The sequence below is a fragment of the Qipengyuania sp. NPDC077410 genome, assembly GCF_044543405.1.
Lineage (GTDB): Bacteria > Pseudomonadota > Alphaproteobacteria > Sphingomonadales > Sphingomonadaceae > Qipengyuania > Qipengyuania pacifica.
The window spans coordinates 1-56,109 of record NZ_JBITWB010000006.1; the positions used below are offsets into that span (position 1 = coordinate 1).

Sequence of the window (56,109 nt, forward strand, 5' to 3'; positions counted from 1 at the left end):
GGCTCCGCTACGCAGCCCATTGCTTCAACCGCGCTCATGCGCAACAAAACGGCTCGGCTCTAATCCCAGCTGGAGGAAAGCTGGGGGTCACGTCAATCGGGAGAGATAGCCTCTACGCCCAACTGGGAATGCTACAGAAAACAGCTGGACAATGTGGCGTAAGATGGAGCAGTATTCTTTGGTCCAGACACGCGATATAGCAGGTGTGTGGGGTAGAATGTGGGTTCGGATTTGGCGGCCAATTAACTAAAAAATGATTTCAAATCATTAGATTGAGACTTAATAAGTCCACCCTGTCCGCCAGCTACTGATCCTTATGGATTAAAAAAACCAAATACATAGCGGTTCCATAATCGATTTCGGCGCGCTATCCCAGGTTTCAGGATGGGGGTCACCAATCTAAAAACTGGCTTATTGCGCAAATACGCTGCTTGGTGCGGCGAACGCATCCAATTGCAAAAGAAGATCGCCAAATTCGAAGCCGAATATGAAACCCTCGAGGAGAAACGCCAGAGGGTGGGTAAATTAGACGAGCTCCGACAGGCATCCATAACGATCATGGGCGAAATCGACCCTAAGTGGAAACCTGGCGATACACCCCCTAAGCTTCCCAAAGCGCAGCGTATTCCATTCGAGCATGGAGCAACGACCGTAACTGCCTTCGCAATAATGCGTGAGCTAGGTCGAGGCACTAATCCCGCTGAACTCGCTCCGATGGTTATTGAGCGTCTCGGTGGCAACTCGGATGACGAGGACCTTCGGGATGCAGTGAAATCCGCAATTGATGCCAGCTTGCGTTCGGCAAGCGAGGAAGTTCGCATTGTCAGTCGGCGTCCAACCCGCTGGGAGATCATCCCGATCGTTGAGGTTGGTGACCAGAGCTAAAACGGAAACCTGTTTTTGTGGCGCTGCCAGTATCCCGTCCAAGTAGAGAGTCCGGAACGCATCAGGCAACTGATAATCAATCGAACCTGAGCACCGTTATCTACAAACCTGTTTTCCTCTCTCCAGGCTAGTTCTACGCCATATTGCTCGGCGTATTTGGGCCACCAATATCGGTAGACCCCGCGTTCGGCCGCCCGAACGCGAGAGAAGAAGCTCTCTGCCCAATTTGTGCAGGCATCATCCTGCTTATAGGTCACTGAGTGGTTCACCCGCTTCAATTCGAAGTGGATATTGAGACGCATCCACTGCGAGCCATAATCCACATGCACGATCGTCCCGGGCTTCAAAACAGACTTCACAAAGCTGACCGATGCAGCTTCGCTCTCACGATGAACGACTCGAAGCCGACCAGGCTTTGTCCCGTCAGGTGAAGGTCGCTCGCTCACGACAACCAGCGATGTCTGCTTGCGTCGATAGATGTCGTAGAATTTTTTCCAGCTCAGCTTCATTCGTAATTGGAAATGGAGGTTTCACTTTACTGCTTCCCACGAAGAGGCCATCGACTTCGACCACTCCTTCGAGCTTCTGATCGTAATCGACTTTAAGGGCCTCGCGGATCTTACTCTGGAAGACGAAGGGTGTCTTATATGAATAGCCGAGCAGGCGCCTACCCTTAAGGGCGGCAAGCCCGAGAGCGCCATCGACGAAGTTTAAGATGGCTTCCAAGATTTCAACGAACGGCTTTTTACGGCTGTGGAGCGGCGTGCGGCTCGTGACCGTATATTGCAGATAGCAACGACTGGTAACGCCGGTATTCAGATCGATGACCTTCCCGCGGCATTTCCATTTTCGATCTGGAATCAGTGTCCACGAATCCTTGCAGCCGCATTCTGGACAGGTCGGAATACCATCGGGCCACTTGATCGACTTGAACATCGAATAGGCTTCATCCTCCGTCATGCGGGTTACTTCCCGCAAGGGCAGCGTGCATGCCGCTGGTGAGAGGAGATAATGCTGAGCCACTGTATGTCACGTCCTGCATCATCATATATGGTGACGTTATCGCATTGTCTATCAAACTTATCATCGTTTGTGATGACGCCGATCACGCAAATTGGCTACAACCCACTTGGCATACCCGTCCGTTCAATCCTACAAGGTGGCGTGAACCTCAGAGGGATGTGACGTGATGCCAGTTGAAGAAAAGGTCTGGGAAGAAATGGTGAAGAACATTCTGCGCGCCGAAATGATGCGGCGCGGCGTGTCCTACGCTGGCCTCGCCGAGCGTCTCCAAGAACACGGGATTGAGGACAACGAACTCAACCTTCGCAACAAGGTGAGTCGCGGTCGGTTTACTGCCGTGTTCTTCATGCAGTGCATGCAAGCGCTGGGGGTTGAGCTATTACAGATTCCCCAGACCGTCGAGGAAGCAGGACGAAAACGCGGTGCGCAGGCTCTCGCAAAAGGAAAAGGGGCTCGGTAGACCAATGACGGATTCGATGGAGAAGCGTTCATGCCAACAACCGAAATATATAAGAAGGCGAACTAACGGTGAGTAAGTTACTGCGACCTGCCATCGAGATTGGTATTTTGACCTTGTTTTTTTCTATCCTAAAAGGTGTGATAGTCTCAATCGTCGACAGTGAGAGTTTTTATATCGATTTAGGAATAATTTTAGAGAGCCTTGTAATTGCACTTATTGTTGAACTCGTTTTTCTCGATGCTCGCAAAAATGGCACCAAAGATTGATATTATGGTTGGGTTCAAGCTGTAATCTTCGGCTTTCTTGGAGGCGTGGCCACTATGATACTTATGCGAATTTGTTCGACGGAGAAGGATTCGGTGGCAGTGCGTCCGCAATAGATGGCGCGCTAGCGGGAACATGGTATTACCAACGAAAGGCTTCCAGAAAGCAATGAAGCACAAACTATTTCCGCCTCTGCTATTTTGGATTTTAGGAATCGCAGTTTATAGCTGTCTGAATTACTTTCAAGAAAATCCAATCGAGATATCTTTTCTTATGGCATGGACAGTTTCTTTCGTAGTTTACGGTATCCTGGTGCCTGACAACCGAAAAAATAGCGAAGCGCAGCGAGAAAATGACAAGGCAGATATCTAGCAGAGCTAGGGGATCTGGTTTTTCTGCTCCATAAGAATCCAGCTACTCCGCCTGCAATGGCGCGCCCGAAGAGGTGCCGCTGCGATCATGCTCCCGATAGCCTGCCTGGCGCGTGCTTCGCTGCCTTTCCAGAGCGACATGGTCTTCGACCAGTCCGCCGTCCCGGTTGGCATGATCCCTCTCTTCAAGGCCTTGCGGGTCATCCCTGATTTCATATTCCATCTTTGTCTCCTCTGGAAAGGAAACGAACGGTGCGAAATCCGGCGCAAGCGGTTGCGATGAAACGATTTTACTTTGCGACAGGATGCATCACAAGGTGTGTTGCAATAAGGCCTCGTAATCCTCACGGCATTCGGCCGCCACATCGGCATAGGCCCCCTCCAGTTTTGGCAGGTCTGCGGGTGGTTTACCGAAGCCAGTCGACGCGTTGACCTTGTCGTACCAATGCCGACCCCACACGCCGTCTTCGGGGTGTGGACCGGTTTGCCAATGCAGCATCGAAGTGTCCCAACCAATGCCCAAAGCCGTACAAAGCTTTTCAAGCATCATCGGCGGATCATTGAGGATGGCATCTGAGTCCACGACGGGCGGGACGGTCCCCTTACGCTCCCGCTCATAATCGAAATACCGCCGCAAACGGGAGAAACCAAGCAGATCGGGACGGCGCAGTTCATTCTTCTGCTGGTAACTTGCGACAACCCGCTCCGGTGCCCTGATCAGGAAGGCGTGCCGGTGGTCGGGCATGTCGGCGATCGACACCGGGCCGACCATGTGGTGCGGCATGTGCTTCTGATACCAGACCGGTTCGCCACCGGGCGGGTGCCCGGATTGGGTGGCCAGCACCGAATGCCAGTCGCAATCCATATCGGCGATCGTTTCGGCTGCCAGCGGATGCGGTTCTCCGGTCGCCTGCAGGAAGGCACCGTAGAATGGCTCGTCCGAAACCGCACAGTCGTGGCGCGCACCGAAACTGCGCATCATCGCGGTCGAGATGTTGCGCGGGCCGGACCACATGGCGATGCGAATGGTCATGGACGGCTCTTTCCGCTCACGTCGTCAGCAAGCCGCGCCAGATAGAGCTGCTGGAGCCGCTCAACCATGGGGCCGCGTTCTTCGCCAAGCATCCGTCCGTCGATCGAGCCGATGGGCGCTACGCCGGCGAAGGTGCCGGTGGTGAAGGCCTCGTCCGCGCCATAGACATGGGTCAGCGAGAAATTGCGTTCGCGCACGGTAATACCGGCATTCCGCGCGATCTCGATGACGACCCCGCGCGTGATCCCGTCGAGGCAGTAGTCGCCGCTGGAGGTCCACACCTCCCCATCCTTGACGATGAAGAAATGCGTGGAATTGCAGGTCGCGACAAACCCGTGAGGGTCGAGCATCAACCCCTCGTCGGCACCAGCCTGTGCCGCCTGAATACATGCCGTTATGCAGTTGAGCTTGCTGTGCGAATTCAGCATCGGATCCTGAACGTCGGGATAGCCACGACGCACGTGGACGGTCGCAAGCTTGAGCATACGCGTGGCGGTTTCGGGCGCAGGCTCCTTCCATTCCGGGATGACCACGATCGTAGCGGGCGTCACCACCACGCGCGGGTCCTGATATGGCGTCGAACGGATGCCCCTCGTCACCATCAGGCGGATATGGACGCCATCGCCATGCATGCCGTTTGCATCGAGTACGGCGTAGAGGCGGCGTTCGAGTTCTTCGCGCGAGACGCCGATATCCATGTGGATGGCCTTCGCCCCGCGCCACAGGCGGTCGAGGTGCCGATCCAGAAAGGCGAGGCGGCCATGATGCAGGCGAATGCCTTCCCATACGCCGTCGCCCAGCATGAAGCCGCTGTCGAAAACGCTGATCTTCGCATCCGGTCGCGGGAAGTGGTCCCCGTTGATATCGATGACGACCGATGCGTTGCGATCATCAGCTACGTAATTGTGGGTGCCTTGTGTCATTGACCTCTCTTGACGATCTCATCCATCTGTTCACGCAGGACGGGATCCCATCTTGCACGCAATTCCCTGATCTTCGCCACCAGTGCTTCGTTTTCCATCGGCGGTATGTCCATGTCGTAGACCTCGGCGATTTCGAGCATCGAACTTCGGTCCATTTCCTCGAAGGCGCCGGCCATCGCGATGGCATTCTGGCGGTCTACGCCCAGCGCCTCATATGCGGATCGCCCGATACGAATGCTGGCATCGTAGGTTTCGCGGATGACGTCGCGGCAGCCATAAGCCCACAGTTCGTAGACATGGTTGCGATCTTTCGCCCGGGCTATGACATGCAGCTCCGGGAAGGTCTGCACGGCGTATTTCACGAGCTTGTCGATCTGTTCGCGCTCATCCAGTGCGACGACGAGCAGCTTCGCGCGGGCGATGCCTGCCGCGTGGAGCAGATCGGGGCGTGTCGCATCACCGTAATAGGTGCGGACGCCGAACTTCTGCAGGATCTCCAGATGGCTGCTGTCGTAATCGACCACGGTCGTGGTGTAACCGGCCGTCTGGAGCATGCGATCGACGATCCCGCCAACCCGGCCGCGACCGGCGATAATGATCTCGTTCTCTTCATCGATGGCGTCCGGTTCGCGTTCCATCCCCTTGCAGTAAGAATGGGCAATGACCTTGTCGTAGAGAATGAAGAGCAGCGGCGTGACCAGCATGGTCAGGGCCACGACCAGCAGCATGAGATCGGCCAGGGCGCTGTCGATGACGAAATTGGCAAGCGCGAAGGCAATCAGCACGAAGGCGAATTCGCCGGCCTGTGGAAGGCTGAGGCAGAAGAGCCAGAGCGCCTGTTTGCGCAGCCCGTAAAACCACCCGACAGCAGCCAGCACGATGAACTTCGCAGCGATTACGACTGCTGCCCAGAACACGACTTCCTGCCATATCTGCGCAGCAAGGTCGAAATCGATGCCAGCGCCGACGGTGATGAAGAAGAGGCCCAGCAGCAGACCCTTGATGGGATCGATATCGCTTTCCAGTTCGTGCCGATATTCGCTGGTCGCAAGAACGACACCCGCCACGAAGGCGCCGAGCGCTGGAGACAGGCCGACAAGCGACATCAGCAGGGCGATGCCGATCACGACCAGCAGGGCAGCGCCGGTGAACAGTTCACGCAAGCGGGCGGCGGCAATGAAGCGGAACAGGGGGCGGATCGCGTAGATGCCGATGACCACCACCGCGGCGACCGCGCCGATGCGGGCGATGGCGGCGAGCCACATCGGCATGGAGGCGGTGAGGTCAATTCCGTGATGCGCGCCTGCGCCGACGGGGCCGCCACTCGATGCATAGAGATCGGGCATCGCCAGCAGCGGGAGGAGAGCGAGGATGGGGATGACCGCGACGTCCTGGACCAATAGGACGGAGAAGCTTGCTTCACCGCCTTCGGTGCGCATGAGTTTCTTCTCGGTCAGCGACTGGACGATGATCGCAGTGGACGACAGGGCCAGGATCATGCCGATCGCCACCGCTGTCTGCCATGGCCGGGCATCTAGCAGGGCGATGCCGGTAATGACCGCAGTCGTCAGGATGACCTGCCCGCCACCCAGCCCCAACAGCTTGCCGCGCATGTCCCACAGGCGGCGCGGTTCCATTTCGAGGCCGATGATGAAGAGCATCATCACGACGCCGAATTCGGCGAAGACCTGCAGGGCCACGACATCGACGTTGAGGGCGGCCAACAGAGGCGCAATCGCCATGCCAGCCAGCAGGTAACCGAGCACGGAGCCCAGCCCGAACCGCGTGGCGAGCGGTACGGACACGACCATCGCCACGAGGATGAGGAAGGCGAGTGTCAGGAAACCGGTCATCTCGCCCTCCCCCTATGTACAGCGCAGGCTAGATATGCAGCGCGCGCCCGTAACTCGCAAGCACGCTCTCGTGCATGCTTTCGCTGATCGTCGGGTGCGGGAACACCGTCTGCATCAGTTCCGCTTCGGTCGTCTCGAGCGTCTTGCCGACGACGAAGCCCTGGATCATCTCGGTCACTTCGGCGCCGACCATGTGCGCGCCGAGCAGTTCGCCGGTCTTCGCATCGAACACGGTCTTCACGAAGCCTTCCGCCTCGCCCAGCGCGATGGCCTTACCGTTGCCGATGAAGGGGAAGGTCCCCGCCTTCACCTCGTGGCCTGCTTCCTTCGCCTTGGCTTCGGTCAGGCCGACACTGGCGATCTGCGGATGGCAATAGGTGCAGCCCGGGATGTTGTTGCGGTCGAGCGGGTGGGGATGGACATCCTTGTTGCCAAGCTCTTTCGCAATCGCTTCGGCAGTGGTGACGCCTTCATGGCTCGCCTTGTGCGCCAGCCAGGGGCCGGGCGTGCAGTCGCCGATGGCCCACAGGCCCTTGGACTTCGTGCGGCCATAACCGTCGATCTGGATGAAGCCCTTTTCCATATCCGCCAGCTTGTCGAGGCCGATGTCTTCCGTGTTCGGCACGATGCCGATAGCGGTGATGCAGTGGCTGAATTCGGTTTCGGTGACCTTGCCCTTGCTGTCCTTGATCTTGGCCTTCACGCCCTTGTCCGAAACCTTGAGATCTTCGACGCCGGCGCCGGTCATGATGGTCATGCCCTGCTTGGACAGGCTCTTTTCGAGGAAGGCCGAGACGTCCTTGTCTTCCACCGGCACGATCCGGTCGAGCATTTCGACCACGGTCACATCGCAGCCCATGTCGTTGTAGAAGCTGGCGAACTCGATGCCGATCGCCCCGCTGCCGATGACGAGCAGCTTCTTGGGCATTTCCTTGGGCGTCATGGCATGGCGATAGGTCCACACGCGCTTGCCGTTCGCCTTGGCGAAGGGCAGGTCGCGCGCCCGGGCGCCGGTGGCAACGATGATGTGTTTGGCGGTGAGCTTTTCGTCGCCCTTATCGCCCTTGACCGTGAGGCTGGTCGGACCGGTCAGCGTGCCCTCGCCCATGTGCACGGCGATCTTGTTCTTCTTCATCAGATGCGTGACGCCCTGATTGAGCTGTTTGGCGACGCCGCGGCTGCGCTTCACGACCGCGTCCAGATCGGCCTCGATCTCGCCCGCGATCTTGAGGCCGTAATCCTTCGCGTGCTGCGCGTAATGCAGGATCTCCGCCGAGCGCAGCAGCGCCTTGGTCGGGATACAGCCCCAGTTGAGGCAGATGCCGCCCAGCAGTTCGCGTTCCACGATGGCGGTTTTGAGCCCGAGCTGCGCGCAGCGGATAGCCGCGACATAGCCGCCGGGTCCGCTGCCGAGCACGATTACGTCGTATTTGTCAGCCATGATTCGTACCTGTCAGTTGTGTGTTCGCCCGAGACATGGACCGGGTGTTACACAGTCCAGAGGCAAAAGAAGTCGGCTTGTGCGCAAAGGCGTCAGCTTGCCGGGATTTGGTGTCGGCTTGCGCCTTCGACGTGTCGCTTTGCGCCGCGCGCCTGTCGGCTTGCACGGTGAAAATGTCGGCTTGGTGCAGCCGGGTGTCGGCTTGCGACGCGGCTGCGCAAGGGGCAGCGTCGATGGGCGATATCGGGGTCATGATCGCACCCATCGCATATTCGCAGTCCTGTAGGACAGCGATCATGCCCACCGCTCCGCCACTGCACGGGGCCGGTCGTTTTCATCGAGCAGGACGAATTTGAACGTGCCCTGTCCGACCCTGGTTTCCGCATCGCCATTCCGCTCGCGCGCGATGGCTTCGGCGGAGATGGTGAGCGAGGTGTTTCCGGTGGCTTCGATTGCGCAATAGACCGACAGTTCGTCCCCCACCGACATCGCGCCGGGAAAGGCGAAGTCAGTGGCCGAGACGACCACGGCCTTGCCCCGCCCCTCGCGACTGGCGAGGCTGCCGGCGCCAAGCGCCATCTGGCTCATCAGCCACCCGCCGAACACCCCGCCATAGGGGTTGAGGTCGGTCGGCATGGCCGTGACGCGAATGAACGGGGTGCGACTGTCCCCGGTCATCAGCGCTGGCGGAGGATCAGGGTGATGCCGTCGTACCAGTTCACCGTCACAGTGCCATCGGACTGAGTGGCAAAGGATGGCTCATCCGCGCTCGACGGACCGAAGAACTGGCCATCGGAGCAACGCAGGGCGAAGCGGCCGTCCGACGCGGTAACGCGTTCCGGCGATGAACAATTGTCCCCGAAACTATATGCCTTCAACGTCGTCCCGATGGCATCTCCCCGCCACCGCACGTCATCGTCGGACACCACCAGTTGGAGCGAACGCGCGGCTTCGAGTTCGGCGTCGCCGATCGCCTGGACGCCGCCAGGTCTGGTCAAACGCGTATCGACTACCTGCCAGGTTCCGGAAGCAAGCGGAGCGGCCGCATCCGATCCGGGCGTGGTGGTCGGGGCGGTCGTTTCGGTCGGCTCCGTCGCTGTATCCGCCGGTGCGCTGGAAGCAGGCTGATCGGGCGTCACCGCTGCCTGTTCGTCCACGTCGCCGCCATTGGAGCAGGCAGCGACCAGCGCAAGGGAGGCCAGCGGTGCGATGTGCTTCAACATTTTCATACAACCAGTCCCATCGGGTTTTCGATCAGGTTCTTGAACGCTTCCATCAGTTGCGCGCCGGTAGCACCATCGATGGCGCGGTGATCGAAGCTGCCGCTGGCGGTCATCACCGTGGCGACCTGCAATGCGCCGTCGACGACATAGGGGCGCTGTTCGCCAGCACCCACGGCCATGATCATGCCCTGCGGCGGGTTGATGACCGCGTCGAACTGCTTGATGCCGAACATGCCGAGGTTCGACAGGCTGGCAGTGCCGCCCTGATATTCATGCGGCTGCAATTTGCCTTCACGGGCCTTCTCGGCCAGTTCCTTCATATTGGTACTGATCGAGGCAAGACCGCGCGTATCGGCTTCCGTGATGATCGGCGTGATGAGGCCGCTGGGGGCAGCCACCGCGACCGAGACATCGGCACGGCTGTAACGGTGCAGCGTATCGCCCTGATAGCTGACGTTGCAATCGGGCACGCGCATCAGCGCGCGGGCCAGCGCCTTGATCAGCAGATCGTTGACCGACAGCTTGACCCCGTCCGCTTCCAGACCGGCATTGAGCTGTTTGCGCAGGTCGAGCAGTGCATCGAGACGGATGTCGACGGCAAGGTAATAATGCGGGACCTGCTGCTTGCTCTCGGTGAGGCGGCGCGCAATGACCTTGCGCACATTGGAGAGCTTTTCTTCCTCGAAAGGCGCGCCGTGATCGCTGGCGGGTGCCTTTGCAGAAGATTTCGCTTCGTCCTTGTCCTTGGTAGCGGAGGTATCGGCAGCGGATTTGGCCGAGCCGCCTTCTGCGCTTTCGACATCTGCCTTCACGATCCTGCCACGCGGACCGGAGCCGGTTATGGTGGAAAGATCGACGCCGTTCTGCTCGGCGATGCGGCGAGCCAGGGGCGATGCAATGATGCGTTCGCCGCTGTCGTCCTTGGGCGCGGCGGGTGCCTTGGTATCGGTTTCCACCGATGCGCGCGCGGGCTTGGCGCTTTCGCGCGGTGCGGCCTTGGCCGGTTCCGATTTGTCCTCGGATTCGCCCTTGGAAGGTTTTGCTTCGGCAGGCTCTTCATCGCCGGATGGAGCGGCGGCTGCCGCCTCGTCCACATCTTCGCCTTCTTCGGCGAGAATGGCGATCACCGTGCCGACCTTTACGCCTTCGGTCCCTGCTTCCACTGCGATCGAGGCAATAGTGCCTTCGTCCACAGCTTCGAATTCCATCGTCGCCTTGTCGGTTTCGATTTCGGCCATGATGTCGCCGGCGCTGACCGTATCACCCGGCTTCACAAGCCATTTGGCGAGCGTGCCCTCCTCCATGGTGGGCGAAAGGGCGGGCATCTTGATCGGCGTTGGCATGGCTGTTTACGTTACGTCCTCGCTGGGGAGATTGTGCGCCCGCACCTCTGGCGAAAAGGTGCGGTCCTCGCAAGGTCCTTGCGCAGAATACGAATTAGCGAGTAATCCGCAGCCGAGGGAGACGGGGAGCAGATATGCGTACTTATCTAGTCGTGATGGATGAAACGGACGAAGCGAAGCAGGCCTTGCGCTTTGCATCGCTGCGGGCGCAGAAAACCGACGGTTCGGTCCACATCCTCGCCCTTGTCCCGCAGCAGACCTTCAACGCATTCGGCGGGGTCCAGGCGACCATCGAACAGGAAGCGCGCGAACGCGCCGAGGTCATGGCCAACAGCGCAGCCGGAAATATTTTCGGCGAAATGGGCAAGATGCCCACCATCGCCGTTCGTCCCGGCCCGCCGGCGGATGTCATCCGCAAATATATCGAGGAGCATGGCAACATCGCCGCGCTGGTGCTGGCGACGAGCGCCGAAGGGGGCTCCGGCCCGCTGGTGACGCATTTCGCAGGCCATGCGGGCCACCTGCCCTGCCCGCTCTATCTCGTGCCCGGCGGGCTGAGCCGCGAACGGATCGACGAACTGGCCTGAGGCGCTTCGTCTTCACGGATCATTGCGAGCAGCCGCAGGCCGTGCGGACGCCCCAAGGGGGTTGCCGCCCAGGCCCTGCGGGGTTGCTCGCGATAAGGGTGGCGGCCGCTACTTGCGGCGGCCTTGATGGCGGATATTGCCCGGTCGTCCGCGCTTGCCCTGATCGTGCGTCTGACGCGGTGCGCCCGCACCCTTCTTCTGATGGGTGCGCTTCTTGGGCGGAGGACGGTTGCCGCGCGGTTCGATGCCTTTACCATCGCTGTCCGGCACTTCGAATTTGAGCGCGCCGGTCAGCGCGTTGGCTTCTGCCAGCTTCAGCTTCAGCCGATCGCCCGTCGCATATTCGGTACCGGTCTTTTCCCCGACGAGCTTCTGCGCCTTTTCGTCATAGGTGAAATATTCGCGGCCCAGCGTGCTGACGGGGACGAGGCCGTCACCGCCCAGCTTGTCGATGGTGGCGAAGAAGCCAAAGCCCTGAACGCCGGTGATGCGGGTGTCGAATGTCTCGCCCACACGGCCTGACAGCCACGCAGCGACATAGCGATCGATCGTATCGCGCTCCGCCTCCATCGCGCGCCGTTCGGTCTGGCTGATCGCATCGGTGATCTGATGCAGCGCATCCCTGTCACGGTCGGATAGACCGGTACCGTCCGGCAGATCGATCTTGGGCTTGGGTTGTTCCAGCTTGTAGGCGTCCACCAGCGCGCGGTGCACGAGAAGATCGGCATAACGGCGGATCGGCGATGTGAAGTGGGCGTAGCTGCCGAGCGACAGGCCGAAGTGCCCTGCATTGGCCGGGCCGTAATAGGCCTGCGTCTGGCTGCGCAGCACGGCTTCCATGATCAGCGCCTTTTCGGCGGGATCCGACACGTCGTTGAGCATGCGGTTGAACAGGCCCGGCGTGATGACCTGACCCAACGCGAACTTGCGCCCCTGACTGGCGAGATATTCCTTGAACGCCATCAGCTTTTCGCGGCTCGGCGTCTCGTGGATACGGTAGACGACCGGCGCAGCCTTGGCCTCCAGCGCCTTGGCGGCAGCGACATTGGCGGCGATCATGAAATCCTCCACCACGCGGTGCGCGTCGAGCCGTTCGCGTATGGCGATTTCCTCGATCACGCCTTCGTCGTTAAGCCGGACCTGCCGCTCCGGCAGTTCGAGGTCGAGCGGGTCGCGCGCCTGGCGGGCCTTGAACAGCAGTTTCCACGCGCCCCACAGGTTCTGCAGATATTCGGGCGCGTCGCCTGCATCGATCGCCGCCTGCGCGTCTTCATAGGCGATGTTGCGGGCCAGACGGACAATGGCGCGGGTAAAGCGCCAGTCGCTGATCCTGCCTTCCGCGTCGATGCGGATGTGACAGGCCATGGCCGCACGATCCACGTCTTCCTTGAGACTGCAGACGTCGGCGCTCAGCACCTCGGGCAGCATGGGGACGACGCGGTCGGGGAAATAGACCGAATTGCCGCGTTTGCGCGCTTCGCGATCGAGCGCGCCGCCCGGGCGGACGTAATAGCTGACATCGGCAATCGCGATGATGGCGTGATAACCGCCCTTCCCGTCCGGCTCGGCCCAGATGGCATCGTCATGATCGCGGGCATCGGCCGGGTCGATGGCGACGATGGGCACATCGCGCAGGTCTTCGCGGTGGTCGCTCGAAAGCGGCAGGTCGACTGCGCGTTCCGCTTCGGCGATGGTTTCCTGCGGGAAGACATGCGGGATGCCATGCTTGGCAATCGCGATCAGGCTGAAGGCCTTGGGGGCCAGCGGATCGCCGATCACTTCGACGACCTTGACCTTAGAGCGGGCGGATTTGCCCATGCGCTCGGCCAGTACCAGTTCGCCTACCGCGGCCTCGCCGACATCGCCGATGGGGGCGGAATCGCGCACGCGCTTGTCGACAGGGGCCAGCCAGTAATTGCCGCTACCGTCCTTCTCGACCACACCCATCAGACCTTCGGTGCGCGCAGGCAGTTTCTTGATCGGTGTGGCGCGCCACCCGCGTTCGGTTTCCTCGTTCCGCGCAAGGATGCGATCGCCGCGTTTGAGCGCGGCCATCTTCTTGCTTTCCTTCACCATCAGGCGAGGCGGCTTTTCCTTGGTGTCGGGCGACCAGTTTTCGGGCTCGGCAACAGGCTCCCCATCCTCGATCGCGATGATCTTGAGGACGGTCACCTTGGGCACGCCGCCCATGCGGTGATAGGCCGTGCGCTTGCCATCGATCAGGCCTTCTTCGGCCATGTCCTTGAGGCGCTTTTTCAGCGCGATCTTTTCCTGCCCCTTGAGCCCGAAGGCCTTCGCGATTTCGCGCTTGCCCGCAGGTGTGTCGGAGGTCTGGATGAATTCGAGAATCTGTTCTTTATTCGGCAGTCCCTTGGGCTGCCGGTGCTTGTTCTGTTTTGTCATGCGCGCGATATGGGGACGATCCGCCCCCATGTCACGGTGTGGATCAATACGCCTTGGCGAGAAGCACGCGCTCTACCGCCGGTTCGCCGGTGAAGATGCAGGCGCCGTCAACCGGCGCTGCGTCCATCGGGACATTGCGGATCGTGAGCTTGTGCTCTTTCAAGCGTTCGACGACCTTTTCGAGAGCGTCACCCGTGGGCTTGGACCACTGGACTTCGACCCAGCCCGGGTAGCGGGAGGCGCCGAAGTGATCTTCCACCGCTGCAAAATCGGTGATGCCGCGGGTCACGTTGGCATCGCGCCGCTCGGCAGCCTGCGTGAGCAGCGCGCTCTGCATATCGGCGAGAACGTCGGGGATGGTCTGCCCGGCAACTTCGCGGGTCGGGTTCTGGAAATCGACCTTGCCGGTTTCGCTGTCCCACAGGCGGTCACGGCGAAGCATGCTGACAACGCCGTTTTCCATGTCGCGGCCGCCGACCTCGACGATGATCGGAGCGCCCTTGCGCACGTAATCCCACCGCTTTTGGGCAGCCTTGCCGGGCCGCGTGTCGAGAAGGACGCGCAGCGGTTCGCCGAATGCGCTCTGCCCGGCGAGGGTGGCGCGCAAGGCTTCGCAATATTCGATCAGCGCATCGTCTTCCGGCTTCTCGCGCAACATCGGCAGGATCACGACCTGCTGCGGGGCGATCTTGGGCGGGAGGCGCAGGCCATCGTCGTCGCCATGCGTCATGATGACGCCGCCGACCATGCGGGTAGAGACGCCCCAACTGGTAGTGTGGGCGAGGCTTTCGCTGCCTTCTTTGTTCTGGAACTTGATGCCGCTGGCCTTGGCGAAATTGGTACCGAGATAATGGCTGGTTCCGGCCTGCAATGCCTTGCCATCCTGCATCATCGCTTCGATGGACCAGGTTTCGACTGCTCCGGGAAACCGTTCGTTCTCGGGCTTTTCACCGGCAATGACTGCAAGCGCGAGATCTTCGTCCGCGAAGGCGCGATAGACCTCCAGCATGGTGAGGGTGTGGTCCTTCGCCTCGGCCTCATCGGCATGGGCGGTATGGCCTTCCTGCCAGAGAAATTCGCTGGTGCGCAGGAACATGCGCGTGCGCATTTCCCAGCGCACGACATTGGCCCACTGATTGAGCTTCAGCGGAAGATCGCGCCAGCTCTGGACCCAGCGCGCCATGGCATCGCCAATAATCGTCTCCGAGGTCGGCCGTACAACCAGCGGTTCTTCAAGCTTGGCCTCCGGATCCGGAATAAGGCCGCCATCCTTTCCAGCAATCAAGCGGTGATGCGTGACCACGGCCATTTCCTTGGCAAAGCCTTCGACATGCTCTGCCTCACGCTCGAAATTGGAGAGCGGTATGAAGATCGGGAAATAGGCGTTGGCGTGGCCGGTTGCCTTGATCCGGTCGTCCAGCAAGCGCTGCATGCGCTCCCATATGCCGTAGCCCCAGGGTCGGATGACCATGCACCCACGCACACCCGATTCTTCGGCCATTTCGGCAGCGCTGATGACTTCCTGGTACCAGGCTGCAAAATCATGGTCGCGCTTGGTGTTCAAGGCATGGCGTATCTGGGCCACGTTATATTCCCGTAATTGCTGGTCGGATCGGCGGGCGGGCCGATGCCGCTATTTGCTCATCTCGTCCAGCTTCTTCTGCATTTCGGCCATTTGCCGGCGCATCTGAGCCAGGTCATCCGACTGATCGTCCCGCGCAGGCTTGCGCGTTGCCGGAATGAAGGCTTCCGCAGCGTTCTGCATCATCTTGAAATTGGCTTCGGCCATCTTGGCTAGCGGATTGGTTTCAATACCCTTCGCGAAGGCCGCCTGGAGCTGTTCGCGATTCTTGCGCAGGTTCGTCATGCTCGCTTCAAGATAGCTTGGCATCATCGCCTGCATGGAATTGCCATACATGGAAATGAGATCGCGCAGGAAGCTGACCGGCAGCATCTGCGTACCGTGGCTTTCTTCCTCTACGATGATCTGCGTCAGGATCGTATGAGTGATGTCGTCACCGGTCTTTGCGTCGAGCACGTGGAAATCCACATTCTCGCGGACCATCTTCGCAAGATCGTCCAACGTGATGTAACTGCTCGTATCGGTATTATAGAGCCGCCGGTTGGCGTACTTCTTGATGATGATCGCTTCGCCCTCGGCGGTCCTCTTGGCCATGCCAGCATGCTCCCAGATTGTGCATTGCGAGATACTTAGCACGTGCAAAATGTGCAGCGCAACGTCACCTAAACGTCAACCGAAACGCTGCCCCAGAACCGTGAGCAATTCATATTGCGAAAGAGAGGTTTGCTGCGCAGCATCGGGCAACCAATAGGGCAATTCTACCCAGTCCCCTTCGCCCAGTTCCGGCGCCGTGGTCAGGTCGATCACTATCATGTCCATGGAAACTTTGCCGAGTATCGGAAGCGGTGTTCCGCCCGACCGGAAATGCGCGCCGGCCCAGCTGCGCAGGATGCCGTCTGCATAACCGAGGGAGACAACCCCCGCTTTCATGCGGGCAGGCGCAGTGAATGTCGCATTATAGCCGACCTTTTCCCCGGCCTGCAGCTCCTTCACCTGAATGAGCGAAGCTTCCGGACGGGCAACCTGCCGTATCGGTCCGTTCAGTTCGGCGCGCGGGACCCCGCCATAGAGCGACAGGCCCGGACGCGTCAGATCGAAGGCATAATCCGCGCCAAGAGCGATGCCTGCGCTGTTGGCCAGACTTGTCCGCTGGTGCCGAATGGCTGGAATGCAGGCGCGAAAGTCTTCCATCTGTTGTGCGTTCATGGGACTGTCTTCGTCCGCGCAGGCGAGGTGGCTCATGAGAATATCGACATCGAGCGCCTGAATGACAGGATCGGCGATGTCGGCAGGCGAAACGCCGAGCCGGTTTATCCCCGTATCGACCATCAGGTGGCATGATCCCCCGCCGCCATCCTGCCAGATCCTTGCCTGCCTGAGATTGTCGATTACCGGGCTGACGCCTGTAGCGCGGGCATACGCTGCCTCTTCTGCACTGAGGACGCCGTGAAGCACGCTGACCTGCGTCGCAGGGACGTAGCGAAGAACGGCAGGAGCTTCGCTCCAGTGGGCAACGAAGAAATCCTGGCAGCCTGCATCACGCAGTTTCGGCACACAGCGATCGACACCGAGCCCGTAACAGTTTGCCTTGACCGCGGCGCCTGCGCGGCCACTGCCGGACATCGCATCCAGCGCCTGCCAGTTTTGCGTCAAAGCGTCGCTATCGATGCTCAGCCGCAAAGTCGGCGGCGGACAGTCTGTCATGGAGTACTCACGGAAAGGAAGGCGTAACCGGCGGCGTCTGTTCGCCATCTTCGAAATCTCGCGGAGGCCCATCGGGAAGACCCCACCACGCAACGATCAGGCCGAATCCGATCACCGCCATCGTGTACCAGAGCCCCGCATATGCGTCACCCGTCATCGCCACAATATAGCCCGCAATCAGCGGCAGGAACCCGCCCAGATAGCCCGCGCCGATGTGGTAAGGTATCGACATCGAACTGTAGCGGATCTTGGCCGGAAACATTTCCGAAAGCAGGGCGGCAACCGAACCGAATGTCAGGGCCGACAACATGCCCAGCACCAGCAGCAGCCCGATGATCCCCACGATGTTGACCAGGGGCGGGAATTGCCGCGTGAAATCGTAGCCGTTGGTTTCGAGCCAGCCCTGCACGATCGCCCGCCGGGTGTTGTCCGGAATATCTTTATAGACGTAAGTCGCAGAACCGATCGACAGGCCAGAGGCCGGTTCGTTATCGATGGTATAGGGAACTCCGAGAGCTGTCAGATCCTGCAGGACGCGCCCACACGGGCTTGCCTGGATTTCCGCGAAAGGATCGTATTCGCAGCGCGGCCCGGTGACTGTGATCGGCGCTGCCTGCGCACTTGCCTGAAGCCCCGGATTGGCCAGTGCGCCGATCCCCCAGAAGATCGGAAACAGAAGCGCCAGCGCTGCTGCCGCGCCGATGACGATGGGCTTTTTTCTCCCCACCCTGTCGGACCATTTCCCAACGACAAGATAGAAGCTCATGGCGATCGCCCCGGCGATCAGCAGCATCCATTCGACCAGGGTTTCGTCCACCCGCATGGGACCGCGTAGGAACGACAGGCCCGAAAAGAACGCCGTGTACCAGATCGTGGTCAGCACACCGGTTATGCCGAACAGAGCGACAAATATCCTCTTGGGATTGCCGGGGTAGGTCAGACTTTCCTTGAACGGGTTGGTGCTGGTCTCGCCGGCCGCTTTCATCGCTTGAAAGACGGGGCTTTCAGACAGCTTCAACCGCATCCACAGCGAAATCCCGAGGAGGACAATCGAAAGGAGGAATGGGATACGCCACCCCCAAGCCGCAAAGTCTTCCGGGGAGATCAATGTCCGGCACGCGATGACCACCAGGATCGACAGGACGAACCCGCCGACGACGCTGGCTTGAATAAAACTGGTGTAGAACCCCCGTTTCTCAGGCGGTGCGTGCTCGGCGACATAGATAGCCGCTCCGCCATATTCGCCGCCGAGCGCCAGCCCTTGCAGAATGCGCAAGCCTATGACGATGATCGGAGCCGCCAGGCCGATGCTCGATGCACTGGGGATGAGCCCGACACCGGCAGTGGCAATCCCCATCAGGGTGACAGTCACCAGGAAAGTGTATTTGCGCCCCAGCCTGTCGCCGAGAAAGCCGAACAGGATCGCACCAAGGGGGCGAAAACCGAAGCCGACTGCAAATCCTGCCCATACGAGCAGGATTTCGAGTGTCTCGTTGTCGCTCGGGAAGAAGGCCGCGCCGATCAATGCGGCAAGCGTGCCGTAAATGAAGAAGTCGTACCATTCGAAGATCGTACCGGCGCTGCTCGCAGCTATGACAAGGCGGATTTCCTTGTCCGTGGGCTCCCGGTTAACCGCCGCCACAGTCTCGACCATCTCGCGCTTCCTCCCCCCGCGAATATTCTTTGCGTCGGGAAGCTAGCGGGCCGCTTCAGTCTTGGAAAGCGCATCCAGCGCCGCTCTCCACGGCAGGAGAATTGCTTCGTGGCGCCCCAGATGCGGCCGGGCGGGTTCAAGCAGTTCAAGTCGGGGAAGAATGGAGCTGGGTGCCTTGTCTCGCAGCCATTCGCCGAGGTTTTCGACCATGGCCGCGATCGCCGCAGCGTTCATCCCGGACGACTCGCGCGCGAAGATCGCAGCAGACGCCTGGCCGACAGCGCAAGCGGAAACCCTGAGGCCAAGATCCTCGAGTGATCCGCCAGAGGACGACAGATCGATTACGCTTCCGCAGCTGCGCGAGCGGGCATGGCCTATCGCGGGCGCTGCAGCGTCAAAGGGATAATCAGCCAGTTCGATAGCCAGAGCCAGCAGTTCGGTCGAGTAGAGCGCAGGCGCGCGTGAGGAAGCCATCACTCGCTTTCGTCAGACTGATCGCGCAAAGTGGCTCGCCGCTCCGCCAGAACCTGAACAAGGGCACGCGAGCTGGAATCCACCAACTCATAGCTGCGCGCCGTGGTGATCCAGTTGGGCCGCCCCTTGTAGCTCCATACCGTATCGTAACCGAGTACGAGCAGCGAAAAGGCGATCACGACGATGAGCATGCCCTTCAGCGCGCCGAACCCGAAGCCGAGAACCCGGTCGATCGGCCCAAGCAGCGAATTGCGCGATGCCATCCCCACATTGTTGGCGATGACCTTCATCGCGGCATAGGGAATGAGCAGCAGCAGGGTGAATGCGAGCAGCGATGTCGTGATATCGTCGCCGAGAAAATCCTGCAGCGACAGGGTCAGAGGCGTGTGCAAAAAGCGGATGGCGAACGCGGCCAGTACCCAGGCTGCAAGCGAAAGTATTTCCTGGAGGAAACCACGCATGAAGCCGCCCGCAGCAGCGATGCCGACGATCAACAGGACGATATAATCGAAACCGGTCATGACCCTTCCTTGGTCGTGACTTATGAATTACCGATTACGCGGTCAACGAGGTTCGCCAGTTGTCCCAAACCATCGTAAGCGAGCGCCGACGCTCCCCCCTTCACATCCAGCGGTCCGAACCCCCGATCGAAGCCGAGCTTGGCCGCTTCCCGCAGGCGCAGACCGCCATGCGCGACCGGGCGGATTTCGCCCGCGAGCGAGACCTCGCCCAGCCAGATGCTGCGCGCGGGCAGAGCCTTGTCCGACATCGCGCTGACGAGAGCCGCAGCGACGGCAAGATCCGCCGCTGGGTCGGATAGCCGATAACCGCCAGCCACGTTCAGATAGACTTCTGCCGAACTGAAGTTGAGCCCACATCGCGATTCCAGTACGGCAAGGAGCATCGCAAGCCGGCCCGTGTCCCAACCGACGACGGCACGGCGAGGCGTCGCCCCGGATTGCAGCCTTACGATCAGCGCCTGAATTTCCACGAGCACCGGCCGCGTGCCTTCGATGGCCGGGAAAACGGCACTGCCGGCCATCGGTTCGTCGCGGCCAGAGAGGAACAGCATGGAAGGATTGTCCACCTCTTCCAGCCCTTCCCCCGCCATGGCGAAGACACCGATTTCGTCGACGGCGCCAAAGCGGTTCTTGAGCGCGCGCAAAATCCGGTACTGATGGCTGCGCTCCCCTTCGAAACTCATCACCACATCGACCATGTGTTCGAGCACGCGGGGCCCCGCGATGCTGCCATCCTTCGTCACATGACCGACGAGCACAAGCGCGACACCGTTTTCCTTCGCGTAGCGGATCAGTTCGAATGCACAGCCACGGACCTGGCTGACCGTTCCCGGCGCCCCTTCGATCGTGTCGGAATGCATCGTCTGGATCGAATCGATCACCAGCAGACCCGGTGCATCCATAGAACCCAATGTCGTGAGAATATCGCGCACACCGGTCGCCGCTGCCAGCTTTACCGGGGCATCGGAGAGACCCAGCCTCGCCGCGCGCATGCGCACCTGACCCGATGCTTCTTCGCCGCTGACGTAGACGACCCCGCGCCCTTCGCGGGCGATCCGTGCTGCCGCCTGCAGCAGAAGGGTGGACTTTCCGATGCCCGGATCCCCGCCGAGCAGGATCGCCGAACCCGGAACGAGCCCGCCACCCAGAGCCCGGTCGAATTCGGCCAGGCCGGTGGGCTGCCGCACGGGAAGGGGTCCCGGCTTGTCCAATTCGACAAACTCGACGGCCCTCCCCCCACTCGAAAGATCGTGTTTCATCGAGAAGACTGTCGCCGGGGCATCTTCCACCAGCGTATTCCATTCTGCGCAGTCGGCACATTGCCCCTGCCAGCGATGGGAGACACTGCCACAGGCCTGGCAGACATAGCGTTTCTTCGGCTTTGCCATGCGCCCAGCTAGCCAGAACATTTGATGAACGCAATTGCCTTGCGCCGTTTATCCGTGCACAGCATCGGGCGATGCGGCACAAGGAACTGAGGATCGCGCTGGTATGCTATGGCGGAGTCAGCCTGGCGGTCTATATGCACGGGGTTACACGCGAATTGTGGCAGCTCGCCAGGGCTAGCCGCGATTTCCATTCGACAAGTTCATCCCCCGACGGCGTAGGCAGGGTCTATCGCGATCTGCTTGAGCGGATTGCGGCAGAACAGGACCTGCATGTCCGGGTCCTGCCCGACATCATGAGCGGCGCGAGCGCGGGCGGGATCAACACCGTCTTTCTGGCCCAAGCTGTTCATTCGGGCCAGTCACTGGAGCCGTTGACCGATCTCTGGCTGGAGGTCGCCGATGTGGACGAACTGGTCGATCCCAAGGCGCGGCTCAAATGGCGCTTTTCGAAAATGTGGGCACAGCCCTTCGCGACCTGGCTACTGAACCGCCCGGGCGGTGATCTCGCCGATGCCGTCGCACCGGAAACGCGGGCAGAGGTCGAACGCAAGGTCTCGCACCTCGTACGCGGGCGGTGGTTCGAACCGCCATTTTCCGGCATCGGTTTTTCGCGTCTGCTGGAACGGGCGTTTTCGGCAATGGCCGAAAGCAAAATAGAAAAGCCGCTCCTCCCACCGGGCCACCCGCTGGACCTGTATGTCACCACGACGGATTTTCATGGATATCTGGAACTCCTGCGGCTTCACAGCCCGCCTGTCGTCGAAGACACCGAACACCGCATGCCCATATCGTTCAGAACGCGCACGCCCGCGGCGGGTGGACGCGATCTGGCCAATCCGCTCGAACTGGTATTTGCGGCCCGAGCGACAGCCAGTTTTCCGGGCGCCTTCCCACCCTTGCGCGTCGAAGAGATCGATCAGCTTTCCAATCTCACCGAACGTACGTGGGCTGGGCGCGATGATTTTATCCAACGCATAATGCCCGTTCATGCTGCGCGGGATAGTATTGAAAACGTGTCGCTTATCGACGGATCGGTACTCGTCAACAAACCGTTCGCCGGCGCCATTTCCGCTCTTCAGGGTCGTCCCGCTCAGCGCGAGGTGGATCGCCGTTTCGTATATGTCGATCCCCGCCCGGACAGGTCGAGCAATCGCACGTCGGAAAAGAACGAGCCGGTTGGTTTCTTCTCCGCGATCTTCGGATCCTTGTCGACCATTCCGCGCGAACAGCCCATTCGTGACAATCTGGAACAGCTCGAAGAACAGAGCCGCGAGGCTGAAAGGTTGAGGCGGATCGTCAGCGCTCTGCGGCCAGAAGTGGATGCAGCCGTCGACAAACTGTTTGGACGCACATTGTTTCTGGATCGCCCCACTCCAGCGCGGTTGAATGCGTGGCGGCAGAAAGCCCAGCAGGCGGCGGCTGAAAGGGCTGGATATGCTTTCCACGCTTATGCGCAGGCCAAGTTTGCCGGGATCATTACGAGATTGGCCAGGCTCGCCATCGAGGCTGCGCCAAAACTCGCTGTCGACGATACGTCTCCTATCGAAGCGGTGCTGCGGGCCGAATTGGCGCAGCGCGGTTTGGACACTCTTTCTGCGCCGGGCGGGGGTGCATCGCCCGAAGCAATCGCGTTTCTGAGAGAACACGACATCGGATTTCGCATTCGCCGTCTGCGGTTGCTGGCCCGGCGCCTCGCGCGCGACTGGGAGGCAGATCCCGACATCCCGGACGATGCACTGGAAAAGGGGCGCGATGCGGTGTTCGAGATACTTGCCCTTTATTTCGAAAAGGAAGGCGTCGCGGCGCTCGGCTCGTCATTTGAGCCACTGGCCGAAAGTGTCCTGCAAGATCCCGGAAGCCTACTCGACATGATCGAGGCGAAACGTCTGTTGCCAGACCTCGACGAACGGGCGGAGGAGATGCTTGCCGCTGCGCTTGAGCAGATGCCAAAGAATCTGCGGCGTCGGATGCTGCTAACCTACTTGGGATTCCCGTTTTACGACGTGGCGACCCTGCCGCTCCTGCGTAATGAAGGGCTGACCGAGTTCGACCCGGTCAAAGTGGACCGCATAAGCCCTGATGACGCGCGTAGCATTCGCGAAGGTGGGACACGGGCCACCTTGCGCGGAATCGAGTTTTACAGCTTCGGGGCGTTCTTCAGCCGGGCTTACCGCGAGAACGATTACTTATGGGGACGACTGCACGGGGCCGAACGTATGATCGACCTCGTGTGCTCAACCGTAAGCAAGCCCTTTGCGGAGGATACCCGCCGCAGCTTCAAGCGAGAAGCCTTCAATGCCATCCTGGACGAAGAGCAGGGTGCCAAGCGCTGTTCGAAAAAGCTGATCGAGGAAATTCGCCGAGAAGTGTCGGAGCGTTTGCCTGACTAGCAAACGGGATCACCCGCCGAAGGCACCTTTCAGCTTATCGAAGAAACCACGGCTTTCAGGGCATTCGTCACCGGTTTCCAGTTCGCGGAACTGTTCCAGCAATGCACGCTGTTCCTTGCTCAACCTGGTCGGAGTTTCCACGGCAATTTCGACAACAAGATCGCCGCGGCCCCGCCCTTGCAGAACAGGCATGCCCGCACCACGCTGTCGCAGCTGCTTGCCCGACTGGATGCCTGCGGGAATTTCGATCGTGACATCTTCGCCATCCAGATTGGGAATGTCGATCGACCCGCCCAACGAAGCAGTCGTGAAGCTAATCGGGACGCGCGTTGCAAGAGCTGTCCCTTCGCGCTGAAAAATCTCGTGCGGCTTCACATGCACGAAAATATAAAGGTCACCGGGAGGAGCTCCACGCGGCCCAGCCTCCCCCTTGCCCGAAAGCCGAATGCGAGTTCCGGTATCGACGCCCGGCGGAATTTCGACGGCAAGCGCCTGAGGAACGTCTATGCGCCCTTCCCCGCGGCAGTCGCGACAGGGCGAGGTGATGACTTCGCCGCTGCCATGACAATTGGGGCATGGTCGCTCGACCACGAAAAAACCTTGCTTGGCCCGAACTTGTCCCTGCCCGTGGCAAAGGTTGCAAGTTCGCGCGCGAGTACCTGGCGTAGCGCCGGACCCGTGGCAGGTTTCGCAATTCTGTGAAACTTCGATCTCGATCTCGGTCGATTTACCGTGAAAGGCTTCTTCGAGATCGATCTGCATATCGTACCGCAGATCCGCACCGCGCCTGGGACGTGCACGTCCTCCGCCGCCGAATGCACCACCAAAGATGGTCTCGAATATATCTCCGATGTCGCCGAAGTCGGCACCAGGTTGACCACCGCCCGGTCCGCCTTGCTGAAAAGCTGCGTGGCCATAACGATCGTAAGCGGCACGTTTTTGAGGATCCTTGAGAACCTCATAGGCGGCGCTAACGGCCTTGAACTTGCCTTCGCTTTCCCCGCATCCAGGATTGCGATCCGGATGGTGCTTCATCGCCAGTTTGCGATAGGCCGACTTGATCGTCGCCCCATCGGCATCGCGGCTCACTCCGAGGAGTTCGTAAAAATCAATTTCGGTCGCTGACATGGCTTCCCAATACTCAGTCGCCACCGGTGCATTGCGGCACCGGCGGCGACTGGTTTCTCATCGTCCGATCAGTTCTTTGCGTCTTCGTCGACTTCGGAGAATTCGGCGTCGACGACTTCTTCTTCCGAGCCGCCTTCACTACCGGCAGCCGCGCCGTCGGTCGGAGCGTCGGAAGCGGCCTTGGCTTGCTCCTGCTCGTAAATCGACTGGCCCATCTTCATCGCGCTCTGCGACAGGTCCTGAGCCTTGGCGTTGATGTCGGCTGCATCGTCGCCTTCGAGCGCCGTCTTGAGGGCGGCAACCTTCTCTTCAACTTCGCTCTTCAACGAAGCGTCGATCTTGTCGGCATGTTCTTCAAGCTGCTTTTCGGTTGCGTGAACGAGACTGTCGGCCTGATTGCGCGCTTCCGCACCTTCACGACGCTTCTTGTCCTCGTCGGCGAACTTCTCCGCGTCCTGAACCATCTTTTCGATGTCGTCGTCGGACAGACCGCCCGACGCCTGGATGCGGATCTGCTGTTCCTTGCCCGTGCCCTTGTCTTTGGCGGACACGTTCACGATGCCGTTGGCATCGATGTCGAAGGTAACTTCGATCTGCGGCACACCGCGCGGTGCGGCAGGGATACCGACCAGGTCGAACTGGCCCAGCATCTTGTTGTCCTGCGCCATTTCACGCTCGCCCTGGAAGACGCGGATGGTAACCGCATTCTGGTTGTCTTCCGCGGTCGAGTAGGTCTGCGTCTTCTTGGTCGGGATCGTCGTGTTGCGATCGATCATCTTGGTCATGATGCCGCCGAGCGTTTCGATGCCCAGCGAAAGCGGGGTCACGTCGAGCAGCAGCACATCCTTGACGTCGCCCTGAAGAACGCCGGCCTGGATGGCGGCACCCATTGCAACGACTTCATCGGGGTTCACGCCGGTGTGCGGCTTCGAGCCGAAGAATTCTTCCACCACTTCGCGAACCTTGGGCATGCGGGTCATGCCGCCGACCAGGATCACTTCGTCGATCTCGTTCTTGGACACGCCAGCATCGGCCAGCGCCTTCTTGCACGGTTCGAGCGTGCGCTTGATCAGATCGCCGACGAGCTGTTCGAGCTTCGAACGGCTGATTGTTTCGACGAGGTGCAGAGGGGTAGAGCTGCCGCCTTCCATGCGTGCGGTGATGAAGGGCAGGTTGACTTCGGTCTGTGCCGAGCTCGACAGTTCGATCTTCGCCTTTTCGGCAGCTTCCTTCAGACGCTGCAGAGCGAGCTTGTCGGTCCGGAGATCCATGTTCTCCTTCTTCTTGAACTCGTCCGCGAGATATTCGACGATCGCGCTGTCGAAGTCTTCGCCGCCCAGGAAAGTGTCGCCATTGGTCGACTTCACTTCGAAGACGCCATCGCCGATTTCGAGAACCGAAACGTCGAACGTACCGCCGCCAAGGTCATAGACGGCGATGGTCTTGCCGTCTTCCTTGTCCATGCCGTAGGCAAGTGCTGCAGCCGTCGGCTCGTTGATGATGCGCAGCACTTCGAGGCCGGCAATCTGACCGGCATCCTTGGTTGCCTGACGCTGCGCGTCGTTGAAATATGCGGGAACGGTGATGACTGCCTGCGTGACGGTTTCGCCAAGATAGCCCTCTGCCGTTTCTTTCATCTTCTGCAGGATGAAGGCGGATACCTGACTGGGCGAATAATCTTCGCCGCCGGCTTCAACCCACGCGTCACCGTTCTTGCCCTTGACGATGTCGTAAGGGACGAGACCCATGTCCTTCTTGGTCAGCGGATCATCGAACCGGCGACCGATAAGGCGCTTGATCGCGAAAAGGGTATTGTCAGGATTGGTTACCGCCTGCCGCTTGGCCGGCTGACCAATCAGGCGCTCGCCGTCCTTAGTGAAGGCGACAATCGAAGGCGTCGTGCGCGCGCCTTCCGAATTTTCGATAACCTTGGGCTTTCCGCCGTCCATAACGGCGACGCAGCTGTTGGTTGTGCCAAGGTCGATACCGATAACTTTGCTCATGGTTTCCCCATCTGTTTCAAGTCGTTGGACACCGCATCATTGGTTCCCCGATCCTGGCGAAACCGGTCGGCGGCTCTATCCGGTGGTGTATTACTCGGGCGATATAGGTGTGGTTTTTCTTGGCACAAGGGAGGGGGTCGGCTAGTTTTTCGGCCAGTACGTAGAGGGGACAAATTGATGAAACTTACACATTTAGCACCGGCCGCCCTGACTTTGACGGCGCTCACGTTGGCGGGATGTTCGAGCCCTGCCGAAGAAACCACTGCGCCTGCAGCGGATGAAGTGGCCCTCGAAGTCAGCAATGCGCGACTGATGCTACCGGCAGTCTCCGGCAACCCGGGTGCCATCTATTTCGATGTCGAGAACACCAGTGATCGCAATTACGCAATCCGTCGCGCAGATGTGAAAGGGGCCGGCAATGCGGAACTTCACGGTTCGCTGGAGGTCGATGGCCAGATGATGATGGACAGCGTCGGACAGGTGCTTGTCGAATCGGGTGGTACGCAGAGCTTTCAGCCCGGCGGCTTCCACGTGATGGTTTTCGATCTCGACCCTTCGGTGCAGGCTGGCACCTCGACCGACATGACGCTCACCGTCGTTGGCGGCAAGAAGAAGACTTTCCCCGTCGAAGTCCGCGCCGCAGGTGACGAGCGCTGAGCGACGGGCAGCAAGTGCCGGGCGCGAAAATCATGGAGGATGGTTTCGTGCCCGGATGTCCGATTGGGGGCGAGCGGCCCCTGACCTCAGGCGAGATAAAGCTTGCGCGAACCGTTTTCGGTCACGCAATCGATTACAGCCGAATTATGATCAGGCGGAAAAAATGGTTTCCGTTTCAACCTCGGCAGGTCACCATGGCTCCGCGCGGCCACCTGCATTTTCATCCTCGCGGGGAAACGTACTGCGATGATTTCTCGAAGGTCGATCTACGGCGCCAAGGCCTTTTCATCCACGAATTGGTTCATGTCTGGCAGGTCCAGGCGAAGGGCGAATGGTTTCTGGTAACGCGGCGCATGCCGTGGGCGCGTTACGATTATTCACTCAAGCCCGGTTGGCCACTCGAACGATATGGTATCGAGCAACAGGCGGAGATCGTGAAACATGCTTTCTGGCTGCGCCGGGGCATGAAGATCGCCGGCGTCGCCGATCCGGCTGCTTACGAAATACTGGTCCGCTTCCCCGGCGCCGAAAGCTGATCCGGCACCGGGGTACGAAGCCTGCTTACCAGTATCGGGCGTAACGGTCGTCATAACGGCAATCATCGTCGACATAACGGCCATCGCCATAATAGCCGTCGCACTCGTCGTTCTTGTCCGTGGCATAACCGACCACGCCGCCGATGGCTGCGCCGGCCAGCGCGTAGGTGGTGATGTCATCGCCCAGAATGGCGCCCAGACCCGCACCGGCTGCGGCACCGAGCCCGGCGCCTTCAACGCCATAGTTCTGCGCACAGGCCCCGAGTCCGAGGGTGGAAACGGCCAGGGCAGGTGCAAGAAATAGCTTGGCGTTCATCGCGATTCTCCGAAATTGTTAGCGTTGGCCATCTACGGGCGGCGCCGGATGTTGTTCCTTGGCACCCGCTGCCCGCACCGTATCCCGCGCCACGTTTTCGGAAGTCGTCAGTCGTAGGTTACCCCGGCCAACCCCTGCCCGCCATCGGCGATAAATGCGTCGATCCGCGCTTCGAGTGCGGGAAGCGGAACCGAGCCGAGCGACAGCACCACATCGTGGAACTTGCGAATGTCGAAGGCGGAACCGAGTTCTGTCTCGGCCTTCTCGCGCACCCGGCGGATGGTCAGTTCCCCCAGCTTGTAGGCCAGCGCCTGCCCCGGCCAGCTGATGTAGCGGTCGATTTCGGTGCCCACTTCCCGCTCGGACAGCGCAGTATGGCTCGCAAGATAGTCGACCGCCTGCTCCCGGCTCCAGCCGTAGTGATGGATACCGGTATCGATGACCAGCCGCGCAGCGCGCCACATCTCGTAGGACAGTCGGCCGAACTTCTCGTAGGGCGTGCGATAGATGCCCATCTCTTCCCCGAGATATTCCACATAGAGACCCCAGCCTTCGCCGAAACCGGAGAAATAGGTCTGGCGGCGGAAGCGCGGCGCCTCTTCCTGCTCCAACGCGACGGCACCTTGAAAGCTGTGGCCCGGGACGCATTCGTGCAGTGTCAGTGCAGGGATATTGTAGAGTGGTCGGGACGCCAGATCGTAGGTATTCATCTGGCAGGCATCGAGCCCGCCCCGTCCCGCCGTATAGAACGGAGCAATGGCAGGATCGACCGGCCGGATGGTGAACCGGTGCCGGGGCAGGAACCCGAAATAGTCGGCCAGCCGCCCATCGACACGCTTTGCGGCATAGGCAGATACGCCCATCAGTTCATCGGGCGTGCGCGCAACGAATTGCGGATCGGTGCGCAGAAAGTTCACGAACTCCGCCAGCGTGCCGTCGAAGTCGGAGCTCTCCTTTACCTTTTCCATCTCGGCGGTAATGCGCGCCACCTCGTCGAGACCGATGCGGTGGATTTCCTCTGCCGACAGGTCGAGCGTCGTATATTGCCGGATCTGCTGCGCGTAATAGGCCTCGCCATCGGGAAATTCGCTGGCGCCGAGGGTGGTGCGGGTCTGCGGGAGATATTCGTTGCGAAAGAAGGCGAGCCAGTCGGCATAGGCCGGCGTGACATCGTCGCGGATCGCGGCACGGCCGGCTGCCCTTAGACGTTCCTGTTCGGCTTCGGGAATGCTGCGCGGCATGTCGGCAAATGGCTTCCAGAACGGGCTGTCTTCCGGCTTTTCCACGACATAGGAGGCGATGGAGACATCGCGGCCTTCCAGCGTAACCCGCGGCACCGAGAACCCGCGCGCGAGGCCTGCTTTTGCGTTGGCGGTCTGCTCGGCGAAATACCGCGGAATGTCCTGCATCCGGCCGATGTAGTTTTCGTATTCCTCTACCGTGGCGAAACCCCGCGAGGGCGCGAGGTACGACCAGAAATTGGAATCGCTGTCGAACGGCATTTCCCATTCGGCGAACTGCGCATCGCCGATATCAGATTCCAGCAACGACCGGAGCACTAGAGCATTGGTCCTTGCCTTCTCGCTCAATGCTTCGCGATCGATCTGGTCGAGGCGTGACAGATAGGACTTGTATTGCGCGGCGCGCTGACGCTGCGCGTCGGGGGTAACCGACCACAAAGTATCGCCCTGCTCGGTGCTACCGTTCGCCGCCTCGCTCATGCCGAACTGTTCGAGCTGGTAGTCGTAATATGCATCAGCCAGCGCCGACAGTTCATCGTCGGCGCTATCCTGAGCAGCAAGCGGTGTAGCGAAGGCGGAGGCGACAAGAACCGCCGCTCCGAAAATGGCAGTCCTCATCGTCATTCCCCTGCTTTGACGGAGTTAATCGGGCTTCTTGGCCACGCCGACCATGGCTGGACGCAGCAGGCGATCCTTGATCATATACCCGGCCTGCATTTCCTGCACGATCGTGCCGGGCTCTGCATCATCGGTCGGCACTTCCATCATTGCCTGATGCTGGTTCGGGTCGAGCGGCATGCCCTTGGCGGCAATGCGCGTGATGCCATTGCTGTTGAAGACTTTCTCCAACTCACGCTGAGTGGCTTCGATGCCAGCGATGAAATTCTTCGCCTTTTCGTGTTCGCGTAGTTCTTCGGGAACGTGGTCGAGCGCCCTCGCCAGGTTATCGGCAACACTGAGAATATCGCGTGCGAAACCCGTTGCTGCATAATTGCGGGCGTCCTGAACATCCTTTTCGAGCCGGCGACGCACATTCTGCGTTTCCGCACGCGCATAAAGCACGTCCTGCATCGCCGTTTCGAGATCGCTCTTCAGTTTCGCGAGCGCGTCATCGATCGGAGTATCTGTGTCGTCATCTGAATCGTCGCGAAGATGTTCGGGTACACCTTCCATCTCACGTGCCAGATCTGCATCGACCGCTTTTTCGTGCGGTTCGTTCTTGTTCTCGTCGTTCACTGGAAAACCCTGTCAGCCAATTCGTTTACCCAAGGATCGGGCGGTGAAATCCACCATGGGGACGACTCGCGCGTAATTCAACCGAGTTGGACCAATGACGCCCAGCACACCGACAACCTTACCCTCCCGGTCCCGGTAGGGCGAAGCGATCACGGAAGAGCCCGAAAGCGAGAAAAGCCGGTTCTCGCTGCCGATGAATATGCGCATCGCGTCAGCTCTCCGGGCACGTTCCAGCAAGCCGGCCACCGATTGCTTGCTTTCCAAGTCGTCGAGCAGCGAGCGAACCCGTTCGATATCGCCCAGTGCGGTCTCGTCGAGCAGGTTGGCCTGCCCCCGGACGATCAGGACCGGGCGATTGCTGGCATCTTCACTCCACACCGCGAGCCCCCGCTGGACCAAATCGCGACTGGCTTCATCGAGGGCAGATTTGCCGCTGGCAATCTCCTTTTCGACCATGCTCGCGGCCTGCGCCAAGGTCCGTCCGGCGCTTCGTGCGGTGAGATAGTTGCTCGCCTGCTCGAGTGACGTGCCGAGCGCCTCGACCGGAAGGGCGATAATCCGGTTCTCGATATGTCCGTCTTCGCCCACCAAAACAGCCAGCACGCGGTTTGCATCCAACGCGGTGAGGGATATCTGTGCCAGCTTGGGTTCGCGTGTCGGCACCATCACCATGCCTGCCGCGCCCGAAAGATCGGACAGCAAGGCGCTGGTTTCTTCCAATGCTCGCTCGATCGGTCCCGGCTCCGCAAGGCGCTGCTCGATTGCGGCACGTTCTTCGCGGGTCGGCTCGGCGACTTGCATCATCGCATCGACGAAAAGACGAAGGCCCGTTTCCGTCGGCATTCTACCCGCGCTGGTATGCGGTGCCGCCAACAGTCCGCGCTGCTCGAGTTCGGCCAGCACCGAACGTATCGACGCCGGAGAAAGGTTCACTCTCCCCTCCCCCGCCAGCGCCTTGGAACCCATGGGTGTGCCGCTTTCCAGATACCCTTCGACCACGAGCCGGAAGATGTCCCGTGCGCGATCGGACAAATCTGTGAGTGGCGGTGAATTCATGTTCCCTATCTAACCACTCCCCTTGCGGCCTCAAGACCCTTGCGCCACAGGCATCCCCGAGATTCGACTGCAATGGAGAAACCTATGCGACCTTCCGGCCGTGCGCCCGACGAAATGCGCGCTATCACCATCGAAACCGGCTACACCAAGCATGCTGAGGGCAGCTGCCTGATCAGTTTCGGTGAAACGCGTGTCCTGTGCACCGCTTCGGTCGAAGATCGAATCCCGCCTTGGCTTCGCGGCAAGGGCGAAGGCTGGGTCACTGGTGAGTATTCAATGCTCCCGCGCGCGACGCATACCCGCGGCCAGCGCGAAGCGGCCAAAGGCAAGCAGAGCGGCCGGACGCAGGAAATCCAGCGTTTGATCGGCCGCAGCCTGCGCTCGGTCGTGGACCTGAAGAAGCTGGGCGAGCATCAGATCACGCTTGATTGCGACGTTTTGCAGGCCGACGGCGGTACTCGCACGGCCTCTATCTCCGGCGCTTGGGTCGCCCTTCGCCTGGCAGTCGACGGCCTGATGAAATCGGGCGCTATTACGCAGGATCCGATTTCGGCGAAAATTGCCGCGATCTCCTGCGGTATCTACAAGGGCACACCTGTTCTCGACCTCGACTATCCCGAGGACAGCAGCGCCGATGCCGATGCTAATTTCGTCCTCATCGAAGGCGGCAAGATTGCCGAGGCGCAAGCCACCGCCGAAGGCGCGCCCTACGACGAGGAGGGCTTCCTGCGGCTCTTGCGCCTTGCCCAGATCGGCTGCGCGCAGATCTTCAAGGCTCAGGAAGAGGCAACGCGCAAATGACACGCCGTATCGGTTCGAGCACGCTGGTGATTGCCACGCATAACGCGGGAAAACTCAAGGAGATTTCCGCGCTGCTCGAACCGTATGGTGTCAAATGCATCTCGGCGGGCTCTCTCGGGCTACCTGAACCTGCAGAAACCGGCACCACGTTCGTCCAAAATGCGCTTCTGAAAGCGCGGGCGGCAGCGGAGGCTTCGGGTCTGGTGGCTCTGGCAGACGATAGCGGCCTGTCGGTTGACGCACTCGACGGGCGACCCGGCGTCTATACCGCGGATTGGGCGGAACGGCAGTGGTTCGAAGGCGATCCCGGTCGTGACTGGTTCATGGCCATGGGCAAGGTGGAAGGCATGCTTCAACAGAAAGGGGCGAATGTCGATCGTTCCAGCGCCTTTCATTGCGTGCTCGCTCTGGCGTGGCCCGATGGGGAACAGGCCATCTACGAAGGGACCGCAAAAGGCACGCTCACCTGGCCTCCGCGGGGCACTCTTGGATTCGGATACGATCCGGTTTTCGTACCCGAGGGACACGAACAGACTTTTGCTGAACTCGATCCTTCAGATAAGCACGCCATCAGCCACCGCGCGGATGCCTTTGCAAAGCTGGTCGCCGAGCAGTTCGGCTGAATCTCAGTAGGCCTTTCGGCCCCAGACATTCCCGGCAGGCCAGTACCGGCAGACAAGGACATCATTGCCGCGCGCCGTAACCACCGCGCATCCAACCTCTTTCGTGTCACGCCACACTATCTGAGTGTAATGGCCCACGTCGCTCCAACTGCCGGTGCGCGAGATGTTTGGAAAGCTGTCATGCCGGTAATGTTTTTTCTCTTCGAGAAACATGCCCACCATGGTTTCGATGGGCCAATTGCCGGCTGTTCCCATCCAGAGGTTCTCGCCCGTACCGTTGCGTGTGGAACGATCGGCGTGTTGTAAAACGCCTTTTTCGGAGAGAACGCGAGCCCATTGTTCTGCTTCGCGTTCGAGATGGACATTCCATTTCAGCGGCTCGAGGCTGAGGCGATTTCGTTCTGCATTGTGCATGCCGAGAATGCGTGCCGCGACCTGGACCCTGGAACCTGATGGCGCCGTTCGCTCCCCAGGCATCGCATAGCTTGAGTTAGACGATCCGCTTGCAGCCACGGCAGTCCCCGTGGCACAAAGCACCGCTAAAGCGCCGACGATAGGCGCAGTCCATTTTCCTGACCCGTCCATGGCGGGCAGATTCCGCATCCACAGTTAAGATAAGCTGAAGATATTGGCCCGCGCATTATACATTCATTGGCCGTTCTGCCTTGCGAAATGCCCCTATTGCGATTTCAACAGTCATGTACGGCAGACCACGGATGTCACGTTGTGGGAAACAGCCCTGCTTGCAGACATGCGTCATGAGCACGGCGAAGCCTGTTCCGATGAACCGCTGACGAGCATCTTTTTCGGTGGTGGAACCCCTTCCCTGATGCCCCCAGCGTTGGTCTCGACCCTTCTAGGCGAGGCCGAACGCCTCTGGGGTTTCGAACCCGGAATCGAAATCACGCTGGAAGCCAATCCCAGTTCGGTAGAAGCTGCCACATTCGCCGATCTTGCCCTTGCCGGAGTTAACCGGGTTTCGCTCGGTGTGCAGAGCCTGCGCGACGACGTACTGCGCTTCCTCGGCCGCCTTCACGGCGCGGACGAAGCGGTAAAAGCTGTCGAGGTGGCGCAAAGCCATTTCTCGCGCGTGTCGATCGATCTTATCTACGCACGCCCGGAGCAATCGGAAAATGACTGGAGCATGGAACTGGCCGAAGCTCTCGCGCTGGGCACCGATCACATGTCGCTTTACCAGCTCACTATCGAACCGACGACCCGGTTCGCGACCGATGTCCGTCGCGGCATTTTCGACCCGCTGGACGACGACAATGCCGCAGATCTCTTCGCTCTCACGCGCAGCATGACAGACGCAGCGGGGCTACCGGCATATGAGGTCAGCAACCATGCCCGCCCCGGACAGGAAAGCAGGCACAACCTCACATACTGGCGGTATCAGGATTATATCGGCATCGGACCCGGCGCCCATGGGCGGCGTCGAAATGAGGCAACAGTTAGGCATAAGAAACCGGAAAACTTTCTTTCGGCAGTCGCGGATCACTCGCACGGAATTGCCGAAGCATGCATGCTCGATCGGCGCGAACAGGCTTCCGAAGCACTCCTGATGGGCCTTCGACTTGACGAAGGGATCGACCTCGCTGCGATCGGTGGCCGGTTCGATGTTACAACCTCTAGTCTGATCGATGTCAGCAAGATGGCCCTTTATCGGGATCTCGGCCTCGTGTGGTCGAGGGAGGAAAAGATCGGCGTCACTCCGCAAGGCATGCCATTACTGGATGCGCTGCTGGGCGAATTGGTTCAGGCAGATCTGGTGGCATCATGAGCCGGGCTGAGCTGCTGAGTCCTTGGCACGATCACCTCGCTTTGGGGCTCAGGCGTTCGCCGCATACGGTTCGGGCTTACGACAAGGCCGCATCAAACCTTCTCGCTCGGCTCAACCTCAATTCTTGGGACCAGGTGGCCGATATCACGGCTGCACAACTGCGGTCCCATCTCGCCTCGCGGCGTTCGGACGGATTATCGAATGCTTCTGCGGCGCGTGAGTTGTCCGCGCTCAAGGGGTTTATCGCTTTCGCCCGGGCACAGGCAGGCCATGAACTTTCTGACCCTCCCCGAATGCGAGGACCCAAAATCCGCAAGGGTTTGCCCCGCCCCGTCACGCCTGACGATGCGATAGGGCTTGCCGATACCGTGGAGGCTATCGCAGGCGAAGACTGGATTGGCGCGCGGGACCGTGCGGTTCTCCTCCTGCTTTATGGCGCGGGCATGCGTATAGCCGAGGCACTCTCTGTTTCAGGGGATGCGATCCCCCTGGGTGAACGACTGACCGTCACCGGCAAGGGCGGCAAACAGCGCGTTGTGCCTATCCTGCCCGTCGTGCGGGAAGCGGTGGCTGATTACGTCGCTCAATGTCCTTGGACGCTGAGCAGAGATGAGCCCCTATTCCGGGGAGCCAAGGGCGGACCATTGACCCAAGGTGTCGTGCAGAAGGCGACTGCTCGGGCTAGAAAGGCCTTAGGGCTGCCTGACACGGCAACACCCCACGCACTGCGCCACAGCTTCGCGACCCATCTTCTGGGCGCAGGCGCCGATCTACGCAGCCTGCAGGAATTGCTCGGCCATGCCAGCCTCGGATCCACGCAGATTTATACGAAGGTCGACGCCGCTAGCCTGCTGGATATTTATCGCAAAGCCCACCCACGCGAAGGCAGCTAGCGCTTGTCCCGCGGTTTCCATGTAACCACCCGCCACAGATATCCCACCAGCGCGAGACCGATGAATCCGAGGATGATCCAGCCAAGTATGTGCTGCGATTCTTCCAGCCAGTCAGCGAGCCTCCGCCCGCCTTCGACCAGGAGAAGGTTCCAGATGAACGCCCCCGCAAAGGTAAATGCAAGAAACCGCCAGACGCCCATGTGAGCCAAGCCTGCCGGAAGAGAAATCATGGTCCGGAAGATCGGCGTAAAGCGGAAGACGAACACCACCCATGGTCCATGCCGGCGAAAAAATCCGCGAGCCTTTTCGACATCTTCCCATTCCATGGTCAGCCAGCGCCCCCATCTCTCGACAAAGGGTTCGAGCCTCGTTTTGCCCCAATGGTCTCCCAGCCAATACCAGGCGTAATTGCCGAGAGTCGATCCGACCGTCCCGGAGATCATCAATGGCCAGAAATCCATCGTGCCGCGGGACACCGCCACCCCGCCAAGCCCCATGATGACTTCGGAAGGGATCGGCGGGAAAATGTTCTCCAGCGCCATGAGAAGGAAGATGCCGACGAGGCCGCCCTGCTCTATCGCGCGGATGATAAGTTCGTGCATGGACCGCTAACGATCAACTCTGTCGGATGGTCCTACATTGCGGCATGACGGCGTTCGATCGCATCCCATATGAGCCCGGCCGTATCCGTGCCGTTGAATCTGTCAATCGCAACGATTCCCGTAGGCGAGGTGACATTTATCTCCGTCAGCCACTTGCCTCCGATCACATCAATGCCAACGAAGACGAGCCCGCGCCGCTTGAGTTCAGGCCCCATCGCCGCGCATATTTCCTCTTCCCGCGCGGTCAGCTTAGTCGCTTCGGCATGACCGCCCTGAGCAAGATTTGAGCGAAACTCGCCTTCGCCTGGGAAGCGGTTGATTGCGCCGGCAAATTCGCCGTCGACCAGTACGATGCGTTTGTCGCCTTCACTCACTTCAGGAAGGAAGGGCTGCACCATGTGCGGTTCCGGCCAGGTTTGATCGAAGACTTCGGACAAGGCCGAAAGATTCGTACCGGACTCGTCGATCCTGAAGATCGCCTTGCCACCGTTGCCGTGAAGAGGCTTCACCACGACCGATCCGTGTTTTTTCTGGAATGCTCGCAGATCATCCACGTGACGTGCGACGAGCGTCGGCGGCATATATTGCGCATAGTCCAGCACGAACATCTTCTCGGGGGCGTTCACGACTTCTCGCGGGTCGTTGGCAACGAGCGTCTTTCCCTTCAGGCGATCGAGCAGCAGCGCCGCACTGATATAGCCGAGATGAAAGGGCGGATCCTGGCGCATCAGGATTACGTCGATGTCTTGCGCCAGGTCGATGCGTCGGCGCTCTCCCGCGCTGAAATGATTTCCTGCATCGCGCTGCACTGTTACCGGCGCGGCATGCGCAGTAATCCGGCCATGGGGTGTCCCATCGCTTTCGTAGGCAAGGCTGGTCACATCATAATGCCAGAGTTCGTGCCCTCGCGCCTGCGCCGACAGCATCAGGGCGAAGGAACTGTCGCCCGCAATGTTGATGTTCTCGAGCGGGTCCATCTGGACGGCGACGCGTAGCGACATTTTATTCTCCGATCATCTGGCGCCCATCAGCGATCAGGGCTGCCAGGCATTGGCGATGTGGCGAGGGAAGCTACCGGGCGCAAGGAGGATTACGTCGATCCGGATGTCTTCACCATTCACGGCATAACGATGCGCCGCCGCTTCGACCGCTGCGGCGACGCGGGAAAGACGATATTCGTCGATCGCATGATCGAGATCGACGCCCCGTTTGCGCCATTTCACCTCCACAAAGGCGATGATTGAGCCGCGCTTGGCGACCAGATCGATCTCGCCGACGGGCGTTTTGACCCGCTGGTCGAGGATCTGCCATCCTTTCGCCCGGAGCCAGAGGGCTGCTCGCGCTTCACCGTCACGGCCATTCTTCTCCGCCGATTGGCGCTTCATGCCGAGCGGAGTTCCATCGCGCGGGCATATAACGTCTTGCGGTCCATCCCGGTTGCTTTGGCCACCTGAGCCGCGGCCTGCGAGGCTTTCATCGTCCTCAACGCATTCCGAAGCATAGCATCGGCATCTTCTTCGCTGGCAATGCTTTCCGGCGGGGGGCCGACCAACAACACGATTTCGCCTTTGGGCGGGTTGGCATCATAATATGCCAGCAAACCGGACGGCAGCCCGCGGCGCAGTTCTTCGTGAAGCTTGGTTATTTCGCGGGCCACGGCAACTTCACGATCGGGCAATGCCGCTTCGATCGCCGCTAACGATTTCGTCAGTCGCGGCGCGGTTTCGTAGAATATCAGTGTGGCGTCTACTGCCGCAAGCTCGTCCAAGGTCTCTCGCCTCGCCTTTTCCTTGCTCGGCAGGAAACCGGCGAACAGGAACCGGTCGTTCGGCAATCCGGACAGGGCTAGGCCACTGATAGCAGCGCAAGCCCCGGGAAGGGCGGTCACCGGAATGCCCTCGGCCCGGCAGTCGTTGACGAGGCGATAGCCCGGATCCGATACCATCGGCGTGCCTGCATCGCTGACCAGTGCGACCGCTTTCGATCGCATGGATTCGACCAGGCGCGTTCGGTCGCGATGTTCGCTATGATCGTCATAGCGCCACATCGGTTTCGAAATACCCAGATGTTTTAGCAGCTTGCCCGTTACGCGGGTATCCTCGCACGCGACGCCGTCGCATTGTCGCAACACTTCGACCGCTCTCAGCGTAATATCGCCGAGATTGCCGATCGGGGTGGAGACGATATAGAGCCCCGGTGTAAGGGATCGGTTTTCGGGTGAAGTTGCATCGGACACCGTTCACCCATGAACCAAGAATGAGGGATGCGGCAAGATGAAGCGCTGGACTATCGACCGTCGGGCAATGGTTACCGTGGGGCTGGCAGCATTGCTGGGCGCCTGCGCGGTGATTCCAAAGGGTGCAGAACGCCCCGGCCCCGTGGCCCAGACGCCCGCACCGGAACCGACCGAAAGCCTGCCAAGCGATGAAACGCGGCACCGCATCGCATTGCTCGTGCCAATGACCGGCCAGAACGGCCCGGTCGGCCAGTCGATTGCCAATGCGACCACCATGGCGCTGCTCGACACGAACGCCGACAACCTTCGCATCACGACCTATGATACAGCGAAAGGCCCGGAGGCCGCCGCGCAGCAGGCTATTGCGGAAGGCAACAAGCTGATCCTCGGCCCACTACTCGGTTCGAACATCCGGTCGGTCGTTACCTCTGCCCGCGCGGCTGATGTGCCGGTCATATCTTTTTCCAACGATATCAGCGCTGCGGGCCCCGACGTGTTCATCATGGGCCAGATTCCTGACCAGTCGATCATGCGTACTATCCAGTACGCGCGCAGCAAGGGCGCCCAGAGGTTTGCCGTTATCGCTCCCGATGGAGAATATGGCGCCCGAGCAGAGAATGCCATGCGCCAGGCCGTGTCCGCCTTTGGCGGAGAAGTGGTGTGGACCGAACGGTATGCCCGCGGCAATACCTCCATCGTCAGCGCGGCCCAGCGCCTCAAATCGCATGGGGGCTATGATGCGGTCCTGATCGCAGATGGCGCGCGTCTCGCGGCACAGGCGGCTGGTGTGCTCAATCCTTCCGGTGGCGGCGACAAGACCCGCCTTCTCGGCACCGAATTGTGGAGCGGCGAAAGCGCGGTCACTCGAGCCTCGGCATTGGGCGGCGCATGGTTCTCGGCCATATCGGACACGCGGTACAAACGGTTTGTGGACAGTTACGAGGCGCGCTTCGGTAGCCAGCCATATCGCATCGCAACACTTGGGTACGATGCCGTTCTACTGACCTTGCGTGTTGCTCGCGACTGGCGTGTCGGGCGGGATTTCCCCGAAAACGAGTTGCTCGCGTCGGACGGTTTTCTGGGGCTCGATGGCGCATTCCGCTTCGGTCGCAACGGAATGGTCGAACGTGCTTTTGAAGTACGCGAAGTACGCAATGGCTCGGTCGTCGTGGTCGATAACGCGCCTGCCCGGTTCTAAGCAGGGCGGATAACCTGTCCGCGGCGCTTGTAGGCGGACAGATCGGCGCGATATAGCAGCAGCCATGTCCGACGATCTGTTCGAAAACACGCCCACCTCCAGCGGCGATTACGACGCTTCCTCGATCGAGGTTCTGGAAGGCCTCGAACCCGTTCGCCGCAGACCCGGCATGTATATCGGCGGGACCGACGACCGCGCGCTGCACCATCTTGTCGCCGAAGTACTCGACAATTCGATGGATGAGGCAGTGGCCGGGCATGCCACGCGGATCGAGGTGCGGCTCGACGAAGGCAATCGCGTAACCGTGTCGGACAACGGACGCGGCATGCCGGTTGGCGAACACCCCAAATTCCCGGGCAAATCCACGCTCGAGGTCATCCTCTCCACGCTGCACTCCGGAGGCAAATTCTCTGGCAAGGCCTACGCCACCAGCGGCGGCCTGCACGGCGTCGGCGTTTCGGTCGTGAACGCCCTGTCCAGCGATACGCGGGTCGAGGTCGCGCGTGACAAGCAGCTTTACGCGCAGAGCTTTTCCAAGGGGCAGACCTTGGGCGCGCTGGAAGAACTCGGCCCCACTCCCAATCGGCGTGGGACGACAGTCAGCTTCGTCCCAGATGTCGAAATCTTCGGCGACCGCCAGTTCAGTCCCAAGCGCCTGTTCAAGCTCGCCCGTTCGAAGGCCTATCTCTTTGCAGGCGTCGAAATCCGCTGGAAATGTGCCGAAAGTCTGGCCAGCGAAGACGTGCCGGCAGAAGCCGTGTTCAAGTTTCCGGGCGGTCTGGCCGATCATCTTGCCGAACAACTCGGCGGACGCGAATGCGTTACTACGCAGCCTTTCGCGGGTAATCAGGATTTCCCCGACGAGGCTGGCCGTGTCGAATGGGCCATTGCATGGCCGCTCTATTCGGACGGATCGACAAGCTGGTACTGCAACACCGTTCCCACCCCCGATGGCGGAACGCATGAACAGGGGCTCCGCGCGGCGCTCACCAAGGGACTGCGTGGCTTCGGCGAACTGACAGGGGCGAAAAAGGCCAAGGATCTTACTGCCGACGATGTGATGACCGGCGCCGAGGTCATGCTCAGTGTCTTCATTCGCGACCCCCAGTTCCAGAGCCAGACCAAGGACCGGCTTACCTCGCCCGAGGCCGCGCGACTGGTGGAAAACGCCGTTCGCGATCATTTCGACCATTTCCTCTCCGACAATATGGATCGAGGCAAAGCCCTGCTCGGGCAGGTCATGGAGCGAATGGACGAGCGCCTGCGTCGCAAGCAGGAGCGCGAGATCAAGCGCAAGACCGCGACCAATGCCAAGAAGCTGCGCCTTCCGGGCAAGCTCACCGACTGTTCGGGCGAAGGTGATGGTGAGACCGAACTTTTTATCGTCGAAGGCGACAGCGCAGGCGGCAGCGCCAAGCAGGCGCGCAATCGCAAGACTCAGGCAATCCTTCCGATCCGCGGTAAAATTCTGAACGTCGCATCCGCCACTGCCGACAAGATCCGTGCCAACAGCGAAATCGCCGATCTCTCCCTCGCCATGGGGTGCGGCACACGCAAGGATTGCGATCCCGAACAACTACGGTACGATCGCATCATCATCATGACCGATGCCGACGTCGACGGCGCACACATCGCCACGTTGCTCATGACGTTCTTTTTCCAGGAAATGCCCGATGTCGTGCGCAATGGGCACCTCTACCTTGCGCAGCCTCCGCTTTATCGCCTGACAGCCGGTAAGGAGAGTCGGTATGCACGCGACGATGCGCATCGCAAGGAATTGGAAGAAACTGTTTTCAAGGGCAAGAAAGTCGAAGTCGGTCGCTTCAAGGGTCTAGGCGAGATGAATCCGGCCCAGTTGCGCGAAACGACCATGAACCCTGAAAGCCGGAGCCTGATCCGCATTACCCTGCCCGTCGAATTCGAACAGCGTGCGGTGGTGAAGGAACTCGTCGATCAGTTGATGGGGCGTAACCCAGAACACCGGTTCAATTTCATCCAGAACAACGCCGGCGAATTCGATCGCGAGATGATCGACGCGTAAACCCGCGGGTCCGGTCCGCAGGATCGATCAGCCCAAAACCCTAGCCTTTGGATTGGCCCATGTCCCATCAGACCGACCGACTATTGAGGATCATGGCGCGACTGCGCGACCCGAAGGCCGGCTGTGAGTGGGATAGAGCGCAGACCTTCTCGACGATAGCGCCTTATACCATCGAAGAGGCTTACGAGGTCGCCGACGCCATCGAGCGGGCCGACATGGACGAGCTGCGGGGCGAACTCGGCGATCTGCTGTTTCAAGTCGTCTTCCACGCGCGAATGGCCGAGGAATCGGGCGACTTTTCTTTTGAAGATGTCGCGCGTGACATCTCCGACAAGATGGAGGCACGTCATCCCCACATCTTCGGTGACGAAGGCGGGATCATGGAAGACAGCCGCTGGGAAGAGATCAAAGCGGCGGAACGCGCTGCTGCCGGATCGACTAGCGCGATGGACGGCGTGGCGCTTGCCCTGCCCGCGCTACTCCGCTCGGACAAGCTTCAGAAGCGGGCGGCGCGTGTCGGGTTCGAATGGCCCGATATCGAGGGTCCGATCCAGAAACTTCATGAAGAACTGGGCGAACTGGCGCATGCCGAAACCGAAGGGGACAGGCTTATGGAAGCCGGCGACGTGCTGTTCGTAGCGGTCAACATCGTGCGCCGATACGGGGTCGATCCGGAACAGGCTCTCCGCGCATCGAACGGCAAGTTCGAACGTCGCTTCAAGAAGATGGAAGAACTGGCTCGAAGCGACGGCAAGGATTTTGCCGAACTCGATCTCGATACGCAGGAGCTTTACTGGCAACGCGCAAAAGCACAGATCGGTTAATCCAGCGCCTCGTACTGCCCCATTTCCTTGGGATTGAGCCGAACAGTGATGAGGCGGTTAGAACCGTCGGTTTCCGCTTCGACATCTTCAAGCACTTCGCCATGCGCATGCAGCCAGGCAATGCGGCGGCCGTCGCTAGCGGGCACCTCGAAGCTTCGGAGAGTAGCGTTGCGGGTCAACATGCTTCCGAGACGATCGAGCAAAGTATCGACACCGTCTCCAGTCAACGCAGACATGGCGACAATCTCGTCGTCAGCTTCGACCTGCTCGCCCAGTTCGTCCGCGTCGTCGACGCTCAGCAGGTCCCACTTGTTCCAGACCTCCAAGATCGGGATCGACGTATCTCCTTCCCCATCGATTACGCCAAGATCGCGCAATACATCAAGGACCTGCGCTTTCTGCGCGCCCGTCGAGGGGTTCGAGATATCCCGAACATGGCAGATGACGTCGGCCGACGTCACTTCCTCCAGCGTAGCGCGGAAGGCGGCGACCAACTGTGTCGGAAGATCGGATATGAAGCCCACTGTATCCGACAGGATCGCTTTTTCGACGCCCGGTAAGGCTATTGCCCGCATTGTCGGATCGAGTGTTGCGAACAGCAGATCTTCCGCCATGACTGTGGCGCCGGTGAGGTAGTTGAAGAGCGTCGATTTGCCGGCGTTTGTGTATCCGACAAGGGCGACCACTGGCCAAGGAGCCCGTTCGCGCCTTTCGCGATGCAAACCGCGGGTCTTGCGAACCTGCTCGAGTTCCTTGCGCAAGCGGCCCATACGCTGGCGGATCATTCGGCGGTCGGCTTCGATCTGCGTCTCGCCCGGACCGCCGAGAAAACCGAAGCCACCGCGCTGGCGTTCGAGGTGAGTCCAGCTACGTACGAGCCGGCTCTGCTGATAGTCCAGATGCGCCAGCTCTACCTGCAAGCGCCCTTCGGCAGTCGCAGCACGCTCCCCGAATATTTCGAGAATCAGTCCGGTTCGATCGATGACCTTGCGAGAAAGCTTGTCTTCGAGATTACGCTGCTGGATCGGGGTAAGGGCCCCGTCCACCACCACCAGTTCGGCTTCGTTCTGTTCGCAAGCAATGGCGATGTTGTCGACCTGCCCGGCCCCGAACAACAAATTGGGTCGCACGTCCCTTACAGGCAGCACGAAGCTTTCCGCGATCGTAATACCGATCGCAAGAGCAAGACCTTCAGCCTCGGCCAACCGGGATTGGGCATCCAAATCGTAGGCCATCCCACGGATATCCGGGCACACCACGAGTGCCCGCGCCCCGCGAGATACCTCGCCCATCAGATCATCGTCGAAACTCAGGAGTCGTCCTCTTCCCAATCTTCCGTCAGATCGACCGCCGTAGCCGGCTGGATCGTCGACACGGCATGCTTATACGCGAGTTGAACATACCCGTCGCGTTCTAACAGCATGCAGAACAGATCGTAGGCGGCAATCCTGCCCTGCAGCATCACGCCATTGACCAGAAACATCGTTACCTGCGCTTCGGCCTGGCTGACGCGGCTAAGGAAAACATCCTGAAGCAGACGCTGCTTCGCACCAGAACTCTGGCTGCCGAACTGTTCCGTATCAACCGGCTGTGCTGGCATGATCGTGCTGATCGCATGCTTGTAGACCAGTTGCGACTGCCCATCCCGACGAAGCAGGATGGAGAAATTATCGAACCACGTGACGATGCCCTGAAGCTTGACACCCTTGACCAGAAACATGGTCACGGGAGACTTGTTCTTTCGCAGGAGGTTCAAAAAGGCGTCCTGCAGGTTTTGCGGACGCGCCCGCTGTTCGGGCTGAGGCGGCTTGGGTCGTGGCCGCGCAGAGAGTGTTCGTTCGCCGGACATATTCTTTCCCGTTTTTTGGCGGCCCGTCTTAGAACCGCAATCTGGGCGCCCACCACGCCCGGGGTGTCCGCAAGTTCTTCGCGAACGAACCTAATGTGGTTGAATACTCATAACAACGCAATGCAATCCTAGTTTCGAATAAAATCGCGCAACTTTGCGATCCTGCTCAAGTCTTACGATCGGATCCCTTGCGCTCGACCATACCAAGCAGCTTCAGTTTCCGGTGCAGAGCAGACCGTTCCATCCCGATGAAAGTCGCCGTTTTAGAGATATTGCCGGAAAATCTACGGATCTGGACGGTGAGATATTCTCTCTCGAAGTTTTCGCGCGCCTCGCGCAATGGGGCGCCCATCATTGCTCCGACACCGCCGTTAGCGCCAATTTTTCCGCCGAGTACTTCTTCCGGAAGCATATCGACCTCGATCTGCTCCAGGTTTTCCCGCGGTGTCAGGATGATTGTCCGCTCGACTACATTGCGTAATTGGCGCACATTGCCCGGCCAGTCGTATGCTTGCAGAGCCGCCATGGCCTCTTCGCTGATTGTCGGCGGGCGCAATCCTTGTTCAGTTGCATAACGCGCGAAAAACCCGTCGGCCAACGACGGGATGTCGTCCCGGCGCTCGGCCAGAGATGGGACTTCCACCGGCACCACGTTCAAACGATAGAAGAGGTCTTCGCGAAACCGCTTCTCTTCCATTTCGTTTGCAAGGTCGCGCGACGTCGATGAGACGACGCGGACGTCTACACCGATTTGTCGAGTCCCCCCGACCCGCACGAAACTCTGTTCTGTCAGAACACGTAGAATGCGCGCCTGTGTGGAAAGCGGCATGTCCGCGACTTCATCCAGATAGAGCGTGCCTCCGTCGGCAGTCTCCAACAGGCCTGGGCGCACCAGCTTGCCATCTGCCTCTTCCCCGAACAGTTCCTCTTCAAACCGTTCGGGGGTGATGCGCGCGGAATTGACGATGACAAAGGCCTTGTCCGCCCGCGGGCTCCAGCTGTGTAAGAGCCGTGCAGCCACTTCTTTGCCGGCCCCTGCAGGTCCGGTCACCAGAACACGACTGCCAGTGCTTGCGACGCGCTTCAGCGTGGCCCGCACAGCATTTATGACTGCCGAATTCCCAGTGAACTCGTCGATCTGCGACTCGTTCTCGCGCAACCGCGTATTCTCGCGGCGAAGTCTTTCCGTCTCCGTTGCTCGCTCTACCAGGTAAAGCAGACGTTCCGCTTCGAATGGCTTCTCGATAAAGTCGACGGCGCCGCGACTGACGGCACTGACGGCCGTGTCGATATTGCCGTGACCGGAGAAGATGATGACGGGCAAATCGGGTTCACGTACCTTGATGGCATCGAGAACCTCGAGCCCATCCATCTGGCTACCGTGTAGCCATACGTCCAGCAGCACCAGGCTGGGTCGCTTCGTGTCGACCGCTTCGAGAGCGGATGTGCTATCGGCCGCGGTGCGGCACTCGTAGCCCTCATCACTCAGGACCCCCGCGACCAGTTCGCGGATGTCGCGTTCGTCATCGACGATCAGAATGTCTAACGCCATGCGGCCTTATCCTTCATCTATCCTGTGTGCTGTCCGTCGCCGTTCTTGGCGAGCGGATCGCGTGCAAATCGCATCGTTACGCGCGTGCCGCCGGTCTCGACCGAGGTGAACGTCATTTCACCGCCATGTTCCTCGACGATCTTGTTGACGATCGCCAAACCCAGACCGGTGCCTTTTTCGCGCGTGGTCACATAAGGTTCGAGAATGTTGACCCGGTCCTGCGGCAACCCAATTCCGTTATCCTGCACCGAGACGATTACCGAATCTTCGCCCGGCTCGACCGCGATCAGGATCTTGCCGCGGTAATCGACGTCGGACGACTGGAGTTTGGTTTCAATCGCTTCGTAAGCATTCTTGAGCGTATTGGTCAGCGCCTGGCCCAATTGGTGCCTGTCGCATTGCATGCGTATCGGGCCATCATGTGGCGCTTCCAACCGGTAATCGACATCGGGGTGCGCGACTTCCTGGAGGAACAGCGACTGCCTGACCAGATCGAGCATGTCCTCAGGGCGGAAACTTGGTTTGGGCAGTCGCGCAAAGCTGGAGAATTCATCCACCATCTTCCGCAGATCACCCACCTGCCGAACGATCGTGCTGGTCAATTCATCGAACAACTCGCCATCTTGTGCGATCTGTTTGCGGTATCTGCGCTTCAATCGCTCCGTCGCGAGCTGAATGGGGGTCAACGGGTTCTTGATTTCGTGAGCAATCCTGCGGGCAACATCGGACCATGCGGCCTGCCGTTGATCGAGAAGCTGCCGGGTAATGTCTTCAAACGTAATGACGTGTCCGTCACTTTCGCGACCGATCTTGACCGCCAGCGTCAGCAATTCGCCCCTGCGGTTATGCGACACGACGCCTCTGGTCAGGCCGGCCCTGACCATTGCGCCAATCTGCGGTGCAAGATCATCGAGCGTGCTGGGCAACTCCTGCGGTGAGGCATCGTTTTCCAGCATAGCCTGCGCCGGTGCGTTCATCAGGAGCACATTCAGGTCGGTATCGACTGAAATCACGCCCGCACTCACAGATTCAAGAACCGCTTCAATGAAGCTACGCCGCTCTTCCAGCTCGGTATTTGCAGAGAGCAGCGCATCGGTCTGCTTTTCCAACTGAGCGGTCATCCGGTTGAAGGCGCGGTTCAGCAACCCGATCTCATCGGCGCCCGTCCGTCCTTCGACGCGAAGCGCGAAATTACCCGCCCCGACCTTGCGCGCGGCCGCCACCAGATCGGTAAGCGGCTCGACCTGTCGGTCGGCAAAGCGAAGCGCGAACCAGACGGCGAGGCCCACCAGGGCAAGGGACACGAAAAACAGCGCGAGATTAAAGCGCAGTTGAAGGGCCCGGGCCCGCTTCGTCAGTTCGTTGTACTTGCTAGAAATCGAGCGAGCGGTCTGCCAACTGCGAAAGGTCCCGGCTTCGGCATTGCGCGCGGTATAGAGATAGATACCCGTGTCGCGATCGATCGGTGCAACTGCTTCGATCCGTTGAGGACTTCCCCGGACCGCAACCTGTTCTCCGGCGTTAAGTCGAGCGAACGATTGCTGCGCAAACGCTCGAGGGTCGCTGTCCTCATTTAGTCCGTAGACAACCGCAGTCCGCATCGACCTGTCGGGCATCGCCTGCAGAATTGCGCTTTCCATCACATCGCGAGGTTCCGCCTGGTACTGATAAACCAAGGCGAAATTCGGATCTGTCAATTCGACGCGTCCAAGAATGGAGCGCATGTCCATGGCCATCGAAATCGTTTCATTGGCCAGATCAAGCTGGTTTTCCTCATAGTAGCTGTCGGCGAGCCTATTGGCGTTTTCCATCAGGCCACGGGAATCGTCCGAAAACCAGAAATCCGCACCCGATTGGAACAGGAACGCGGCGAAGCCGGCGACCATCAATGTCGGAACGGCGGCAATCATCGAGAAAAAGAACACCAGCCGCACGTGAAGCCGCGCGGTACTTCCCGCCGCTCGCCGCAACGCAATCCTGCGGCCTGCCAGAACCAGCAGTGCCATCGAAGGGATCAGCATGCCGATAAGAAGCCCGGCGACCTGCCGGGACGGCAGCAAGGCGCCGTCGGGCGGCGCATTGGTGAAAGTGGCCCAAGTGCTGGCCCCGATGACCACAATAGCGATCGCGGCAGCGATTTCGATATAGGCGAATATATTCTTGCGGCGCGACGTCACAATGAATCTGCGCCACCAGCGAGGAGTCTGATTCCTTGGTACTTCTACGCCTGACGCCATCGTGGCGGGCATACAACGGGAGTGTTGCACATTTGCAAGTATAAATTCGACAAATTGTGGCCGGCTGTCGCCAGTTCGCGCGGCATCAACTCCGGCGCGCGAAATTTTCCGGTGTAATATCAAGCTCCGAAAGGCGTTTTCGCAAGGTGTTGCGATTTATGCCTAGCATGCGTGCTGCGCGTAACTGGTTTCCCTGCGTCCGCTGGAGCGTGTGCTCGAACAGCGGCTTTTCGAAAGCAGCGAGCGCCGCATGATACACACCGCCATCCACCGGACGTGCTTCGTCGAACCATGCTTCGAGCGCCGCTTCAAGACCATGTTTGGCGCTTTCACCCTCGGGCTTTCGAACCGCTGGCAATAAATCGTCGACGGCAGAACGATCGATCACGTCCTCGCGCGCCATCAGGGCAAGACGAAAGATCGCATTACGCAGTTCGCGCACGTTTCCCCGCCATTCGCGTGCCTCGAGGGCTTCGATCGCTCCCAGGCTCGCTAGTCGGTTAGGCAGACCCTCGCTCGCGGCCTGTCCCAGGAAATGGCGAACCAGCGCGCCGACATCCTCCGGTCGCTCCCGCAACGGCGGCAGATGGATGGGAACCACGTTCAGGCGATAATAGAGGTCCTCGCGAAAGCGCCCTTCGCCGATCATCGGCACCAGATCACGATTGGTCGCCGCGACGATGCGCACATCCACGCCGATTTCCTGCCGCCCTCCGACGCGGCGGATCCTGCCGGATTGCAATGCGCGCAACAGCCGCGTTTGTGCTTCGGCCGGCATGTCCCCGATTTCGTCGAGGAACAGCGTCCCGCCATTGGCCTGCTCGAACTTGCCGATCTGTTGGCTGACAGCTCCGGTGAAGGCTCCGCGCTCGTGACCGAAAAGCTCGCTTTCAAGAAGATCGTGCGGAATGGCTGCCATGTTGACCGCCACGAACGGCCCCGTTTTGCGCGAACCGAGCTCGTGGATGGCTTCCGCCACCAGTTCCTTGCCTGTACCACTCTCGCCGGTGATCAGGACCGTTAGATCGTTCCTCAGGACGCGCGTGATCATTCGGAACACGCCCTGCATGGCGGGACTGCGTCCGATCAGTGGCAACGCGCTATCTTCCGGCTCCTCGACGCCCTCTACCGACGGACGGTTTGCAACCGCCTGCGCAACCGCCTGCATAAGTTCATCGAGATCGAACGGCTTGGGAAAATACTCGAACGCGTCGCTGTCGCTGGCGCGGACTGCTGTATCCAGCGTATTCTGAGCCGACAGAACGATCACGGGCATGTCGGGGGCGGCGCGCCGGACCGCGTCGATGGACGCCAGGCCATCGCCATCCTGCAGGATTACATCTGTCAGCATGACATCGAACCGACCATAACCGAGCAGCACATCGCGCCGCTCGATGCTTTCGCAGGCGGTAACCTCGAACCCGTCCTCGCGCAGCGCCTCGGTAATGACCGTGGCGATGCTCTTGTCGTCTTCGACCAGCAGAACTGCGTGGCTCATCGGTCCCCTACCCTGCCGCTATCGGCAAATTGATGCGGAAATGCGTTTCACTCGCGCGCTCATCCCGCTCGTGTGAAATGCGCCCCCCCATGTCGCGAAGAAGCTTGCGGACAAGGGCCAGTCCAAGTCCCTGACCATGCGGCTTGCTCGATACGAAAGGCTCGAAAACATGATCGCGCAGCGCAGGATCGATCCCTGGGCCACCGTCGGTCACGGTTATCTCGATCGGCAGCCTGGTCGCCTTGCCGAAGCGTATCGTATTGAAAACGAGCCCGCTGACGAACCGGGTACGTACGCGAACCTTCGGCTCTGCCACTCCGGCACACGCGTCGCAGGCATTCGCGATCAGATTGATCAGGACCTGCTCCAGCGCGCCCTGATCGGCAGCGACGGGTGGCAAAGAGGGATCGAATTCTTCTTCCAGTTCGCATGCCGTGGTGCGCGCTGCCCTGACCGTAGCCATGGCATTGCGGATCGCAGCGTGAAGATTGCACGGCCCCGTGATCTCTACCGGCTTTGCGCCCAATTGCTGCATGCGGTCGATGAGCTGCGCAATCCGATCCACTTCTGTAGAAATCATTTGCGCCAGCGGCTTGTCCTTGCCCGCAACCCGCCGCGCCAGCAATTGGCTTGCCCCGCGGATCGCGGAAAGCGGGTTCTTGATTTCATGGGCCAGCACTGCCGGGGCACGCAATTCGACGCGTTCGGTTTCGTCTTCGTCATTTTCCGGCTGCCCGGCATCCGACAGGGTAAGGACCCGCCATCCGTTCTCGCCAGGCATCGGCGAACTGCTGATATTCACCCGGCGATCGCCGATCGCAGTGGCGATGGTCGCACCACGCGCCACGATCTGCGCATCGTTGGACTGTAACCGATCGCTCAGGCGTTGATCGGAAATTCCCACTACGTCCCAGAAGCGTTTCTCGGACAATTTGCGAGCACTGCGACCGAGCATTTCTTCGGCAGCATGGTTGGCTTCGACGATCTTGTCGTCTTCTTCGAGTAACAGGACTGCAAAGATTAGCGACGCTAGCTGGTCGCGCGCGTCGGGCGCACCAGCGGGCGTGCTCACGCGGCCCTTCGCTGCAACATGGGTTCGTAGAACCGTTCGATCTCCTCGAGAACCTTCATGGGGTCGTCGATGAAGTTGACGAAATTCCTGAACTCGGCGGAACCGTGCAGTCCCTTGGTGTACCAGCCAAGGTGCTTGCGGGCGATCTTGGTGCCGACATCTTCGCCATAATGGTCCAGCATCATACGATAGTGTTCGATCAGCGTTTCAAACTGTTCGTCCACACTCGGGCTTTCCAGCACTTCGCCGGTGCGCCACCAATGCATTACCTGACCCAGCAGCCAGGGTTTCCCATAGGCGCCGCGACCGATCATGATACCGTCCGCGCCGGATTGATCGAGCGCCTTCGCCGCATCTTCGATGGTGCAGATGTCGCCATTGGCAATTACTGGAATTGAAACCGCATCCTTGACCTTGCGAATGAACGCCCAGTCTGCGCTGCCCTTGTACATCTGATTGCGCGTGCGGCCGTGCACGGTGATCATTTTGACGCCGAGATCCTGGGCAATGCGCGCGAGTTCCGGGGCATTGAGGTCAGCATGATCCCAACCCATGCGCATTTTCACCGTAACCGGGACGTCCACCGCCTTGACCGTCGCTTCCATAAGCTTCGTCGCCAGCGGCACTTCACGCATCAAGGCGGAGCCCGCCAACTGTCCGACGACCTTTCTTACCGGACAACCGAAGTTGATGTCGATTATCGCAGCGCCGTTGTCCTGCTGAAGTTTGGCTGCCTCTGACATGCTGACCGGATCGCACCCGACAAGCTGCATCGAAACAGGTTCTTCGGTCGCGTCCCAGGCAGCCTTCTGAACGCTCTGCCGGGTTTCGCGGATCGCCGCTTCGCTTGCGATCATTTCGGTCACGTTGAGACCTGAACCATAACGGCGCACCAACTTGCGGAACGGCAAGTCGGTGACGCCCGTCATTGGCGCAAGCACGACCGGCGTGTCGATCGACACGTCGCCGACAAAAATGGGCTTCGGCGGAGCCGGGGGAAGAGGGGTCATCGTCATGCCGGAAATCATTGCCTAAATATTGGGCAGGCACATAGTGCGTTGCAGCTCAAACAGCAAGCCGCTAGCGCGCTGCTGCCTATGGACGACGCCCCCACCCTTCCCTCGTTCGCCGCGATAGTCGTTGCCGCCGGCAAGGGACTGCGCGCCGGTCAGCCGCTTCCCAAACAGTTCGCGATGTGGCGGGGCAAACCGGTTTTGCGCCATTCTGTCGAAACGCTGCTCGATGCAGGGGCTCGTCCGCTGGTAATCGCTGTCCCGCCGGATGGCGAACAGGCGGTGCTGGACGCGTTGGCGGGATTGGAAGGGTTTGCACTGGTAGCGGGCGGCACGACGCGTCAGCAATCCGTGAAGAAGGCTCTCGCCGCCGTCGACAGCGCCGAACGAATCCTGATCCACGATGCAGCCCGGCCGGATCTGCCCCTACCGGTGATCGAACGCCTGCTCGCCGCGCTTGAGCACCACCCCGGTGCAATACCCGTTCTGCCGGTGATCGACAGCCTCTCAGTCGAGAACGACGGCGTGATGAGCGGCACCGCTCCACGTGAACAGCTTCGGCGCGTACAGACCCCGCAGGCATTTCGCTTTGATGCAATTTTCCGTGCACATCAGGCCTGGCAGGACGAAGCCAGTGCCGGTGATGACGCGCAGGTCCTGCGTGCAAATGGTGGCATTGTGGCTCATGTTCAGGGCGATGACCGTCTCGCTAAACTGACCTTCGCGGAGGATTTCATGGTTCAACAGCCGAGCATTCGGATCGGTATGGGCTTCGACGTCCACCGCCTCGTCGAAGGTGAGGAACTCTGGCTCGGCGGCATCCGCCTCGATCATTCCAAAGGGCTTTCCGGCCATAGTGATGCCGATGTCGCCCTGCATGCCATCGTCGATGCACTGCTCGGAGCAGTGGCGAATGGCGATATCGGCAGCCATTTCCCTCCCAGCGATCCCCGGTGGAAAGGCGCCAGCAGTGACCGGTTTTTAGAACACGCGGCCAGGCTTGTTCGGGAAGCCGGTTATGGTGTCGGCAATGTCGATCTGACGATTATCTGCGAAGCACCGAAGATCGGCCCGCACCGCGACGCCATGCGAACACGAATTGCCGATCTGCTTGGCGTTGACATCGCGCTCGTATCGGTAAAGGCCACGACGACGGAACGTCTCGGTCTTACGGGTCGCGGCGAAGGAATAGCGGCGCAGGCAATAGCGACAGTCATCAAGGAATAAGAACATGAAGAGTGCGACCGGCAGAAAAATGATCACCGCGGCCGTGGCCAGCCTCGCATTACTACAGGCTCCGGCAGCCTCGGCTCAGGAATGCATTGCTCCGCAGGATCTGACTGACGCTGCCATCTACGCCGTGCCGGTCATTGCGAATGGCTTTCGTGCATCATGTTCAGCCCAGCTGTCACCCAATGGGTTCTTCGCTACCCAGGGCCAAGCTTTCGTCGCCCCTTATGAAGCCATGCAGGCAGAGCGCTGGCCGGGTGCCATGCGCGCCGTCATGATTTTTGCCACCAGCGGCAAGGAGCAGGTAGACGATGCCGGCATGCGTGAAATGGTGCAGGATCTGCCGCCGGAAGCGCTGCGTCCCTTCGTCGATGCGATCCTGGCACAGAAGTTGGGCGAATCCATCAAGCCGGCTGACTGCGGCAAGATCGAACGGGCAATGGAACTGCTTTCGCCCCTTCCGCCGGAAAATCTCGGCGGACTGCTGACGTTTGTGATGGATATCACCGGTAACAGGCAGCCGGCAGTATGCGACGTGGACGGGTAATGTCTTCGGCGCTCCTCCCCGAAGAAATCGAAAGCCTGGCGCGCAGGGTTGTCGAAGAAAACAGGGCTGCCAACCGTAAAGTCGTGCTGGCGGAAAGCTGCACCGGTGGGCTGGTCGCAGCCGCACTTACTGAAATACCGGGATCGTCAGCCGTGCTGGATCGCGGTTTCGTCACCTATTCGAACGAAGCCAAGCAGGAAAGCCTGGGCGTCCCGCTTGAAATAATCGAAACGTTCGGCGCGGTTTCGATCGCATGCGCATGGGCCATGGCAAAAGGCGCTCTCGAACGCTCTCACGCGAATATCGCTGTCGCCATCAGCGGAGTTGCCGGGCCGGATGGAGGTACCGACCTCAAGCCGGTGGGCACGGTCGTGTTCGCGCGAGTCGTACGCGGCACGGAAAGCGAGCCCGAGGGCGAACTTAAACTTTTCGAACCGATCTCACGCGCCAGCATCCGCCGCGAAGCGACACTCTGCGCTCTGGACCTGCTGCTACCCTAGAGATTGGCCGCCGCGTTCTCGCGTCCGTAGAGTTCGTCCGCCCGGTCTTCGAAAGCCTGCACCATCTTGCGGAACGCACGGTCGAAATACTGACCGGCCAGTGCTTCGAACACGGCATTTCGGAACGTGAAATCGACGCAGAAGTCTATCTCGCACCCGCCGTCTTCGGTCGGGCTGAACGTCCAGTTGTTATCCAGATCCTTCAGCGGACCGTCGACGTAAATCACTTCGATGTGATCAGGGCGCTGCTTCAGCACGCGCGAGGTGAACTTTTCGCGAATGGCCTTGAAGCCGACGAGCATGTCCGCAACCATTTCCGTTTCGCTGTCGCTGCGTACCCGCGTTGCGACTACCCACGGAAGAAACTTCCCATAGTTGCCGACGTCGGCAACCAGATCGAACATCTGCTCCTGGCTATACGGCAGTCGCCGCTTTTCGCGAATGCCGGGCATCACGCACTCTGCTTGGCCAGCTTCGCTTCCCGCGCCGCGCGCATTTGGGCGAAGTCGTCACCGGCATGATAGCTGGACCGCGTAAGCGGGCTCGATGCCACCTGCAGGAAGCCCTTGGCCCGGGCGATCGAGCCATAAGCGGCGAATTGCTTCGGCGTTACGAATTCCTCGACCTTGGCATGCTTGGGCGTGGGTTGGAGATACTGGCCCATGGTAATGAAATCGATATCGGCGCTGCGCATGTCGTCCATCACCTGATGCACCTCGAGACGCGCTTCGCCGAGGCCGAGCATGATACCCGATTTTGTGAAGATCAGCGGATTATGCGCTTTCACCTCTTCGAGCAAACGAAGAGAGGCGTAATATCGCGCTCCAGGCCGGATGGTCGGATAAAGGCGCGGCACCGTTTCCAGATTGTGATTGAACACGTCTGGCCCGGCCTCGCAGATTTCCTCGATCGACTGCTTCATGCGCCCTTTGAAATCTGGGGTCAGGATTTCGATCGTGGTATTCGGCGTCTCCCGACGCAGCGCGTTGATCACCTTGACGAACTGGCCCGCGCCTCTGTCCGGCAGATCGTCGCGATCCACGCTGGTGATCACGATATGCTCGAGCCCCATCGCCGCCGCTGCAGTGGCGGTATGTTCCGGTTCGAGCGGGTCGACCGGCATCGGCATGCCGGTCTTGATGTTGCAGAACCGGCAGGCGCGCGTGCAGGTGTCGCCCAGGATCATCACCGTCGCGTGCTTCTTGGTCCAGCATTCGCCGATATTCGGGCAGGCCGCTTCTTCGCAAACCGTATGCAAGTTGAGCTCTCGCATCAGCTTGCGCGTTTCCTGATAGCCCTTGCTGACAGGAGCCTTCACCCGAATCCAATCGGGCTTGCGCTGCATTTTGGGGCGTTCGCCCTCGGGCTGGGGTGCGGAAGAAAGGTCGTTCATATCGGCGCCCATCTAGGCTCCCTCCCCCTCTCCCGCAACCCGCATAGCTATGCGCGAGGCCTCTTGCATCGCTCACGAATTCGGGGCAGCGGAGCGATATGAAGACTTTCGATGAAATGATCGACGGCTACGGCCGCTTCCGCAGCGGCGACTGGAAGCGTCAGCACGAGCGGTGGGAACAGCTCAAGGAAGGCCAGTCCCCCCAGGTTATGGTGATTGCCTGTTCGGATAGCCGGGTCGATCCGGCGCAGATATTCGATGTCGATCCGGGCGAGATTTTCGTGGTGCGCAATGTCGCCGCTCTGGTGCCGCCGTTCGAAACGACGCCCGGCCAGCACGGTGTTTCTGCCGCGCTCGAATTTGCCGTCCAGTTCCTCAAGGTCCGCGAAGTCGTCGTGATGGGTCACGGCATGTGCGGCGGCTGTCAGGCGGCGCTGACACAGAATCTGCATGGCAACCGCCTTGGCGAAGGCGGCTTCGTGGCGCACTGGATCGACATGCTGGACGACGTGCGTGAACCGA

Annotated in this window: 56 protein-coding genes (1 of these 56 only partly in view); 18 read left to right on the forward strand and 38 right to left on the reverse strand. The window is 60.1% G+C overall.

Annotated features, from left to right (window positions below; translation table 11 throughout):
* The first annotated feature begins 384 nt into the window (after nt 1–384).
* Nucleotides 385–885, forward strand: coding sequence for a hypothetical protein (locus tag ACIGGE_RS17270; protein ID WP_397491261.1), 501 nt, complete (start codon nt 385–387; stop codon nt 883–885).
* Here the strand turns inward: ACIGGE_RS17270 and ACIGGE_RS17275 are convergent.
* Together ACIGGE_RS17275 and ACIGGE_RS17280 are read right to left on the reverse strand one after the other, a co-directional pair.
* Nucleotides 882–1,394 carry a transposase gene (locus ACIGGE_RS17275; protein WP_397491262.1) on the reverse strand — a complete coding sequence of 171 codons (513 nt, stop codon included), beginning with the start codon at nt 1,392–1,394 and terminating at the stop codon, nt 882–884. The genes ACIGGE_RS17270 and ACIGGE_RS17275 overlap by 4 nt on opposite strands.
* The gene (locus ACIGGE_RS17280; RefSeq protein WP_397491263.1) at nt 1,309–1,908 is read right to left on the reverse strand and encodes a transposase; all 600 of its coding nucleotides are present in this window, start codon (nt 1,906–1,908) and stop codon (nt 1,309–1,311) included. Before ACIGGE_RS17280 ends, ACIGGE_RS17275 begins: the two co-directional genes overlap by 86 nt.
* Nucleotides 1,909–2,074: 166 nt before the next feature.
* On the opposite strand from ACIGGE_RS17280, the gene ACIGGE_RS17285 reads away from it, so the two are divergent.
* Together ACIGGE_RS17285 and ACIGGE_RS17290 are read left to right on the forward strand one after the other, a co-directional pair.
* Nucleotides 2,075–2,368, forward strand: coding sequence for a DUF6471 domain-containing protein (locus tag ACIGGE_RS17285; RefSeq protein ID WP_397491264.1), 294 nt, complete (start codon nt 2,075–2,077; stop codon nt 2,366–2,368).
* A 68-nt stretch (nt 2,369–2,436) separates the two neighbouring features.
* Nucleotides 2,437–2,634 carry a hypothetical protein gene (locus ACIGGE_RS17290; RefSeq protein ID WP_397491265.1) on the forward strand — a complete coding sequence of 66 codons (198 nt, stop codon included), beginning with the start codon at nt 2,437–2,439 and terminating at the stop codon, nt 2,632–2,634.
* A gap of 412 nt (nt 2,635–3,046) precedes the next feature.
* On the opposite strand, the gene ACIGGE_RS17295 is transcribed toward ACIGGE_RS17290, so the two are convergent.
* From ACIGGE_RS17295 to ACIGGE_RS17330, 8 genes are all read right to left on the reverse strand, one after another.
* A complete protein-coding gene (locus ACIGGE_RS17295; protein ID WP_397491266.1) occupies nt 3,047–3,226 on the reverse strand; it encodes a hypothetical protein in 180 nt (59 codons plus the stop codon).
* Nucleotides 3,227–3,313: 87 nt separating this feature from the next.
* The gene (locus ACIGGE_RS17300; protein ID WP_397491267.1) at nt 3,314–4,036 is read right to left on the reverse strand and encodes an HAD family hydrolase; all 723 of its coding nucleotides are present in this window, start codon (nt 4,034–4,036) and stop codon (nt 3,314–3,316) included.
* Nucleotides 4,033–4,959, reverse strand: coding sequence for an aminotransferase class IV (locus ACIGGE_RS17305; RefSeq protein ID WP_397491268.1), 927 nt, complete (start codon nt 4,957–4,959; stop codon nt 4,033–4,035). Before ACIGGE_RS17305 ends, ACIGGE_RS17300 begins: the two co-directional genes overlap by 4 nt.
* Nucleotides 4,956–6,812 carry a cation:proton antiporter gene (locus tag ACIGGE_RS17310; RefSeq protein WP_397491269.1) on the reverse strand — a complete coding sequence of 619 codons (1,857 nt, stop codon included), beginning with the start codon at nt 6,810–6,812 and terminating at the stop codon, nt 4,956–4,958. The genes ACIGGE_RS17305 and ACIGGE_RS17310 overlap by 4 nt, the downstream gene beginning before the upstream one ends.
* 28 nt (nt 6,813–6,840) lie before the next feature.
* Nucleotides 6,841–8,253 (reverse strand): dihydrolipoyl dehydrogenase, encoded by a 1,413-nt coding sequence (gene lpdA / locus ACIGGE_RS17315; RefSeq protein WP_397491270.1) that lies wholly within the window; start codon nt 8,251–8,253, stop codon nt 6,841–6,843.
* A 294-nt stretch (nt 8,254–8,547) separates the two neighbouring features.
* On the reverse strand, nt 8,548–8,931 hold the full coding sequence (locus ACIGGE_RS17320; RefSeq protein ID WP_375245709.1) for an acyl-CoA thioesterase: 384 nt from the start codon (nt 8,929–8,931) through the stop codon (nt 8,548–8,550).
* On the reverse strand, nt 8,931–9,482 hold the full coding sequence (locus tag ACIGGE_RS17325; protein WP_397491271.1) for a hypothetical protein: 552 nt from the start codon (nt 9,480–9,482) through the stop codon (nt 8,931–8,933). Before ACIGGE_RS17325 ends, ACIGGE_RS17320 begins: the two co-directional genes overlap by 1 nt.
* Entirely contained in the window at nt 9,479–10,819 is a 1,341-nt protein-coding gene (locus ACIGGE_RS17330) for a pyruvate dehydrogenase complex dihydrolipoamide acetyltransferase (protein ID WP_397491272.1), read from the reverse strand. The genes ACIGGE_RS17325 and ACIGGE_RS17330 overlap by 4 nt, the downstream gene beginning before the upstream one ends.
* 134 nt (nt 10,820–10,953) lie before the next feature.
* Here ACIGGE_RS17330 and ACIGGE_RS17335 point away from each other — a divergent pair, with 134 nt between their 5' ends.
* Complete coding sequence (locus tag ACIGGE_RS17335; protein ID WP_103025024.1) at nt 10,954–11,406, forward strand: universal stress protein; 453 nt, start codon at nt 10,954–10,956, stop codon at nt 11,404–11,406.
* Nucleotides 11,407–11,514: 108 nt separating this feature from the next.
* Here the strand turns inward: ACIGGE_RS17335 and rnr are convergent, their stop codons facing one another.
* The 8 genes from rnr to radA all read right to left on the reverse strand — a co-directional run bounded on the left by rnr (nt 11,515) and on the right by radA (nt 21,132).
* Nucleotides 11,515–13,809, reverse strand: coding sequence for a ribonuclease R (rnr, locus tag ACIGGE_RS17340; RefSeq protein WP_397491273.1), 2,295 nt, complete (start codon nt 13,807–13,809; stop codon nt 11,515–11,517).
* A 43-nt stretch (nt 13,810–13,852) separates the two neighbouring features.
* On the reverse strand, nt 13,853–15,394 hold the full coding sequence (gene proS, locus ACIGGE_RS17345; RefSeq protein ID WP_397491274.1) for a proline--tRNA ligase: 1,542 nt from the start codon (nt 15,392–15,394) through the stop codon (nt 13,853–13,855).
* Nucleotides 15,395–15,442: 48 nt separating this feature from the next.
* The gene (gene phaR / locus ACIGGE_RS17350) at nt 15,443–15,985 is read right to left on the reverse strand and encodes a polyhydroxyalkanoate synthesis repressor PhaR (RefSeq protein ID WP_397491275.1); all 543 of its coding nucleotides are present in this window, start codon (nt 15,983–15,985) and stop codon (nt 15,443–15,445) included.
* Nucleotides 15,986–16,060: 75 nt separating this feature from the next.
* The gene (alr, locus tag ACIGGE_RS17355; protein WP_397491276.1) at nt 16,061–17,095 is read right to left on the reverse strand and encodes an alanine racemase; all 1,035 of its coding nucleotides are present in this window, start codon (nt 17,093–17,095) and stop codon (nt 16,061–16,063) included.
* A gap of 7 nt (nt 17,096–17,102) precedes the next feature.
* Nucleotides 17,103–18,749, reverse strand: coding sequence for an MFS transporter (locus tag ACIGGE_RS17360; RefSeq protein WP_397491277.1), 1,647 nt, complete (start codon nt 18,747–18,749; stop codon nt 17,103–17,105).
* 42 nt (nt 18,750–18,791) lie between these two features.
* Nucleotides 18,792–19,223, reverse strand: coding sequence for an iron-sulfur cluster assembly scaffold protein (locus ACIGGE_RS17365; RefSeq protein ID WP_397491278.1), 432 nt, complete (start codon nt 19,221–19,223; stop codon nt 18,792–18,794).
* Nucleotides 19,223–19,744 (reverse strand): CvpA family protein, encoded by a 522-nt coding sequence (locus ACIGGE_RS17370; protein WP_103025030.1) that lies wholly within the window; start codon nt 19,742–19,744, stop codon nt 19,223–19,225. Before ACIGGE_RS17370 ends, ACIGGE_RS17365 begins: the two co-directional genes overlap by 1 nt.
* A gap of 20 nt (nt 19,745–19,764) precedes the next feature.
* Complete coding sequence (gene radA / locus ACIGGE_RS17375) at nt 19,765–21,132, reverse strand: DNA repair protein RadA (protein WP_397491279.1); 1,368 nt, start codon at nt 21,130–21,132, stop codon at nt 19,765–19,767.
* A 71-nt stretch (nt 21,133–21,203) separates the two neighbouring features.
* On the opposite strand from radA, the gene ACIGGE_RS17380 reads away from it, so the two are divergent.
* Entirely contained in the window at nt 21,204–23,522 is a 2,319-nt protein-coding gene (locus ACIGGE_RS17380; RefSeq protein ID WP_397491280.1) for a patatin-like protein, read from the forward strand.
* A gap of 9 nt (nt 23,523–23,531) precedes the next feature.
* Here the strand turns inward: ACIGGE_RS17380 and dnaJ are convergent, their stop codons facing one another.
* Nucleotides 23,532–24,650 (reverse strand): molecular chaperone DnaJ, encoded by a 1,119-nt coding sequence (dnaJ, locus tag ACIGGE_RS17385; RefSeq protein ID WP_103025033.1) that lies wholly within the window; start codon nt 24,648–24,650, stop codon nt 23,532–23,534.
* A 68-nt stretch (nt 24,651–24,718) separates the two neighbouring features.
* Nucleotides 24,719–26,653: a molecular chaperone DnaK gene (gene dnaK, locus ACIGGE_RS17390; protein ID WP_196846136.1), complete on the reverse strand. Its 1,935-nt coding sequence runs from the start codon at nt 26,651–26,653 to the stop codon at nt 24,719–24,721.
* A gap of 177 nt (nt 26,654–26,830) precedes the next feature.
* Here dnaK and ACIGGE_RS17395 point away from each other — a divergent pair, with 177 nt between their 5' ends.
* Both ACIGGE_RS17395 and ACIGGE_RS17400 read left to right on the forward strand, forming a co-directional pair.
* Nucleotides 26,831–27,310, forward strand: a complete 480-nt coding sequence (locus ACIGGE_RS17395) for a copper chaperone PCu(A)C (protein WP_397491281.1) — start codon at nt 26,831–26,833, stop codon at nt 27,308–27,310.
* A 194-nt stretch (nt 27,311–27,504) separates the two neighbouring features.
* On the forward strand, nt 27,505–27,846 hold the full coding sequence (locus tag ACIGGE_RS17400; RefSeq protein ID WP_397491282.1) for a vgr related protein: 342 nt from the start codon (nt 27,505–27,507) through the stop codon (nt 27,844–27,846).
* Between the two features lie 25 nt (nt 27,847–27,871).
* On the opposite strand, the gene ACIGGE_RS17405 is transcribed toward ACIGGE_RS17400, so the two are convergent.
* From ACIGGE_RS17405 to hrcA, 4 genes are all read right to left on the reverse strand, one after another.
* A complete protein-coding gene (locus ACIGGE_RS17405; RefSeq protein WP_196846133.1) occupies nt 27,872–28,162 on the reverse strand; it encodes a glycine zipper domain-containing protein in 291 nt (96 codons plus the stop codon).
* A 107-nt stretch (nt 28,163–28,269) separates the two neighbouring features.
* The gene (locus ACIGGE_RS17410; RefSeq protein ID WP_397491283.1) at nt 28,270–30,021 is read right to left on the reverse strand and encodes a DUF885 domain-containing protein; all 1,752 of its coding nucleotides are present in this window, start codon (nt 30,019–30,021) and stop codon (nt 28,270–28,272) included.
* Between the two features lie 24 nt (nt 30,022–30,045).
* Nucleotides 30,046–30,639: a nucleotide exchange factor GrpE gene (grpE, locus tag ACIGGE_RS17415; RefSeq protein WP_397491284.1), complete on the reverse strand. Its 594-nt coding sequence runs from the start codon at nt 30,637–30,639 to the stop codon at nt 30,046–30,048.
* A gap of 12 nt (nt 30,640–30,651) precedes the next feature.
* Nucleotides 30,652–31,695, reverse strand: a complete 1,044-nt coding sequence (hrcA, locus tag ACIGGE_RS17420; RefSeq protein ID WP_397491285.1) for a heat-inducible transcriptional repressor HrcA — start codon at nt 31,693–31,695, stop codon at nt 30,652–30,654.
* Between the two features lie 84 nt (nt 31,696–31,779).
* Between hrcA and rph the strand changes: the two genes are divergently transcribed.
* Nucleotides 31,780–32,496: a ribonuclease PH gene (gene rph, locus ACIGGE_RS17425; RefSeq protein WP_196846129.1), complete on the forward strand. Its 717-nt coding sequence runs from the start codon at nt 31,780–31,782 to the stop codon at nt 32,494–32,496.
* Nucleotides 32,493–33,119, forward strand: coding sequence for an RdgB/HAM1 family non-canonical purine NTP pyrophosphatase (gene rdgB, locus ACIGGE_RS17430; protein WP_397491286.1), 627 nt, complete (start codon nt 32,493–32,495; stop codon nt 33,117–33,119). The genes rph and rdgB overlap by 4 nt, the downstream gene beginning before the upstream one ends.
* A gap of 3 nt (nt 33,120–33,122) precedes the next feature.
* Here the strand turns inward: rdgB and ACIGGE_RS17435 are convergent, their stop codons facing one another.
* Nucleotides 33,123–33,533, reverse strand: a complete 411-nt coding sequence (locus ACIGGE_RS17435; RefSeq protein WP_234003276.1) for a CAP domain-containing protein — start codon at nt 33,531–33,533, stop codon at nt 33,123–33,125.
* 214 nt (nt 33,534–33,747) lie between these two features.
* On the opposite strand from ACIGGE_RS17435, the gene hemW reads away from it, so the two are divergent.
* Entirely contained in the window at nt 33,748–34,902 is a 1,155-nt protein-coding gene (gene hemW / locus ACIGGE_RS17440; protein ID WP_397491287.1) for a radical SAM family heme chaperone HemW, read from the forward strand.
* Entirely contained in the window at nt 34,899–35,795 is an 897-nt protein-coding gene (locus ACIGGE_RS17445; RefSeq protein ID WP_397491288.1) for a tyrosine recombinase XerC, read from the forward strand. The genes hemW and ACIGGE_RS17445 overlap by 4 nt, the downstream gene beginning before the upstream one ends.
* Here ACIGGE_RS17445 and ACIGGE_RS17450 read toward each other — a convergent pair.
* Genes ACIGGE_RS17450 through rsmI form a run of 4 tightly spaced genes read right to left on the reverse strand, consistent with a single transcriptional unit; the run spans nt 35,792 to nt 38,633 of the window.
* Entirely contained in the window at nt 35,792–36,397 is a 606-nt protein-coding gene (locus ACIGGE_RS17450; RefSeq protein ID WP_221598402.1) for a DedA family protein, read from the reverse strand. The genes ACIGGE_RS17445 and ACIGGE_RS17450 overlap by 4 nt on opposite strands.
* A 32-nt stretch (nt 36,398–36,429) precedes the next feature.
* Nucleotides 36,430–37,398 (reverse strand): glutathione synthase, encoded by a 969-nt coding sequence (gene gshB / locus ACIGGE_RS17455; protein WP_397491289.1) that lies wholly within the window; start codon nt 37,396–37,398, stop codon nt 36,430–36,432.
* 33 nt (nt 37,399–37,431) lie between these two features.
* Nucleotides 37,432–37,782: a YraN family protein gene (locus ACIGGE_RS17460; protein WP_222828122.1), complete on the reverse strand. Its 351-nt coding sequence runs from the start codon at nt 37,780–37,782 to the stop codon at nt 37,432–37,434.
* Nucleotides 37,779–38,633 carry a 16S rRNA (cytidine(1402)-2'-O)-methyltransferase gene (rsmI, locus tag ACIGGE_RS17465; protein WP_397491290.1) on the reverse strand — a complete coding sequence of 285 codons (855 nt, stop codon included), beginning with the start codon at nt 38,631–38,633 and terminating at the stop codon, nt 37,779–37,781. Before rsmI ends, ACIGGE_RS17460 begins: the two co-directional genes overlap by 4 nt.
* A 37-nt stretch (nt 38,634–38,670) precedes the next feature.
* Between rsmI and ACIGGE_RS17470 the strand changes: the two genes are divergently transcribed.
* The 3 genes from ACIGGE_RS17470 (at nt 38,671) to mazG (ending at nt 42,696) form a co-directional block, all read left to right on the forward strand.
* Entirely contained in the window at nt 38,671–39,831 is a 1,161-nt protein-coding gene (locus ACIGGE_RS17470; RefSeq protein ID WP_397491291.1) for a penicillin-binding protein activator, read from the forward strand.
* 64 nt (nt 39,832–39,895) lie between these two features.
* A complete protein-coding gene (parE, locus tag ACIGGE_RS17475; RefSeq protein ID WP_397491292.1) occupies nt 39,896–41,872 on the forward strand; it encodes a DNA topoisomerase IV subunit B in 1,977 nt (658 codons plus the stop codon).
* 59 nt (nt 41,873–41,931) lie between these two features.
* Nucleotides 41,932–42,696: a nucleoside triphosphate pyrophosphohydrolase gene (gene mazG / locus ACIGGE_RS17480; protein ID WP_397491293.1), complete on the forward strand. Its 765-nt coding sequence runs from the start codon at nt 41,932–41,934 to the stop codon at nt 42,694–42,696.
* Here mazG and hflX read toward each other — a convergent pair.
* The 7 genes from hflX to dusB all read right to left on the reverse strand — a co-directional run bounded on the left by hflX (nt 42,693) and on the right by dusB (nt 51,920).
* The gene (hflX, locus tag ACIGGE_RS17485) at nt 42,693–43,988 is read right to left on the reverse strand and encodes a GTPase HflX (protein WP_397491294.1); all 1,296 of its coding nucleotides are present in this window, start codon (nt 43,986–43,988) and stop codon (nt 42,693–42,695) included. The genes mazG and hflX overlap by 4 nt on opposite strands.
* A 17-nt stretch (nt 43,989–44,005) precedes the next feature.
* Nucleotides 44,006–44,545 carry an RNA chaperone Hfq gene (gene hfq / locus ACIGGE_RS17490; protein ID WP_370372770.1) on the reverse strand — a complete coding sequence of 180 codons (540 nt, stop codon included), beginning with the start codon at nt 44,543–44,545 and terminating at the stop codon, nt 44,006–44,008.
* 166 nt (nt 44,546–44,711) lie between these two features.
* On the reverse strand, nt 44,712–46,097 hold the full coding sequence (locus ACIGGE_RS17495; RefSeq protein WP_397491295.1) for a sigma-54-dependent transcriptional regulator: 1,386 nt from the start codon (nt 46,095–46,097) through the stop codon (nt 44,712–44,714).
* Between the two features lie 17 nt (nt 46,098–46,114).
* On the reverse strand, nt 46,115–48,334 hold the full coding sequence (locus ACIGGE_RS17500) for an ATP-binding protein (protein ID WP_221598395.1): 2,220 nt from the start codon (nt 48,332–48,334) through the stop codon (nt 46,115–46,117).
* 85 nt (nt 48,335–48,419) lie between these two features.
* A complete protein-coding gene (locus ACIGGE_RS17505) occupies nt 48,420–49,832 on the reverse strand; it encodes a sigma-54-dependent transcriptional regulator (RefSeq protein WP_397491296.1) in 1,413 nt (470 codons plus the stop codon).
* A 7-nt stretch (nt 49,833–49,839) separates the two neighbouring features.
* Nucleotides 49,840–50,904: a nitrogen regulation protein NR(II) gene (locus ACIGGE_RS17510; protein ID WP_397491297.1), complete on the reverse strand. Its 1,065-nt coding sequence runs from the start codon at nt 50,902–50,904 to the stop codon at nt 49,840–49,842.
* Nucleotides 50,901–51,920 (reverse strand): tRNA dihydrouridine synthase DusB, encoded by a 1,020-nt coding sequence (gene dusB, locus ACIGGE_RS17515; protein ID WP_397491298.1) that lies wholly within the window; start codon nt 51,918–51,920, stop codon nt 50,901–50,903. The genes ACIGGE_RS17510 and dusB overlap by 4 nt, the downstream gene beginning before the upstream one ends.
* Before the next feature lie 81 nt (nt 51,921–52,001).
* Here dusB and ACIGGE_RS17520 point away from each other — a divergent pair, with 81 nt between their 5' ends.
* The 3 genes from ACIGGE_RS17520 to ACIGGE_RS17530 are packed head-to-tail and all read left to right on the forward strand — an operon-like array spanning nt 52,002 to nt 54,194.
* Nucleotides 52,002–53,144 carry a bifunctional 2-C-methyl-D-erythritol 4-phosphate cytidylyltransferase/2-C-methyl-D-erythritol 2,4-cyclodiphosphate synthase gene (locus ACIGGE_RS17520; protein ID WP_397491299.1) on the forward strand — a complete coding sequence of 381 codons (1,143 nt, stop codon included), beginning with the start codon at nt 52,002–52,004 and terminating at the stop codon, nt 53,142–53,144.
* A 4-nt stretch (nt 53,145–53,148) separates the two neighbouring features.
* Complete coding sequence (locus ACIGGE_RS17525) at nt 53,149–53,694, forward strand: hypothetical protein (RefSeq protein ID WP_397491300.1); 546 nt, start codon at nt 53,149–53,151, stop codon at nt 53,692–53,694.
* Nucleotides 53,694–54,194: a CinA family protein gene (locus ACIGGE_RS17530; RefSeq protein ID WP_397491301.1), complete on the forward strand. Its 501-nt coding sequence runs from the start codon at nt 53,694–53,696 to the stop codon at nt 54,192–54,194. Before ACIGGE_RS17525 ends, ACIGGE_RS17530 begins: the two co-directional genes overlap by 1 nt.
* Here ACIGGE_RS17530 and ACIGGE_RS17535 read toward each other — a convergent pair.
* On the reverse strand, nt 54,191–54,646 hold the full coding sequence (locus ACIGGE_RS17535) for a type II toxin-antitoxin system RatA family toxin (RefSeq protein WP_103025059.1): 456 nt from the start codon (nt 54,644–54,646) through the stop codon (nt 54,191–54,193). The two genes, ACIGGE_RS17530 and ACIGGE_RS17535, sit on opposite strands and share 4 nt — an antisense overlap.
* A complete protein-coding gene (gene lipA, locus ACIGGE_RS17540) occupies nt 54,646–55,587 on the reverse strand; it encodes a lipoyl synthase (protein ID WP_103025091.1) in 942 nt (313 codons plus the stop codon). Before lipA ends, ACIGGE_RS17535 begins: the two co-directional genes overlap by 1 nt.
* 98 nt (nt 55,588–55,685) lie before the next feature.
* Here lipA and ACIGGE_RS17545 point away from each other — a divergent pair, with 98 nt between their 5' ends.
* Nucleotides 55,686–56,109 carry the 5' portion of a carbonic anhydrase gene (locus tag ACIGGE_RS17545; RefSeq protein ID WP_397491302.1) on the forward strand. The gene runs 215 nt beyond the window's last position, so only the first 424 of its 639 coding nucleotides appear in the window; its start codon is at nt 55,686–55,688; its stop codon lies off the right edge, out of view.

Coding starts and splice junctions, on each gene's coding strand:
- ACIGGE_RS17270 (WP_397491261.1), top strand. CDS start 385: ATGGGGGTCACCAATCTAAAAACTGGCTTATTGCGCAAATACGCTGCT.
- ACIGGE_RS17275 (WP_397491262.1), bottom strand. CDS start 1,394: ATGAAGCTGAGCTGGAAAAAATTCTACGACATCTATCGACGCAAGCAG.
- ACIGGE_RS17285 (WP_397491264.1), top strand. CDS start 2,075: ATGCCAGTTGAAGAAAAGGTCTGGGAAGAAATGGTGAAGAACATTCTG.
- ACIGGE_RS17295 (WP_397491266.1), bottom strand. CDS start 3,226: ATGGAATATGAAATCAGGGATGACCCGCAAGGCCTTGAAGAGAGGGAT.
- ACIGGE_RS17300 (WP_397491267.1), bottom strand. CDS start 4,036: ATGACCATTCGCATCGCCATGTGGTCCGGCCCGCGCAACATCTCGACC.
- ACIGGE_RS17305 (WP_397491268.1), bottom strand. CDS start 4,959: ATGACACAAGGCACCCACAATTACGTAGCTGATGATCGCAACGCATCG.
- ACIGGE_RS17310 (WP_397491269.1), bottom strand. CDS start 6,812: ATGACCGGTTTCCTGACACTCGCCTTCCTCATCCTCGTGGCGATGGTC.
- lpdA (WP_397491270.1), bottom strand. CDS start 8,253: ATGGCTGACAAATACGACGTAATCGTGCTCGGCAGCGGACCCGGCGGC.
- ACIGGE_RS17320 (WP_375245709.1), bottom strand. CDS start 8,931: ATGACCGGGGACAGTCGCACCCCGTTCATTCGCGTCACGGCCATGCCG.
- ACIGGE_RS17325 (WP_397491271.1), bottom strand. CDS start 9,482: ATGAAAATGTTGAAGCACATCGCACCGCTGGCCTCCCTTGCGCTGGTC.
- ACIGGE_RS17330 (WP_397491272.1), bottom strand. CDS start 10,819: ATGCCAACGCCGATCAAGATGCCCGCCCTTTCGCCCACCATGGAGGAG.
- ACIGGE_RS17335 (WP_103025024.1), top strand. CDS start 10,954: ATGCGTACTTATCTAGTCGTGATGGATGAAACGGACGAAGCGAAGCAG.
- rnr (WP_397491273.1), bottom strand. CDS start 13,809: ATGACAAAACAGAACAAGCACCGGCAGCCCAAGGGACTGCCGAATAAA.
- phaR (WP_397491275.1), bottom strand. CDS start 15,985: ATGGCCAAGAGGACCGCCGAGGGCGAAGCGATCATCATCAAGAAGTAC.
- alr (WP_397491276.1), bottom strand. CDS start 17,095: ATGACAGACTGTCCGCCGCCGACTTTGCGGCTGAGCATCGATAGCGAC.
- ACIGGE_RS17360 (WP_397491277.1), bottom strand. CDS start 18,749: ATGGTCGAGACTGTGGCGGCGGTTAACCGGGAGCCCACGGACAAGGAA.
- ACIGGE_RS17365 (WP_397491278.1), bottom strand. CDS start 19,223: ATGGCTTCCTCACGCGCGCCTGCGCTCTACTCGACCGAACTGCTGGCT.
- ACIGGE_RS17370 (WP_103025030.1), bottom strand. CDS start 19,744: ATGACCGGTTTCGATTATATCGTCCTGTTGATCGTCGGCATCGCTGCT.
- radA (WP_397491279.1), bottom strand. CDS start 21,132: ATGGCAAAGCCGAAGAAACGCTATGTCTGCCAGGCCTGTGGCAGTGTC.
- ACIGGE_RS17380 (WP_397491280.1), top strand. CDS start 21,204: ATGCGGCACAAGGAACTGAGGATCGCGCTGGTATGCTATGGCGGAGTC.
- dnaJ (WP_103025033.1), bottom strand. CDS start 24,650: ATGTCAGCGACCGAAATTGATTTTTACGAACTCCTCGGAGTGAGCCGC.
- dnaK (WP_196846136.1), bottom strand. CDS start 26,653: ATGAGCAAAGTTATCGGTATCGACCTTGGCACAACCAACAGCTGCGTC.
- ACIGGE_RS17395 (WP_397491281.1), top strand. CDS start 26,831: ATGAAACTTACACATTTAGCACCGGCCGCCCTGACTTTGACGGCGCTC.
- ACIGGE_RS17400 (WP_397491282.1), top strand. CDS start 27,505: ATGGCTCCGCGCGGCCACCTGCATTTTCATCCTCGCGGGGAAACGTAC.
- ACIGGE_RS17405 (WP_196846133.1), bottom strand. CDS start 28,162: ATGAACGCCAAGCTATTTCTTGCACCTGCCCTGGCCGTTTCCACCCTC.
- ACIGGE_RS17410 (WP_397491283.1), bottom strand. CDS start 30,021: ATGAGGACTGCCATTTTCGGAGCGGCGGTTCTTGTCGCCTCCGCCTTC.
- hrcA (WP_397491285.1), bottom strand. CDS start 31,695: ATGAATTCACCGCCACTCACAGATTTGTCCGATCGCGCACGGGACATC.
- rph (WP_196846129.1), top strand. CDS start 31,780: ATGCGACCTTCCGGCCGTGCGCCCGACGAAATGCGCGCTATCACCATC.
- rdgB (WP_397491286.1), top strand. CDS start 32,493: ATGACACGCCGTATCGGTTCGAGCACGCTGGTGATTGCCACGCATAAC.
- ACIGGE_RS17435 (WP_234003276.1), bottom strand. CDS start 33,533: ATGCACAATGCAGAACGAAATCGCCTCAGCCTCGAGCCGCTGAAATGG.
- ACIGGE_RS17445 (WP_397491288.1), top strand. CDS start 34,899: ATGAGCCGGGCTGAGCTGCTGAGTCCTTGGCACGATCACCTCGCTTTG.
- ACIGGE_RS17450 (WP_221598402.1), bottom strand. CDS start 36,397: ATGCACGAACTTATCATCCGCGCGATAGAGCAGGGCGGCCTCGTCGGC.
- gshB (WP_397491289.1), bottom strand. CDS start 37,398: ATGTCGCTACGCGTCGCCGTCCAGATGGACCCGCTCGAGAACATCAAC.
- ACIGGE_RS17460 (WP_222828122.1), bottom strand. CDS start 37,782: ATGAAGCGCCAATCGGCGGAGAAGAATGGCCGTGACGGTGAAGCGCGA.
- ACIGGE_RS17470 (WP_397491291.1), top strand. CDS start 38,671: ATGAAGCGCTGGACTATCGACCGTCGGGCAATGGTTACCGTGGGGCTG.
- parE (WP_397491292.1), top strand. CDS start 39,896: ATGTCCGACGATCTGTTCGAAAACACGCCCACCTCCAGCGGCGATTAC.
- mazG (WP_397491293.1), top strand. CDS start 41,932: ATGTCCCATCAGACCGACCGACTATTGAGGATCATGGCGCGACTGCGC.
- hflX (WP_397491294.1), bottom strand. CDS start 43,988: ATGGGCGAGGTATCTCGCGGGGCGCGGGCACTCGTGGTGTGCCCGGAT.
- hfq (WP_370372770.1), bottom strand. CDS start 44,545: ATGTCCGGCGAACGAACACTCTCTGCGCGGCCACGACCCAAGCCGCCT.
- ACIGGE_RS17495 (WP_397491295.1), bottom strand. CDS start 46,097: ATGGCGTTAGACATTCTGATCGTCGATGACGAACGCGACATCCGCGAA.
- ACIGGE_RS17500 (WP_221598395.1), bottom strand. CDS start 48,334: ATGGCGTCAGGCGTAGAAGTACCAAGGAATCAGACTCCTCGCTGGTGG.
- ACIGGE_RS17505 (WP_397491296.1), bottom strand. CDS start 49,832: ATGAGCCACGCAGTTCTGCTGGTCGAAGACGACAAGAGCATCGCCACG.
- dusB (WP_397491298.1), bottom strand. CDS start 51,920: ATGACGATGACCCCTCTTCCCCCGGCTCCGCCGAAGCCCATTTTTGTC.
- ACIGGE_RS17520 (WP_397491299.1), top strand. CDS start 52,002: ATGGACGACGCCCCCACCCTTCCCTCGTTCGCCGCGATAGTCGTTGCC.
- ACIGGE_RS17525 (WP_397491300.1), top strand. CDS start 53,149: ATGAAGAGTGCGACCGGCAGAAAAATGATCACCGCGGCCGTGGCCAGC.
- ACIGGE_RS17530 (WP_397491301.1), top strand. CDS start 53,694: ATGTCTTCGGCGCTCCTCCCCGAAGAAATCGAAAGCCTGGCGCGCAGG.
- ACIGGE_RS17535 (WP_103025059.1), bottom strand. CDS start 54,646: ATGCCCGGCATTCGCGAAAAGCGGCGACTGCCGTATAGCCAGGAGCAG.
- lipA (WP_103025091.1), bottom strand. CDS start 55,587: ATGAACGACCTTTCTTCCGCACCCCAGCCCGAGGGCGAACGCCCCAAA.